The following is a 57,671-nucleotide window of genomic DNA, read 5'->3' on the forward strand; positions in this document are numbered from 1 at the left end:
ATACTGCCCTGAGTATTCAGAATCGTCGTTTAGCCGCCAGTGTGCAGCTGATCGCAGCACTCGGTGGTGGCTGGTCACAAGCGGAATTGCCGGAGACGGCTGCGTTGAAGTAAATCACTGGGATTAGCCGACTTGCCCTCCTGGTCCCCGTCCCGCTTTTCCCTATTACTCTCCCTAAGCTCCTTCTCCCTGCTGCGGGAGAAGGAGTTTTGACTTATCCTTTTTTGAAAATGCGCGTAACATCGTAGCGATCAAAAATATCGAGGAATCCGAACATGAACTTACGCCCCAGCTGGGAAATCTTCGCACTAGGTTCGGCATTTTTTGCTGGCCTGACCGCCATATTTGGCAAGTTCGGCGTGGTTGGCATGAATTCCAACTTTGCCACTTTCATTCGCACCGTGATCATTTTATTTGTGATCGCAGGTATCGTCACCTTACGGGATGAATGGCAAAAGCCAGCATTGGTGGGTGCTTCAAACTGGCTATTTCTGGCGCTATCGGCGATTGCGACTGGCTTATCGTGGCTGTGTTATTACCATGCTCTGCAAATCGGCCCAATCTCAAAGGTCGCGCCTATCGACAAACTCAGTGTCGCTTTTGCGATCGTACTTGGCTTGGTATTCGCGGGTGAACAACTGACGTGGCCGGTCGCCATTGGCGGCTCTTTGATCGTCGCTGGATCGGTTGTGATTATTGCGTTTTAATTCGACTTAAGTCGTCTCCCACACTTGCGAGCGATGGGAGAAAAACGCGTTTGATAAAATATTCATCAATAATACTTTGTCCCGATGCCCATCACAGATCCCCATACTATTGCCACCGCTGCCCAGCCAATCATCCAGATTGGGATGTCTCTGCCTGATGCGCAATGGCCGTACATCGATAGCCTGACGCGACTTGGCCTGGCACTGGCACTTGGTTTATTGATTGGCTTAGAGCGCGAACGACGCGGCAAGGAAGCTGGCTTACGCACTTTTGGTCTGGTCGCTTTGTTGGGTGGCATGGGTGGGCTGGTTGGTGATAATTATGCCTATCTGGTCTTCATCATGACCGGTGGCTTAGCCGCTTTTTTAAACATACAACGCTTACGTACGCATGCCAGCACTGAGCTCACCACCTCTGCTGCCATGCTGGCCACCTGCATCGTTGGCATCCTCTGCGGTAAAGGTCATACCGCCACACCGGCATCGGTAATGGTCACCATCACCGCATTATTGGCATGGAAAGACCGGTTTGCCAATTTCAGTTCCGGACTAACTGAAGCGGAAATGCGCTCCGCCCTTTTGTTAGCCATTTTGGCGATTGTAATTTATCCTGCCTTGCCGATCGGTGCCATCGGTCCCTGGCATCTGATCGAGCCGCGCGCAGCCTGGCTCACAGTAATCCTGATTGCCGGCATCGGCTTCATCAACTATGTGCTCTGGAAAATCTATGGCGCCCGCGGTATTGCGCTCGCCGGATTTTTAGGTGGTTTAGTCAACAGTAGCGTGACCGTCAATGAAATGGCTTCGCGAGCTAAAGACAATCACCCCGAAACCATCAGCGCAGCCTATCGCGGCATTTTATTAGCAACTGCAGCGATGACGATCCGCAATGCTTGTATCTTATTTATCTTGGCACCTACTGCCGCTCTCACCGCTGCCGTACCGTTTGCATTCATGCTCTTGATTAACGCTGCCTGGTTTTTCATGGATCGCAATGCGACGCACACAACCGATAATCATCAGGTCGGGCCAGTCGAATTGCCATTACCATTTTCACTGAGAGCAGCATTCAAATATGGTCTGTTATTTTTGCTGCTGCATATCGCTGGTGTGATTACGCAAGATAGCTTTGGTGAGCTCGGTTTCTATGCTGTCAGCCTGATCGGCGGCCTGGTTTCCAGCGCCAGTGCAGTCGCCGCTGCCGCCAGCTTGTTAACCGGCAATTCGATTTCCGCCCACGTTGCGTCAACCGGCGCGGTCATCGCTTCGCTTGCCAGTGTATTGGTGAATATGCCGCTGGTGTTACGCGCCCGCAATCGCGGCTTGATCATCCGTTTGTCGCTGGCGATGTTGTCGATTACCGTGGTTGGTATTGTTGGCTCACTTGCTGCGGCACGTTTGCTGCCTTTGCTGGTGAAAGAAGTACCATTCTTGGCACAGTTTTATTGAGCAGGGCTTAGGCCACTAGCACTGCCTCTAGTGTGCCTCGCAGCGCGTTGCACACCATGATCTGCTCTGCCGCTCGCACATCTGCGTACGTTAATGTGCGTTCGACAGCGTTCCATGTCTGATCATCCAGTACTACTTTACGCATCACGCCTGGCAGCACTCCTGCAGTTAAGGGCGGCGTATACCAATGACCATCCAGTTTAACAAACACGTTGCTACGCCCGCCTTCAGTTAACTCGCCGCTCTGATTAAAAAACAGTGTATCGAAAGCGCCCTGTTGTTCCGCGGCTTTCCAGGCTTGATCGTAACGATTACGCACCGTGGTTTTGTGACGTAAGAAAATGTCATCGGCTTGCGTAGGCTGTGTAGATAACAGTACTTTCACTGGCGTTTGCAATGGTGTTAACGGTGCGCTACTGATGTCCGCCAATCCGTTGGCAGACAAAGTCAGACGCAATCTATACGCTGCGTTGGCGGGCAATGCTGCGCAATAAGCATTGAGTTGCTGGCGCAAGTCAATCTCATCGCATGCAATCCCAAAATACGTTGCTGAAGCATGAAGGCGCTGCAAATGCAATGCCAGATGACGACAGCCTTCTGTCGTTACGTGCATGGTTTCAAACAGCAAAAATTCACCTTGCATGCCGGTTAAAAACTTAGCTTTCAATGCGCATTCGGCATATTCATCAGCGGCGACACTGTCGTACACGATGCCAGCACCGACACCGAGTTCACCTGCACGCACACCATGCTGCTCTGCCTCCAACAACAACGTGCGAATCGGTACCGATAGACAAAAATCGCCTATCGCATGTTCTGCTGCGGGCGCATCAAACCACCCTATTGCCCCGGTATATAAACGACGTGGCTCCGGTTCCAACTCAGCGATGATTTGCATAGTACGATGCTTGGGTGCGCCGGTAATCGAGCCACAAGGGTACAACGCAGCAATCACTTCTTGCAGTGTGACGTCGGTGCGTAACTGCGCTTGTACGGTAGAAGCCATTTGCAAGATGGTGTTATAGCGCTGGACCTCAAATAATTGCGGCACCCGCACCGTGCCCAATTGGGCGATGCGGCCCAAGTCGTTACGCAGCAAGTCGGTAATCATCAGATTTTCTGCGCGATTTTTAGGATCATTTGCCAATGCATGCGCCACTTGTTTATCGTGTTCAGCATCACCGCTGGCTGGCGCGGTTCCTTTGATCGGATTCGCAGTCAACAACCCTTGCGCATAGCGCACAAACAATTCTGGCGACAGCGATAACACCATACGACCATCTGGCAATGCAATCAGAGCGCCATAAGAAACCGACTGTCGCTGTCGTAATTGACGATACAACGATAAGGGATTGCCGTAGACATCAAAACGCAGGCGATAAGTGTAGTTAACTTGATAGGTGTCGCCCGCTTCTATGTAAGCATGAATACGGTCGATTGCGGCGGTAAATTTCGTTTCGCTGACGTTGGCGTGCAGATTGGCGATGCCCGATACTGCATCAGTCTGATCTGGGTTTTCTGCCTGAATTTGTTGCAGTAACCAGCTATTGACTTCTGCATCACGCAATTGCTGGCATTGTTCAAATAAGAGTATCTGCGCCAGTGGTTCAGTCATTTGTTCTGCACGGATGGCAGCATTTGCAGCAGTTGAGATGCCCTGCATTTCCGCGCCCAATTCATAATTGAACAACGCTACTGCATGCAAACCCTGTTGCATGGCCGCCTGCATATCAGTAATCAATTGCGACAGTTGCACAAGCTGCCAACATTGCAAGGTTGTTTGATGGCGGCTATATAAACGCGATGCGGCGACGCCGGCGTCAGCACGGCGATCATCGAGCAAGGCGAAGCAGGTGGCTGCTGTTGATTGGGTCATATCAGTTTTGAAAAATGCAGAAGACGGGCGCTGACTGCGTGGGATGTTATTTGCCCCTTACCTAGGTAATATAAGTAAGTCTTAAAAGTATCAATGCTACCTGATCGGCAAAGAATTTGGCAAAACGGTATACTGGCGGACTTTATTGACGTGCTTTTGTCGCTTGCATTTTATTTATCCAGCTAGCCTTGCGTGTCACATCCAAATCTATGGCAATTTCTCGCGTCTTTCTCACTCCACTTATTGTTGCCTGCGCTCTGTTCATGGAGAACATGGACGCCACCGTTATTGCCACATCGTTACCCGCGATGGCGCTTGATATGGGCGAAAGCCCGATTGCGTTAAAACTGGCGATGACTTCTTATCTGGTCAGCCTGGCGATCTTTATTCCGATCAGCGGCTGGATGGCGGATCGTTTCGGTGCCCGCACCATTTTCCGCACCGCCATCGGCGTCTTCATGCTCGGCTCTATCCTGTGCGGCCTATGCTACACACTAGATCAATTTGTCGCCGCCCGCTTTATTCAAGGGGTAGGTGGAGCGATGATGGTACCGGTCGGGCGTTTAGTGATTTTGCGCACTGTATCGAAAGTCGATTTGGTTAAAGCGCTTAGCTATCTGACAATTCCGGCCCTGGTCGGTCCGGTGATCGGGCCGCCGTTAGGTGGTTTCATTACAACCTACTTTCATTGGCGCTGGATATTTTTCATCAACATCCCGATCAGCATACTCGGCATCTATCTGGCGAATCGTTTTATTGAAAATCTGCGCGAAGAACAAGTTGCTCCGCTTGATTGGATCGGCTTTGTACTCTCTGCAGTTGGCTGTTCGGGCTTGATGTTTGGCTTGGCCAGCGCCGGGCGTCATTTGGTTAACAATGATATTTCAGCAATTTGCGTAGTTGTCGGCGTCCTGTCATTGTCCACTTATGTCTGGCATGCATTTCGGACACCGCACCCTTTATTGAATCTACGCTTGCTATCGATTCCAACATTGCGGATGAATGTTTTTGGTGGCTCGTTATTCCGTATCGGCGTTGGGGCATTACCGTTTTTATTGCCGTTACTATTTCAACTCGGCTTCGGCTTATCGCCATTTCAATCAGGCATGTTGACATGCGCATCTGCGGCGGGGGCAATGTTCGTTAAAACCATTACCAATACGGTCTTAAAACGATATGGCTTCCGCAATGTTCTGGTTTATAACACCTTGCTTGGTGCTGCCTCGATGGCGGCGTTTGGTTTGCTTGCTGCTGATTCACCACACGCCATGGTAATGGCTTTGCTCTTGATCGGCGGTTGCTTGCGTTCCATGCAATTTACCAGCCTGAACGCCATTGCCTACGCCGACATCGAACAACCGCAAATGAGCCAAGCTACAAGCTTGACCAGCGTCGCACAACAATTGGCAATTGGTCTGGGCGTCACCATAGGTGGTTTCGCCTTACAACTGTCGATGCAATTACAAGGTCACAAAAATCTGGTCACAGCCGACTTTTGGCCAGCATTTTTACTGATCGCCATCATTGCTGCCAGCTCTCTGCCATTTGCCTTGAAATTACGACCAGATGCCGGGTCAGAGATGACGGGACGACGTCGATAAAATAAAAAAACGCACACCTCGGTGTGCGTTTTTTATTGATCACGACTTTATTAAAACTGATCTTCAGTCAGCGCCAGGACGCCTGCACTACCCTCAATAATAGCCACGCGATGCGCATCCGCCTGCGCCAATATGTGGTCTGCAAAGAAACGTGCAGTGCCGATTTTGGCGCGATAGAAACTGGCGTCGCCCTGCCCTGATTGCAACTTCTCTTGTGCAATCAATGCGGCACGCCCTAATTGCCAACCACCCAAAACAATGCCGGCCAATTTCAAATAAAGCACACTACCAGCGAACACGCCTTTGATATCGCTTTTGACATTCGCGACAACATAGCCAACTACTTGCTCTAACGCTGTTGCAGCCAGGGCTAGTTGTTTACTGATGGCGATCAGGTCGGCATTACTGCTGCCCGCCAGTTGCTGATGCGTGTAACGTACTTGCGCGATGATACCGTTGGCAACGGCACCACCATCGCGTGCAGTTTTTCGACCAACCAGATCATTGGCCTGGATCGCGGTTGTGCCTTCATAAATCGCCAAAATCCGCGCATCACGATAATACTGCGCCGCACCGGTTTCTTCGATAAAACCCATGCCGCCGTGAACCTGCACACCGTTAGACGCAACATCAATCGCCATTTCGGTAGACCAGCCTTTGACGATAGGGACCAGATATTCGTAGAACGCCTGATTCTCTTTACGCGTTGCTTCATCAGCATGGCTATGCCCGACATCCGACGCTGCCGCTGCAACATAAGCCAGAGCGCGTGCCGCTTCAGTTTGCGACCGCATCGTCATCAACATACGACGTACATCGGGATGATGAATGATCGTTACCGCGCCAGCAGAGCCGGCCAGATCACGTGATTGCACGCGCTCTTTGGCGAATGCTGCCGCTTTTTGATAAGCACGTTCGGCAATACCAACACCTTGCATGCCGACGCCAAAACGCGCTGCGTTCATCATGATGAACATATATTCCAGGCCGCGATTTTCTTCGCCCACCAAAGTACCGATCGCACCGCCATGATCACCGAACTGTAAAACTGCCGTCGGGCTGGCTTTGATACCTAATTTATGTTCGAGCGAAACACATTGCACATCATTGCGTGCACCCAATGTGCCATCGGCATTGATCAAAAATTTTGGAACGATGAAAAGTGAAATTCCTTTGACGCCTTCTGGCGCATCCGGCGTCCGTGCCAGCACGAGATGGATGATATTCTCAGCCATATCATGCTCACCATAAGTGATGAAAATTTTGGTTCCGAAGATTTTGAAAGTACCGTCGCCCTGCGATACCGCACGCGTGCGTACCAAGGCCAGATCAGAGCCGGCCTGTGGTTCGGTCAAATTCATGGTGCCGGTCCATTTTCCGGAAATCATATTTTCCAGATACGTATTCTTTTGCTCCTCAGTCCCGGCAGTCATGAACGCTTCAATCGCACCGTCGGTGAGCAGCGGACATAACGCAAACGACAAGTTGGCAGAATTGAGCATTTCAATGCAAGGTGTCGCGACGGTTTTCGGTAAACCTTGGCCGCCGAACTCGACAGGATGCGGCAATCCCATCCACCCCGCCTCACCGAATGCTTTAAAGGCCTCTTTGAAACCTTTACTGGTCGTGACTTGACCGTCATGCCAAAAACTTGGCTCCACATCACCTGAGCGATTTAACGGCGCCAACACTTCACTGCAAAATTTTCCATGCTCATGCAATACTGCTTCAACTGTTTCTGCAGTCGCGTCTTCGCAGCCGGGAAGCTGGGCAACCTGCTCCATTCCTGCCAACTCGTTTAATACGAACAACATATCCTTCAATGGTGCGACGTAAGGCATTATCTTCTCCAAAAAAATAGGCGGCATCACTTGCGCAATTCCGCCCTGGCATTTCGCCTTTTATATTTTTAAACGCGTAATATAAGTAAGCCACTCTCGCCTTTATGCAAGGCAGAGAGGGACCAACCATTAGCCTAATTCAGCTACCAGTTGCGGTACGATCTCAAACAAGTCGCCAACGATGCCGTAATCAGCTACCGAGAAAATCGGTGCTTCTTCATCCTTGTTGATAGCGACGATGACTTTCGAGTCTTTCATCCCGGCCAAATGCTGAATCGCGCCAGAAATACCAACAGCGATATACAAAGAAGGGGCGACGATTTTCCCGGTTTGGCCAACTTGCCAATCGTTCGGCACAAAACCAGCATCCACTGCAGCGCGTGATGCACCCAACGCGGCACCGAGTTTGTCGGCCAATGGATCGAGAATCTTGAAGTTTTCAGCTGAACCTAAACCACGACCGCCAGAAACGATGATTTTTGCAGCGGTTAATTCAGGACGATCTGACTTAGCTAATTCACGAGAGACAAAAGTCGATTTGCCAAAATCAGCAGCAGCGCTGATATTTTCAATCGCGGCAGAACCACCTGCGGCTGCGGCATCAAAGCCGGTCGTACGTACTGTGATTACTTTGATCGCATCGCTGGACTGCACAGTAGCAATCGCATTACCAGCATAGATAGGACGTTCGAACGTATCAGGGCTATCAACTTTGGTGATTTCTGAAATCTGACCAACATCAAGTTTAGCCGCTACGCGTGGCAAAATATTTTTACCGTAAGCGGTTGCCGGTGCCAGGATGTGGCTGTAATTAGCGGCTAATGCCAGCGCTTGCTCAGCGATGTTTTCGGCCAGGCCATCGGCAAAATAAGCTGCATCGGCAACCAATACTTTAGTCACACCAGCCGCTTGCGCTGCTGCTTGTGCTGCTGCGCCGCAGTCTTTGCCCGCAACTAGTACATGGACTTCGCCACCGCATTGTGCTGCTGCGGTGATGGTGTTGAGTGTGCTGCCTTTCAGGCTAGCGTTATCGTGTTCTGCAATGACGAGTGCTGTCATGGTATCTCCAGATGAATTGTGTTCGCGTCTGCCCGTCATCTTTTGCAATATCTATTGCAATGAGGACAGCCGTAAAAATGTTTATCGACTTAGATTACTTTAGCTTCATTGCGCAGTTTGGCCACCAATGTCGCCACATCAGGCACCTTAATACCCGCGCTGCGTTTTGCAGGCTCAACGACTTTTAATGTTTTTAAACGTGGTGTGACATCAACGCCAAGATCAGCCGGCTTGAAGACATCCAGCGTCTTTTTCTTGGCTTTCATGATGTTAGGCAGTGTCACATAACGCGGTTCGTTCAAACGCAAATCGGTGGTGATAATCGCTGGCAATGTCAGTGCGATGGTTTCCAGACCACCGTCAACTTCACGTGTGACGCTGACTTTACCGTCTTCCAGCACGACTTTTGAAGCGAAGGTCGCTTGCGGCCAACCCAATAAGGCTGCCAGCATTTGACCGGTTTGATTGCAATCGTCATCAATCGCTTGCTTGCCGAGGATGATCAATTGCGGTTGCTCTTTGTCGGCGATTGCCTTCAATAATTTAGCCACTGCAAGCGGTTGCAAATCGACATCCGCCTCTACCAGAATGCCACGATCAGCACCAATCGCCATCGCGGTGCGCAGTGTTTCCTGGCATTGCGTCACGCCGCAGGAAATGGCGATTACTTCGGTCACTTTGCCGGCCTCTTTCAAACGCATCGCTTCTTCAACTGCGATTTCATCAAAAGGATTCATCGACATTTTAACGTTGGCGATATCCACGCCAGTGCCATCGGTTTTCACCCGCACTTTGACGTTGTAATCGACTACACGCTTGACTGGAACTAATACTTTCATCGCTCTGCCTTTTATTAAGTTGAATTAAATAATGAAAAATCAAGAAACCGGGGTGCTGCGCAAGTAATCCCGCGTACCTGTTTAGACTAGACGTCCCGCCGCAGTCAGTACGGTAGTACGGCAAGGCGGAGACAACGACGTATAAACAGAGATACGGGATTACTTATTGACGTTAACGTCAATTGAATTAGATGATTATAAGAGAGATTTGCTTTCACCAGCGAAATTTAGCACGATCGTGCTATTAAAGGATATAAAAACCCGTTAGAAGGATATGACTAATCGCATTAAATATTGACTAGAATGCAAAAACGCACAGAAAACTGTGCGTTTAGAGGAGAAATGAGAAAAAATCAAGAAAGCTAGAATCGACCAGAGCGACGTTATTAGCTGCATTTACCCGTGCAAAGCACCGATGAAACGACGTATCTCACAACGAGTTATTTACGCTTCATAAAGAAAACAAATTCCTTGTTCTCTTCTGATTGCTCGAGCAAGTCATTGCCGGTTTGTTTGGCAAACGCCTGAAAATCGCGGACAGATCCGGAGTCGGTCGCCATCACGCGCAAGACCTCACCACTCAGCATGTCCGCCAATGCTTTTTTGGTTTTCAAAATTGGCAGTGGGCAGTGCAAACCACGTGCATCTAGTTCTTTATTAAAATTCATAACCACTTAATTAATCAACAATATTTAACATATGCTGCAATTTTAGGATTCTACTCTAAACGTAAAACATTTGGTGCATCGCACCAACGCGCCTCATTTTTACAACAGATACATTGTTGCACTGCATTGCTACATTATGAGGCATTCCATCTAGCAATGTTCATTACTTCGGAATGTAAAGCAGCAAATACAACAGTACCAATTACGCTGTCCTACACGATGTGCAATTAGTGATGATGAAATTGCTGATTCAATCCGACAAAATCGGCCTGTCAACATACGCTACTTCCAAACCCTTACCGCGCATCCAATCGGCCACCGCGTGGCCAGTACCTGCGCGCCACGGCTTCAGCGCGGCAGGAGCCATTAACCGATATTCCAGCAGTTCCGGTGACAGTTTTATGGTTCCTGATGCTTGCACGTGATAGGCGATGATGAGTTCATTTTTACGCATGAATTCATAGACGCCGATCAGCGAGATATGATCTGCATCCAGATTTGTTTCTTCTTTCAATTCGCGCCGGATGCCTTGCTCAGGCGTTTCATCACGTTCCATGAAGCCAGTGATCAAGGCGAACATTTTTTCTTCCCATGCCGCATTTCTCGCCAACAGGATTTGGCCGTCGATTTCTACCAAAGCAGCCAGCACAGGCAATGGGTTATCCCAATGTGTCCAATGTCCTTCGGGACAAGCCAGGCGTATTTTCACACTGTCGCTCTCATCAGCGCGCAACACCAAAGATGCCGCACATACCGGACAAAATTTAAAATTGCTCGTGTGTTCAGTCATTCGTCACTGCTCCAAAATCGCTCAGTAAAGCCGCATATTACGCAAAACGGAGTCAGCAAAATGTGCATTCTGCTGACTCCGCTTATTCGCCATTTGCTATAGCTGCTTGCTATTGGTGTTTGTTATATCCACTAACAATACATCACCAAATATTTTACGCCCGCTCAGCCACCCAGGCTGCCACGCCTTGCAACGCAGCAGGCAAACCGCTGGCATCAGTACCGCCAGCTTGTGCCATATCAGGACGACCACCGCCTTTGCCGCCGACTTGCAGCGCGACGAAGTTAACCAATTCGCCTGCTTTGACCTTGGCAGTCGCATCCGCAGTAACGCCAGCAATCAGACTGACTTTGCCATCTTTGACGGTTGCCAGCACGATAGCCGCGGTTTTGAGCTTGTCTTTAAGCTTATCCATGGTTTCGCGCAAGGTCGCACTGTCGGCGCCATCTAAAGTCGCTGCCAACACTTTGATGCCGTTGACATCGACCGCCTGATTGACCAGTTCATCACCTTGATTGGCCGCCATTTTAGACTTCAATGCCGACAGTTCTTTTTCCAGTGCTTTTACCTGATCCTGCACCTGAGCGATACGTTGCGTCAGTTCTTCCGGCGTTGCTTTCAATGCAGCAGCAGCTTCGGCAACTTTACTGCTGAGATTTTGCACCAGTGTCAGCGCACCTTCACCAGTGACCGCTTCGATCCGGCGAATACCTGCCGCAACGCCGCCTTCAGCGATAATCTTGAACAAGCCGATATCCCCGGTACGATGCACGTGCGTACCACCACATAATTCAGTAGAAGAGCCAATCGACAATACGCGTACTTCATCGCCGTATTTTTCACCGAACAATGCCATCGCGCCATTAGCTACTGCATCATCGAAGGACATCAATTTGGCCGACGTAGCCACGTTAGTCAGTATTTCACGATTGACGATATCTTCGATACGGCGAATTTCATCAGCGCTAACTGGCGCATTGTGGCTAAAGTCAAAACGGGTTTTATCAGCATCAACCAATGACCCTCTTTGCACCACATGCGTACCTAACACTTCACGCAACGCTTTGTGCATCAAATGCGTGGCAGAGTGATTGCGCATCGAGCGCGCACGGACTGCTGTGTCGATTTTGGCGTTAACGTTATCACCAACGCTGAGTGCTCCTTTTTCAAGGCGGCCATGATGACCAAATACATCCGCTTGAATTTTTTGTGTGTCGTTGACCGCAAATAATGACGTTGCTGATTCCAGTACGCCAACGTCGCCCACCTGACCGCCAGACTCGGCATAAAACGGCGTGGTATCCAACACCACAATCGCATCTTGACCTGCTTCGATTTTTTGTACGGCGCTACCGGCTACATACAATGCCAATACCTTGGCCTCGTGCGCCGACTCGGCATAGCCGACAAAGTGCGTTTTGTCGCCGTTATATTCAACACCGGCTGCCATTTTGAACTTACCACCAGCACGACTGGCGTCTTGCTGACGCTTCATCGCCACATCAAAACCGGCTTCGTCTAACTCGACTTCGCGTTCGCGGCAAATATCTGCAGTCAAATCGAGCGGGAAACCAAACGTGTCGTACAACGTAAATGCGGTATCGCCATCGAGCTTTTTCGGATTCTTGGCCAACGCTGTTTCCAGTATTTTCATACCGTTTTCCAAAGTCTCGCCAAAACGCTCTTCTTCCTGTTTCAACACTTGCTCGACACGATCCGCTGCTTCTGGCAATTCAGGATAGGCAACGCCCATCTCTTGCACCAAATCTTTGACCAGTCGGTAAAAGAATGGCTTAGTTTGACCGAGTTTATGACCATGACGCAGCGCACGGCGAATGATACGACGCAGCACATAACCGCGACCTTCATTGCCAGGAATAACACCATCGACAATCAGGAAAGAACACGCACGAATATGATCCGCGATCACTTTCAGCGAATTATTTGTCAGATCGGTGGTGTTAGTTTCACGCGCTGCCGCTTTAATCAGGCTCTGGAACAAATCGATTTCATAGTTGCTATGCACGTGCTGCAAGACCGCTGCCAAACGCTCCAGACCCATACCGGTATCGACGCATTGACGCGGCAATGGTGTCAGGGTTGCCTCCCCTGTTTTCGCATCGACTTGACGATCAAACTGCATAAACACGTTGTTCCAGATTTCGATGTAACGATCGCCATCTTGGTCCGGGCTACCCGGAGGGCCGCCCCAGACGTCAGGACCATGATCATAGAAAATTTCGGAACAAGGACCGCATGGACCAGTATCTGCCATTTGCCAGAAGTTATCGGACGCAAACGGTGCGCCTTTGTTGTCGCCAATGCGCACTACACGCTCTTTTGGCAAACCGATTTCATTGACCCAAATATCGTAGGCTTCGTCATCCGTTTCGTAAACTGTCGCCCATAATTTGTCGGCAGGTAAGCCATACACTTGCGTCAACAGTTCCCACGCCCACTTCAACGAATCGCGTTTGAAATAGTCGCCGAACGACCAGTTACCCAACATTTCGAAAAATGTATGGTGACGCGCGGTATAGCCGACGTTTTCCAAATCATTATGTTTACCACCCGCGCGCAAACAACGCTGCACCGACGTGGCACGCACGTAATTGCGCTTTTCGGTACCGAGGAAAACGTCCTTGAACTGCACCATCCCGGAGTTGGTAAATAATAACGTCGGGTCATTGCCCGGCACCAGACTGGACGAACGCACAACGGTGTGGTCTTTAGATTCAAAGAATTTGAGAAACTTTTCGCGGATTTCGGCTGAGTTCATAGTCTTTAGTAAATGCGTGTTAAATGACAACGTTCGTTGCAAACTTTCGATTATACGTGATACACAGCCTGTATTTCATCTCCTGCGCAATGCAAAAAGCCTGGCAAGATTTCTCTTAACAGGCTTTTTATGGCGTCTAAGTAAATGTTTTAGCGCTTTTTAACTACATCGCCAAAATATTCACAAAGTGTTGCAAATCATGCACCATTGTAGATATCTCTTAAATAGTAGTGATGCCGAACTTCAGGCTGAACGATATATGGATCCAAAACTGGATGTCCTTCGATGAATTTCGTTGTTTCTCTTTGTTCATAAACGGGTTGCACCGGTGCCACTGGCACCACCGCCATTACAGGTTCCGCAACCACCGCTTGATGCACTACTGGGTGATAGTGGGCATGATAGGCAGTATGCGTATGTTGTTTGTAATGTTTTTTACCGTGGTGAGTCGGTTTACAGCTGTAGCGATAAACAGGTTTCCCATGATATTTACCGCAATATCTCTTTTTACCCTTCGCGTGATGTGCGCCATGCATGCCAGAGCTTGTCTTCCCAGTGGCGACAGGTTTCATGGTGTCTGATGCTGCCGGAGCAGCTGAGGACATGTCGCCAGTATCAGCTTGGGTGGCCTGAACAGTTGTCGTCGTCTGACTGGTAACGTGATTACTCATCGCATTAGTCGCGCCCTGCTTCACATTATCTACCGCGGTACCGACAGCCGCCTTACCTGTTGTGACTGCATTGCCAGTGGCAGCACCGACTGCATTAGTAACCGTATTTTGCGCGATGGCTGGCAGAGCGAATGCAGCGACAACGGCAGTAGCTAACAATTGATTGATTTTCATGTTTGATTCCCTTTTCATCATCGTTAATAAAGACACGCTTTACTCTTGAACTCACATCCAGCACACACAACGGTAAATTAGTGATGCGATGAATACAGCCAGATACTTGCTTCTTTATGCACTTAACGTAGGGCTTCGGTCAGAATGGGATAGGTGAAAAAATGGCGTTCTATCAACCGAATTGTTTCCTGATTTAAATCAACTAGCGTTGTTTCAGGACTATCAAAGACACATATTGCATGGTAGACGCTTACCAATATCTACCTTGTGTAAAAAAAAGGAAAGGTCATTACGAAAAATCAACGGTAAATATTTTCTAGCGGTTGTCTCTATACAACATTTACTGCAAGGCTACATCAAAATCAAAAAATGCGGTTTTAGACGGCAAATTTCCTATTACATGATTTTATTATTTTCCTTGAATAAATCAATCCGGTCGGTACAAAAGCCGTCTACACCCCACCGCTGTATCTCGCTGCCACGCTCTAATGTATTTACCGTGTAACAAAACAAACCATATCCAGCTTGTTTTATCGCATCAACTTGCGCTGGCGATAAATGTTTGTGATTCGTATGCAGCGTGATCGCATCCAACTCTTCCAGTTTGGGTTTCAAGTTTGACCAACCTTCGTCGGCAATATCATCCACTAAATATCCACGTGGAATAGCCGCAGCAGCAACCTGCGCAGCGCGTAATGCATCTATCGAAAAAGATGAAAACAACGGCAAATTGGCAAACGTTGTTGCGTCGGGGCGTTCAATATGGGCGGCGATCTCGGCCGAAAAAAACGCCAGGGTCTCTTGTGCCACAACATGACCGGTTTCTATCTCAAAACCTTCCACAGGTTTGATTTCAACATTCATCCAGATACCATGCTGGCGGCAAAATTCCATCGCTTGTTGATAGGTACAAATCGGCTCACCAACAAATTCGGCACCAAACCATGCCCCTGCATCCATCGCTTTCAATTGCGCCGCGGTATATTCATTGATCTTGCCAACACCGCGTACAGTGCGTCCCAATATCGGATCGTGCATCAACATCGGCACGCCATCAGAGGACAGCATGACATCGAATTCCACCGCATGATATCCATACGACCAACCGCAACGCAAACCAGCCAAAGTATTTTCCGGCGCCAAAATACCACCACCTCGATGCGCAACGAATTTAGGATAGGGCCACATTTTTTCACCTCTGTTTACTTTGTTTTTTCAGCTTATTTCTTAGCTCAGATTCTGATCAAAAAACGCCACTACTTGCTGCTCTAACTTTAGCAAATAAGCGCCGCGATCAAAGCCCGGAGGATTCTCAGCCGCATCGCCAGCATCAGATGGCAACGTTGTTGCAGGTTGCGCCATGAAAGCAAAATGGCCAGCATTGCTGACCTCTTCAAAATGCGCTTGCGGCAAATGAGCACGTAACCAGGACGCATGATATTGCGCTGGCAGAACGCTATCTTTTTCGGCAGTGACGATCTGTATTGCCGCGATCATCCGCTGCATAGACGCTGCTGTAAATAGTATCCCGTTCGGTGCCATTGCAAATACCGCTTTGATACGCCCGTCCATCACATCAACTGGCGCACTGTGTGTCATCGCCTCATCTGGATTCGCAACCAGCGTGCAAAATAATTGATCGTCATTAACGGCCTCACAATGCTGCTGCGCCAATTGCCGGTCAGCGATACCGCCAGCCAGCGATAACACACTAAAACCACCGGCGGAATGGCCCAGGGCACCGATCCGCTCCAAAGGAATGTGATCTCGCCATTGCGGATCGGCCAACACAACATCGAGTAAGCGCGACAACTGAAGAGCGCGCTCAGAAAAATAATTCGGCGATAGTACCAGCGACCTGTCATTCCAGTTGTCGCCCGAATGTTGTAACGCGGCGACCAGATAACCATGCTGCGCCAAACGTTGCGCCAGGTTGTAATGTGCCATCAAGCTGCCGCCCGTTCCGTGCGATAGCAAGATCAAACCCTTTAATCCATTAGGTGGCAAATCGGGGACCCCATTAAACGCCACCACTGGTGAAAAAGGCCCCATCGTCATCAACCTTGTTGGTGAACGTGTCGGATAAAATAAGACGGCGGGCATCGCTTGATGAGCAACATCATTATGATGATCGCTATCACGTACGGTCATTGTCCGCATTCCAGCTTGTAATGTGAGTTCTGCTACCATGTGGCGTCGTGTTCCTGATTATGACCCCGCATTCAATACCGCATTCAATACGTTAGATACGAGGTTTTTCTATGTCATGCCAACATTGTAACCAGTATGAACATTTAGCCCATAGCCAACAGATCAAAACTAGCAAAGGTCTGGATCGGGTGATCAAAAATATACGTATTGCCATGGACGATGGCACGTTAGGAGATGTCGAAGCAACGTCTCCCTGCACAGCAAAAATGGTTTTCGATAACGATTGCGCAAGTGATTTTCTGGATTTGCGCTTCCGCTGCAACCATTGCAGCCAGGATTTTGTGCTCAGTTGGCAAGCGTATGAAGACGAACGTGGCGAGGGAGAATGGAAGATAGAGGATCGCGAAGCTGAATAATGCGCATGCTGGAAAGCATGGCACTTTGCCATTTACTTCATTCATCTTACCAAAAAAACACCCCTTTTCCGCATAACGGGGAAAGGGGCATAAAACATCCAACGAACAAGCAAAAAACAATTACGGGTACAACATTACTGCATTACATCAAACAAACTGTCCAATCTTTGCGACTACGGCATCACGTACCGAACCACTGACCACAAACGATTTTGCCATGACGATATCATTATGGAACCAGCGATCACCATCCAGGCAAGCTGGAATCTGACGACGAATCTCTTGATACGCAGCTTGCGTACCTTGTCCCAATACAAAACCTGGCAATAAATCCTCTGTCATCGTCAATGCCTGCGCTGCCAGCAACATTTCGACACCGATGATGTACTGAGTATTATCCAAAACCGTCGCCGCTTTACGCGCACACCAGGTTGAATTGGAAACGTGATCTTCGCTGTTACCTTTAGCCGGAATGCTGTCTACGCTACCAGGCATACACAAAGTTCGATTTTCCATTACCAAAGAACTCAACGAACATTGCACCACTGGATAGCCAGTGTTAACACCGCGCACGCCGCTCATTAAATTGCGTGGCAAACCCCATGACAAAGTTGGATCTATCAAACGCGCAACGCGACGTTCGCAAATGCTGCCCAGATCAGTGATCGCCATCGCCATCAGATCCATCGCTTGTGCCAAATACTGGCCGTGGAAATTACCGCCAGAGATGATCTCAAAACCGCCACCATCTTTACCGAAAATCAAAGGATTGTCGGTTGCAGAATTAATTTCTTTATCAACGATGTTGTCGATGTAATCTAAAGCGTCAAATACCGGACCATACACTTGCGGCGAGCAACGCAGCGAGTAAACATCCTGAATCCGCGATGAGTAAGGAATATCGGTGCGACGTGATTCTTCCGGGAATTGCACAGCGCGTGCTTCATGCGTAGTGCGCGTCGAACCCTTCAATAATTTACGTACCACTGCTGCCGTTTTGATCTGACCTGCATGCGGGCGTGCTTGTTGAATCCGTGGATCAAACGCGGCCATCTCGGCCCGCATTGCTTCCAGGGTCAAGCCTAAAGACAAACAAGCATCTGATAATAGATTGCGTGCGTCATGCGCGACTAATACGGCCACAGCCAATGAAGCGGTACAACCGTTGATCAACGCTGAAGCATCTTTCGCTTTCAGGTCGAATTTAACTGGACCAACATTGGCTTTCGTAATCGCTTCCGGTGCGCTCATGCGCTGACCTTGATACATTACTTCGGCTTCGTCGAAACCAGCAATTGCCGCAGCCAGATAAGACAAAGGTGCCAGATCGCCGGATGCGCCTACCGATCCTTTTTGCGGCATGATCGGGTGAATGCCTGCATTCAGGAAAGCCAGCAAACGGTCAACAACTTCAACCCGCGGTGCTGAATAGTTACTTGCAAAAGCATTGGCACGCAACAGCATCGTAGCGCGGCTGACTTCTTCTGAAAACGGCTCGCCCATACCGGCGCAATGCGCTTTGATCAGTTGTGTCTGAAACAGCTCGATACTATCAACTTTGATGCGCGTGTCTTTCAACAAACCAACACCAGTGTTGAAGCTGTACATCATCGGCGCTTCATCGTGCATCCATGTCGATTCGATATAGTCGCGGCTTTCTTTCAATGCATCGCGTGAAGACTGCGCCAATGTCACCTGCAAATGCGGTGCACGCGCAACGCTCATCACTTGCGCTGCAGTGAGGGTGAAACCGTCGATGCTGACGCTGTTGTTATTGCTCATAATAGGTGCTCCAAAAATTCTGTTAATTCATTTATGGTATTTCGATACCTCGATAAACCCTAGCCTCAGCTAAAGCTGACTTGATCCATTTATCGTTCCGAGAAGCGCAGCCGTACGCAGGTACGGTGAGCATCACAGGGACGATAATGGATTGCGCAGTAGGTTTATCGAGGTGACCTTTACTTCGCGCCGGCCTGATACCACGTGCCAATCAACGCACGCTCGTCATCGGTGATATGCGTCATATTACCTAACGGCATAGCCTTCAACTGAACTGCTTGCTGATAAATTTTGTCAGCATTCTGATGAATCTGTGCTGGCGTATCGAACATGATACCTGCCGGTGCAGAAGCAAAACCAGGTTGGGTAGGTTGCGCTGAGTGGCAAGTTGCGCAACGTTGCGACAGTACTGCCTGCACGTGCGTAAAGTCCGCTGCTGGCGCAACCGCTGCTGCTGCAGAATTCACTGCACCATCCGTTGCTGCCGGCGCTGCTGCAGTAGCTGCAACTGGTGCCGGTGCCGGCATTGGTTTCGGTGCAATCGCAATCGCTACTGCCAGCAACAAAGCAACGCCGGCGATAGGATAACCAATAGATACTTTACCTGCATGACGCAAGTTGAAGAAGTGACGGATCAACGCGCCAGCAGCAATAATCGCAGCCAGAATCAACCAGTTATAAGAATGGTTGTAAGTCATGCCATAGTGATTGCTGATCATGATGAACAGCACTGGCAACGTGAAATAGTTATTGTGAACGCTACGTTGCTTGGCGCGTTTTCCGTAGATAGGATCTGGCGATTTACCGACTTTCATCGCATCGACTAATTTGCGTTGTCCAGGAATGATCACCATCAACACGTTACCCACCATCATGGTACCGATCATGGCGCCAACGTGGATATACGCAGCACGACCACTCAACAAATGCGTCAACACATAAGCTGCTGCGACAATGAACACATACATGACGATCCCGAGCAAACCTTCCCGCTTACCTAACGGCGAACGGCACAGTAAGTCATACACGGTCCAACCAATCACCAAAGTGCCGAGACCCACGCCGATTGCTTGCCATGTTGATAAATCAGCGACATCTTTGTTGATCATCATCGCCGAAGCGTTGAAGTAATACACGATGAACAACATCGCAAATCCGCTCATCCAGGTCGCATAGGCTTCCCACTTGAACCAATGCAAATCTGCTGGTAATTCAGCTGGGGCAACCAGATATTTTTGTGGATTGTAGAAGCCACCGCCATGGACTGCCCATAATTCGCCGGACACACCTTTTTTGGCCAGATCTGATCCTGGCGCAGGTGGGCGAATAGAGTTATCCAGCCATACGAAATAGAACGATGCGCCAATCCAGGCGATCCCTGTGATCAAGTGCAACCAACGCACCAATAAATTGAGCCAATCGACTCCGTACGACACCAGTAATGCGTCCATGTCTTCTCCACCTTCAACCAATTTTACGTTCGTCCGCCACTGCGGGCACTGCAGACGAGAGAGGCTTTTTTCCTCTCAACTCGGTCGCGAACTTTTTGAATTAACTAAGCTGACAGCTCCGCTGCGACCATTATTTTTTAATTCCGATGCATTTTTAAAAACAAGTGCTGCAAACACACAACACTTAAAAAATAAAAAGCTTCGGTTTTACGAAAGATAAACGTGTTACCCAATAAAAATATTGAAGATCACGTATATTTAACATACGCATATTGATATACAAAATAATTTGAGCTAATCATACTTGCCACTGGAACAACCTGGTTTAACCTCAAAACACCAAGCTATCCATTCCAATCCGCATATACCAGCCTTACATAATAAAAATCACAGAGACAAAACGCCATGTCAAAATTACCAGACCATCTCGATATCCACCTTATACGCATACTGTACTTGTTGTTGTGCGAAAAAAACGTTTCGCGGGTTGCCCTTAAACTGAATCAGCCACAACCCTCAATTTCCGCTTCCCTGCGTAAATTGCGCGAGCTGACGGGCGATCCATTATTAGTGCGTGGTGCACGTGGCATGGTGCCGACTCAGCATGGCGAGAGTTTATTGAAGCCTGCCAAGCGCATTCTGGATGAAACCGAACGCTTGTTCGTCCACAAAACCGCTTTCGTGCCGCAAGATGCTTCACGCACCTTCCATATCGCCGCGCCAGATTATATGAATACGCCATTTTTTCTGGAGCTCGTGTCCAGAATGCGGCGCGAATCACCAAAAAGTCGCATCGTGATTCATGCACTGGGGCCTGAAACTGATTACGTACGCCTGTTGTCCGATGGTGAATTAGATCTGGTTATCGCTAACTGGGACGAGCCGCCGCAACATTTGCATCTATCAAAGTTGTTTGACGACCCTATCGTCTGCCTGATGCGTGCTGACAGCGCCTATGCCAAACGCACTGCATCGGATGCCATGACGGTGGAAGACTATTTAAGCCTGCCGCACGTCGCCCCATGGCAAGTGCTGCCGGGTTATCACGGCATCATTGAAGCCTATCTGGATCGTCAAAACATGCGCCGCAATGTTGTCGTTGAATCAGCCTATTTCGGCATGTTGCCGTATATGGCCGCACAAACCGATCTGGTACTAACCACCGGCCGACAATTTGCGCTTTTTTATGAAAAAACCCTGGCATTGAAAAGCTTCACGCTACCAATTAAATTCCCGCCTATGCGTTTTTATCAACTCTGGCATGAACGCGTGCACCAGGCTACGGAACACAAATGGTTACGTGAGCAAGTAGGCCTGGTAGCGAAGGCTATGGTGAAGTAATTCTGCTGAAACAATGCTGCAAAAATGATCAGCAATACAATCTTTTCAACTAACAAGGATATATCGACGCACCAAAATCCACTATCAACATGTGCGTATAGTTATGGGAATGGTTCCCTATAGTATCGGATTACACAAACAGTACTGCCAACTAATAGGCATAGTTTGTGCATAAAAATATAACATTTAAATCCGAAAACTGGAGACACTCATGACCACCACCACAGCTACTGATCCAGTAGATGAAAAACTCCCTATGGGAAAACTCGCTGCACTCGGCATGCAGCACGTACTAGTGATGTATGCCGGCGCAATTGCCGTACCGCTGATCGTTGGCGGCGCATTAAATTTAGCCCGAAGCGATCTCGCTTTTTTAATTAGTGCGGACTTGTTTTGCTGTGGTTTGGTAACGTTAATTCAAAGTCTGGGTTTCTGGAAATTCGGTATCAAAATGCCTGTCATGATGGGCGTCACTTTTGCAGCGGTGGGACCTATGGTCGCCATGGCGGGCAATACTGATCTGACCATCGTGCATATCTATGGAGCGGTGATCGTTTCCGGTATTTTCGGCGTCGTCATTGCGCCATATATGAGCCGCATGATGCGCTTCTTTCCTCCCGTGGTTACCGGCACGGTCATTACGGTGATCGGTGTTTCATTGATGGGGGTCGGTATCAATTGGGCAGCAGGTGGTCAACCAGTGATTGGCACATTGGTCAACGGTGTATTCACTAAAATCCCTAATCCCGAATATGGTGCGCCAATCAGCCTGGGCATTTCTGCGATCGTGCTGGTGTCTATTTTACTCATCACCAAATATGTCAAAGGTTTCATTGCCAATATCTCCGTCTTGATGGGCATGATTATTGGTTTTGCGATTGCTCTGGCAATGGGGAAAGTTGATTTTTTTGGTTTGGAACAAGCAGACTGGTTTGCCATGATCCGTCCATTCCATTACGGCTGGCCGAAGTTTGATCTTGGTTCTTGTCTCAGCTTGTGCCTGGTCATGATTGTGACGATGATTGAATCAACCGGGATGTTTATCGCTCTTGGCGCCATTGTTGATAAAGAAGTCGATGACAAAACGCTGGCGCGTGGTTTGCGTACAGATGGTTTGGGTACCATCATCGGCGGGATTTTCAATACGTTTCCTTATACATCGTTCTCGCAAAACATCGGCCTGGTTGGTGTCACCGGCGTCCGCAGCCGCTTTGTTTGCGCTGCGGCAGGTTTAATTTTGATACTGTTTGGTTTATTTCCGAAAATGGCAACAGTTGCTGCCTGCATTCCACAATTTGTATTAGGTGGCGCCGGCCTGGTGATGTTTGGCATGGTCGCAGCAACCGGCATCAAAATACTTTCTGGCGTCGATTTCAACGGTAATCGGAATAATCTTTTCATCGTCGCCGTCAGTATTGGTGCCGGCATGATACCTATCGTTGCACCAACTTTCTTCGACAGAATGCCACATTTCTTATCTACTATATTACATAGCGGCATACTGTTGGCATCCACCATGGCGGTATTATTGAACCTGTTCTTTAATGGCAGCGGTAAAAATCAAGATTCCCGCGCCTATGCACTGGCAGCAGCGCAAAGTTCTGATCACTAGTTTCTGGTTATATGGCGGGCTCACCCGCATATTACATAAAAAATATCGGCGAGTGAGCTTCGCCGGCAGCAGATGGTTAAGCAAAATGACGACTTTAGAACAACTAAATAACAGCGACATCAACACTTTCGTAGCCACCCTCCACGGTATTTATGAGCATTCGCCATGGATACCGGAACGTGCGGCCAAGCTGCGTCCTTTTGCCAACATCACTGCATTGAAACTAGCGATGCAAGACATCGTTCGACACGCCACCAACGATGAACAACTCGGTTTGATTCGTGCCCACCCGGAGTTGGCTGGCAAAGCAGCGGTTTCTGGCGAGTTAACCGCAGAATCGACCGATGAACAATCTAAAGCCGGACTGCATCTATGCAGCCCGGAAGAATTCGCCACACTACAAAAACTCAATAGCGATTACAACAACAAATTTGGCTTCCCCTTCATCATTGCGGTCAAAGGCGCTGATGGTAAAGGTTTGACGCGCGAAACGATTATTAAAATGTTTACCCGCCGCTTGAGAAATCAAGTCGCCGATGAACAAGCCGAAGGTTTACGCCAAATCGGCCGTATCGCAGAAATGCGGGTTAACGCGTTGCTCGGTTACACACCAAAATTAGGTGAGTTGATCATGCAATGGTCGGAAGTGATCGGCGCATGGAGCGATGATGAAACCGGTTTGACTTGTGCTTACATGACCGATGCCCACCAACGCACTGCCAAGCAAATCGCCGTCTGGATGCGTGAAGCGGGCATGGAAGCACATATCGATGATGCCGGTAACGTGGTTGGTCGCTATTTGTCCGACAACCCGAATGCCAAAACCTTGCTGACAGGTTCCCATTACGACACCGTACGCAATGGTGGGAAATACGATGGCCGCGAGGGGATTTTGCTACCTATCGCCATCGTTAAACACTTACATGAACGCGGCGAAAAACTGCCGTTCCATTTTGAAATTGTCGGTTTCTCGGAAGAAGAAGGCGTACGTTTCAAAAGCACATTCTTGGGCAGCAATGCCGTCACTGGCCGATTCGACATGGCTTTGTTAGACAAGCTCGACAACGACGGCATTAGCATGCGCGATGCTTTGCAAAAAGCCGGCCACACCCCTGAAAACATCCCTGCATTAGCACGCAATCCGACCGACCTGCTCGGTTTCGTTGAGGTGCATATCGAACAAGGTCCAGTGTTATTGGGACGCGATCTGCCGGTGGGTATTGTCACGTCTATCGCAGGCAGTTGCCGCTACATGGTGCAATTGAAAGGTGTCGCCAGCCATTCCGGCACGACCCCGATGAACATGCGCAAAGATGCCGCCACTGCCGCTGCCGAAATCGTGCTCTACGTCGAACAACGTTGCGCGCAAGATCAACATGCATCACTGGTCGGCACCGTCGGTCAATTGCAAGTACCAAACGGTTCCACTAATGTAATTCCCGGCGCTTGCGTGTTTTCTTTGGATATTCGCGCCGAAGTGGACACCATCCGCGACGCTGCCGTCAACGATGTGTTGAAGTTCATTGAAACAACTTGTCAACGTCGTTTTGTTGAAAGCAGCGTAGAAAAAATGGTATCCGAGCCAGCGGCACCATGTGCACCGTGGTTGATGGAACAACTGAGCGCTGCGACGAAACGCGCTGGCGTCAAGCCATTCAAATTGGCTTCCGGTGCGGGTCATGATGCGATGGCGATTGCACACATCACCGATGTAGCAATGTTGTTTACGCGTTGTGGCAATGGTGGAATCAGTCACAATCCATTGGAAACCATGACTGCCGACGATGCTGAAGTATCGGCGCAAATCTTGTTGGATTTTTTGCGTAATTTTAAAGCTAAGGCGTAATAAAACTTTCATTCCGAATCAGTTATTGGACTTCTTTCAGAGTCGTAGCGAGCGGATCAGAATTGTGCCGAGAAGCGCAACCGTCCCCAACAAGGGCGGTGAGTATCACAGGCGCAATCCCGATTGGCGCAGCAGGTTCTGAATGAAGTCTTTCTTGGGTTTAAACAGATAGACGTATCAAGATACATATCTTCGGTCTTGGCAAACACCCTCACTCCTGCCCTTCTTCCGTTTGCGGGAGTTGGGCTCCAAGCAAAGAAGGTAGGTAAATATGTCAAAAACTCTCTTAATCAAAAATGCCCGCGTTGTCGTCACCATGGACGAACAACGCCGTGAAATTGCCAACGGTGCTGTTTTCATTCGCGATAACGTCATCGAACAAGTTGGCAGCAGCGCCGATTTGCCGCACATCGCTGACGAAGTGATTGATGCCAGCAACCACGTTGTGATTCCCGGCCTGGTCAACACCCATCACCATATGTACCAAAGCCTGACGCGCGTGATTCCTGCAGCGCAAAATGGTGAACTGTTCAACTGGCTGACTAACCTCTATCCAATCTGGGCCAACTTGACGCCGGAAATGATTCAGGTTTCTACACTGACAGCGATGGCGGAATTGATACTGTCTGGCTGCACTACCAGCAGTGATCATCTGTATATTTATCCGAACGGTTGCAAACTCGATGACAGCATAGAAGCCGCGCAAAAAATCGGTATGCGCTTCCATGCTGCACGCGGCTCGATGAGTGTCGGTCAGTCCAAAGGTGGGCTGCCACCGGATTGCGTGGTCGAAGATGAAAAAGCCATTTTGAAAGATACACAACGCCTGATCGAGACCTATCACGATGCCAGTCGTCATGCGATGCAACGCATCGTGGTGGCACCGTGCTCTCCGTTTTCAGTATCACGTGATTTGATGAAAGAAGCCGCTGTACTGGCTCGTCATCACGGCGTTTCACTGCATACGCATTTGGCAGAAAACGTCAACGATATTGCCTACAGCCGCGAAAAATTCAACATGACGCCGGCCGAATACGCCGAAGATTGCGGCTGGGTTGGTCACGATGTCTGGCATGCGCATTGCGTGCAACTCGACGACGAAGGTATTTACATGTTTGCCCGCACCGGCACTGGCATTGCTCACTGCCCTTGTTCAAATATGCGCTTAGCGTCCGGCATCGCCCCGATTCGCAAAATGATCGATGCTGGCGTATCAGTTGGCCTTGGTGTTGATGGTTCGGCATCCAACGACGGCGCGCACATGCTGGGCGAGACACGCCAGGCTATGCTGCTGCAGCGCGTCGGCTTTGGCCCTGATGCGATGACCGCACGCCAAGCGCTGGAAATCGCCACGTTAGGCGGTGCAAAAGTGCTCAACCGCGACGACATCGGTGCTCTCAAACCGGGCATGTCGGCTGACTTGGTGCTATTTGATTTGAATCAGGTAGGTTTTGCCGGCGGCTGGCACGATCCGGTTGCCGCATTGGTGTTCTGCACGCCGTCTGACGTCGCTTACAGCGTGATCAACGGGCAAGTTGTGGTGCGCAATGGGCAATTGACGACAGTCGATTTGGGAAATGTATTGGAGCGTCATAATAAATTGGCAATAACTTTGGCAGAAGCCGCACGCTAAAATCCACATTCGGTATTGCGCAATAAATTCTTTTGTTCGCCTAACCTGAACTAAAGACATCGCTTCAAAATGGGGAAATGTTTCCTTACCATTTCCCCATACCCCAGAGTGCCTTAAAATAGCGGCATGCAAAATATCACCAATACCGTTCCAGCCGCTAATGACGAACCGCAAACCAGCCTGCAAGCCTACTTCAAGCCAGAAATCTCCCCTGATGACATAGAGCAAGTTTTTCGTTTAAAACGCGCGCAACCGCTATTAGAGTCATTCACTGCCCTATTCCACGGTGGTTTTGATGGCGTTATCGTCCGTTTGCTGGTGCTACGTGAGTTGGCGGCAGACACACAATCGTCAACGGTGACCCGCGCCGAAATCAACGCCAAACTCGGTTATCTGGAACCTGAGAGCCTGGAAACCGTATTGAGCCGCCTGCGCTCCTATCAGTTATTGGCATGGGATGCCGGTCAAAGCGTGTATCGCATTACACCGACTGCGCGGAATGTATTGGCAGCTTTAGATAGTTTATTGACAATAGAGCAAAATGACGATGCCGCCGACATGGGATTTCTGATGTCGCAAGTTGCTGGTGCGCAAGCTGTAGGCGGTGTCAGCATTGAACAATTGCAGCATTTGTTGGGACGTCTGGTCGAGTTGAAAGAAGAATTCAGCGACGCCATCGCCTCCGGTTCTGAATTCCTTTTAAGATCGGCCCAAACCAAGTGGAACAGAGCCTGCGATTGGGTCGAACAAGGCACTAAAATCATTCATGCGATCACCACTGACAGCCGCGCTGATGCCGCAACGCATCGCGCAGCGCAAGCGATTGGTCGAGCGCAAAGCGCCTTGCTTAATATGCAGGGTATGTTTTCGCGCACACTCAATCAAATCGAACGCCAGCGCGTGCATCTGGGCCAGTCGGGACTTTCCACTACGGATATCAAGAGCTGGCTGTTACAGCATGACGATCTGGCAGCACTGGCAATTGACGCCATTGCCTTGCCACTGACACCATTATTTATCACGCCTGCTGAAATGATTGACGTGGCCGAATCCGAGTTGTTTGCAGCCCGTCTTGCCAGCATCAATTCGGTATTGCCATCTGGTGAAAATGCGCTGATCTCGCAAAGTCAAGATACCAGCATGCCGCAAGAATTGAATGCCTGGCTGACGCATTTGGCGCAATTTGCCACGGTCAACGCCAGCGATACTTCAGTTACGACAGCACCCACACCGATAGAACAAGTGCTGCTGCCGGCAAACTTTGCGGTAGCCTCTTATCGCGCTTCTCTGTTACCGCTGATCGGTGATGAAAGCGAAGCCGCACTACAAGGCGGCACCGCCACCATGGCGCGTCTGCCACTGGTCTTTATCACTGGTGACGGCATGGTGACCCTGGACGATGAGCACGTTGCGGCGATCTCGGTTGGTACACTCGGTACCAAAACAAACACAAGTGAAACTTCAACAGAAATAACAAAATGATCGATGATGCACAAATCCTGATTGCGCGATTAATGACGCATCAAACCTTGAAGCGCGATGAAAAATTGGTGAAACGCGCATTGTCCGATGAAGTGTTTCGGGCAGAAATCGATACACGTCTGGCCAACTGCGGTCTGAAATTTCTGGATAATGTCTACGCAGATCATGTGACGCTGGCACTGCAACGTACTGTAGAGCCTGCAATTTTCGGTTCCAATTCAGTCTGGCAAAACAATAATTTCGGTTTGGCACGCGATGGAGTCGCCTTGCTAGTCGTGTTGTGGGCGCAAATTATTTTGCCTAAACGCGAACGCCAGGAAGCACACCAACTGGCCGATGACGATCAAAACGATATGTTCGGCAAAGACAAACCAATGCCTCGTGCAGAAAATTCCTCTATCGGCATTTCTTACAAAGCGCTGTTGACCGATTTCGGCGACAAGCTCGGTAAAAAAACGCGCATGGATATGAATCTTGGACAGCTTGCCAAACTCGGTTTCATCGAACGTCGCAACGACATGATTACAGAAGGCCCATTACTGGACTTGATGATGGATACCGACACGCTGAAAGAACGCATCATCAATGGCGCACTGGCCGACGTATTCAAAACTTCACCGGTCACTATTGTCGAAACCGCGGTAGAAACTGCGATAGAAACACCAGCAGGAACCACCCTTCCAGTAGCAGAACAGGACACACATGTTTCACATTAAATCGCTAGAACTGGTCCATTGGGATTACTGGCAACGCATCAAAAATATTCCGCTAGACGCTAAAATCATCACCATCGCCGGTCAGAACGGCTCCGGCAAAACCACCTTGCTCGATGCATTGCGTACCTTGTTCGGGCTGGATTGCTCTAACGGTCGTTCGTATAAACATTACGCTCGTCACTCTGGTGAGCAAACCGCGTGGTTGCGCGCCGTGGTCGATAACCGTCCGCTCGGCAAACAGCTGTCGAATCGCCCTTTCCGCTCATCCGGTTTTTTTAGTGAAGATGACGTCACGCTGTTTTGCCAGATCGAAAAAAATGGTGGCGATTGGAAGCGCAGCTATTTGATGCGTCCCGGTGTCGTCGAAATTGAAGAGGTACAAGATGCCAGCGATTGGCTAGGTCCCGATACTTATCGCAAACGTTTAGCCAATGCGGGGTTGTCGCCCGCTATGGCAAAAGTGCTGGCGTTAGAACAAGGTGAAACCGACAAACTCTGCGAATATGCGCCGCGCCAGTTGTTGGACCTGGTGTTTCAGGTATTTGGCGATAAAGAGGTACTGGATGATTACGATCATGCCAAACACCATCAGCGCGAAACTGAAGTCGAACTGCAGCGTTTTGAAACAGAATTGGAAGCTTCAAAAACCAATCTGGAAGGCTTGCGCCTGCGGGTCGCCAATTATCACTCTTGGGAACATCTCAACAAAGAAAAACAAAATCTCCAGGCCGAAATTCTGCCGATTTTGCAGTATCACGAAGCACGCGAAAAAGCCGCAGATATCAGTCAGAAGTTGCGCAATGAGAGAAAAAATTTAGTTACACAGGAAGAGCAACTGTCAACCACCCGCGCGACTTTATCGAAATTGGCCGATGCCCTCAGCAACGCCAATAATCACGAAGCTGCGCTGGAAAAAGAAGAATCATCACTGCTCAAGCAACTGAGCGAATGTAATAGCAAATTAAAGCCGCTGGAAAATTTACTCGGCCAGAAAGAACGATTACAAAAACTTGCGGCGGACGCTGGTTCCGATATCGCCGATGCTGCTGCACAACTGGAAACCAAAGAAGCTGAAAATTTAGTCTTGCGCCAAAAACGCGCAACGCTGGCCGAACGTATCAGCGGCGATAAAGCCACTATCAGCGCATTGGAAAGCAAGGCTGCATTACCAGAGCCAGATGACGTGCGCAGCATGCGCCGTGCCTTACGTGACGCAGGTTTGGATCACGTCATGTTGAGTGACATCGTGGAAGTCAGCGATACGCGCTGGCAAGGCGCGGTCGAGGGCGTATTGCGCAGCTATACGTCCGTGATTTTGCTGGAAGATGCCAGCAAAGCGGGGGCAGCGTATCGTTTAGCCGAGCAGCAACGCTACAAGCATTTCATCGTCCCTGAACGCAGCATCGCACCAGTAACAAAGGACCAAAGCTTATTGTCGGTATTACGTTTTAGTGCGCCGGTTCCAGCGTGGTTAATCGAGCAATTGGCACGCATCACACGCGTGGACTCAGTTGATATCGGCATGCATTTATCCAACAAAGAAGAATGGATTACGCCCGAGGCTTACCACCATGAACGACGCGGCGGCCGATCATTATCGGTGGAGGTATCACGCTATCGCTTCGGTCAGGCTGGCCGTACGCAACGCCTGGAAGCCTTGCAAAAAAACATGCAAAAGCTGGAGAGCGAAGAAGATCAACTGACGTTAAGCATAAGCAAGCTGGCGACCGAATGCAGCACATTAAAATCGCGTCTCGCTGGCGTTGATGCAGCCAAAGAACTGAGTGCTCGCCAAGCCGAATTCGATGAAGCCGCGCACAATGCTACGCCATTAAAAACCTCGCGCACCAGTATCGGCACGCGTCTGGCGGAAATCGGTCCAGAAAAGAAAAAAGCAACGGAAGCCCGTACCCGCGCCGACACCGTATGGAATAACACTAAAGCGTCTTTATCGGACAGCGAAGCCCAGCTACGTCACGCTGGCAAGCGTCACACCCTTGATCGCAGCACACATGCGCAAGCTTTAGTAGAGACCCACAAAACATGGCATCACCTGCCGTTTAACTGGCGTAGCCCAGCGCGGCGCGCAGCCTTGGTTACAGAACATCAAAATGCGCATCAAGTCGATTTGCGTCTGAATAATCTGATTGCCGATCTGGCGCGAGATGATTGGGAAACCGACAGCACAGTGGTGGATCAACATGTGCGTCTGCGTCATCAATTGCAAGAACGTGAAAGCGAAACCGACGAACGTCGCTATCAAAATAATCGCGCCATTGAAGCCACGACCAATGCGCGCGGCGTTTACATAGAACGCTTGCGTTACACCATCAAAACCTATGGTCGCAATATTAAAGAATTGGGTGAGCTTGCCGGTATCGAAGTTCATACCGATGCAGTGCGATTGGAAAACGATGACATTCAGCTAGCGCAAGCCGGTTTGCATGTCCGCTTTAAATTCGACGGCAAAGGCATCATCGGCATGAACGACGGCGAAGCATCGGGCGGCCAGCAAGTAATGAAATCCCTGATTCTACTAATCGGTTTATTGAAATCCGATGATGGTGCTGGCGGCTTCGTTTTCATCGACGAACCATTCGCTCATCTGGATATTCGCAATATTCAATTGGTAGGAGAATTTCTTAAGAATACCGATGCGCAGTATTTGATGACAACACCGTTGACGCATAATACCGATGTCTATGATCCGTCTGAACTGACCTTAATCACCAAGAAAAAAGACAAGAATACGGCGTGGGCACAACCGATTACGGTGTTGCAGCGAAGGATGGCGAAAGTGGCATAAGGATAAGACTCTATCAATCCGCTATTGTCAGTAACTTGATAAGTAATACCAAATAATGGATTTGAAAAATACCACCGTCATCCTCGCGAACGCGGGAATGACGATGGTTAGAATATGGCTCTGCGTAACATCAATTAATTTTACTTTCATTGTTCATACAAAAAAAAAGCGCCTATCATCAGCGCTTTTTTATTTACTGCGATTGTTTTTCTCAAAACAATTAATTCAAACCGTTCTGCCCACCAATTTCACTCGCCTTCAAACCGCCCAGACGTGCATGCAGACGACCGCGCGTCGCTACTGCAAATGCGACTACGATTTCATCAGGATTTGGCGCATCGAAGAATTGCGTTGTCACCGTGTCATAGTGTGATGGAACATAGAGTGCATTTTTGTGTGCCAACGGAATATCGATTTCGGCGCCGAGTGCGCCGCGTTTTCCCGATGACGGAATCCATGCTTTTCCACCACCGAGTGCTTCGCGGATTGGCATTACCATTGCCGGCGTCAAGAAAGCGTTGCCGTGTTCATATTCGCCATTGGTGCCGACGATGCAGGATTTTCCGTAGCTTTCAAACTCTTCACCTGCAAGTGCGGCGACCAGACGGCGACCGAATTCGTGGCCCAATGCAGGTGAGTTGTTGAGTATCAGTTCCAGATTTTCGCTGAATTTACCGGCATACGGATTGTGGATGGCGGCGGCGATGACGATCTTGCGTAGCACTGCGCCGTCGGCCAGTACGCCATTTTCATTGGCTAAGGTGTCGTCAATCTGGGTGTACCACTTGCGGATATGGTAGTTCTCAAAGTTTGCTGGTTTGGTCATGTTGGTCTCTTTTTTAGTCAATAGGATTAAATGCGACTTTTATTATTTAGTTGGCCAGATTTCTGCCAGGCGCAATAAATTCGTACTACCCGGCTGGCCAAACGGCATACCGGCAGTAATCGCAATTTGATCGCCAGCTTCAGCAAAACCTTCGTCGAATGCAGTCTGGCAAGCGGCTGCCACCATTGCGCTTTCATTGTGAACCTGGTCGCTGATGGTTGAGTGCACGCCCCATACCAATGCCAAACGACGCGCTGTTCCGAGTTTTGGTGTGATACTGATGATCGGCGCTGATGGCCGTTCACGCGCGGCACGCAGGCTGGTGTGGCCCGAACTGGTGTAAGTTACGGTTGCTTTTGCGCCAACGATGCTGGTGACATCGCGCAAGGCTGAACAGATGGCATCGCCGCGATTTGGTAATGGTGTTTCGTGCTGCGCATCCAGCATGTTGCGGTACAAAGGATCTTTTTCCACTTCTGTGATAATGCGATTCATCATCTCGACCGCTTCGATTGGATACGCGCCGCTGGCTGATTCTGCTGACAGCATGACGGCATCGGAGCCATCATAAATTGCGCTGGCAACGTCGGATGCTTCAGCGCGTGTTGGTACCGGCATGGTGATCATCGACTCCAGCATTTGAGTGGCAATCACGATTGGCTTACCGTGTTGGCGGCAGACGCGCAGAATACGCTTTTGTACGCCTGGCACGCGTTCTGGTGGCAGCTCCACACCCAGATCACCACGGGCGACCATGATGGCATCAGATGCTTGTACGATGGCGTCCAACTGATCCAATGCGGCCGGTTTTTCCAATTTGGACAAAACACCAGCACGATTGCCTATAATTTCTTTGGCTTCCAATACATCTTCCGGACGCTGTACAAACGATAGCGCAACCCAGTCAACACCAAGCTCTAATGCAAATGCCAGATCGGCCTTGTCTTTTTCGGTCAATGCCGGAATCGGCAATACTGCGTCCGGAACGTTGACGCCTTTACGATTGGATAATTCGCCACCGTTCACTACCCGTGTGCGAATTCTCTTCTTGTCACTATCTAATACTTCCAGACGAATTTTGCCATCGTCGAGCAGCAACGATTGACCGCCAGCGATCACTTCAAACAGTTCCGGATGCGGCAGACAAACACGTACGTTGGTGCCCGGAGTCGGATCGCGGTCTAGCGTAAACTCTTGTCCGGCAATCAGTGTTACTTTACCTTCGGCGAAAGTACTTACCCGCAATTTTGGGCCTTGCAAATCGGCCAGAATCGCAATCGGACGGCCGACACTACGCTCAACCGCACGCACGATCCGGTAGCGTTCCTGGTGGTCGGCATGAGTGCCGTGACTGAAGTTAAAACGGAATACATCGGCACCTGCCTCGAACAATGCTTGAATCGTTTCTTGAGTAGCGCTGGCAGGACCAAGCGTGGCGACGATTTTAGCTTTACGTAGACGTCTCATGGAATTCTTTCGGTATTGATGAATGGGGAGCACATAGAACAAGGAGACGGCGCACCGTCTCCTCACAAACAATTACAAAATCACGATTGCGCGGAAATCATTGACGTTGGTGCGGGTTGGGCCGCTGACCACCAAATCGCCCAAGGCATTAAAAAATCCGTAACCGTCATTATTTGCCAGCATCGCTTTTGGATTTAATCCGAGTTCTTCGGCATGACGTATCGAGTGCGGTTGACAAATCGCACCGGCATTGTCTTCAGAGCCATCGATACCATCCGTGTCGCAAGCAATTGCATGAATATTTTCATGACCATTCAAGGCAATCGCCAGGCTCAGCAAAAATTCTGCATTACGCCCGCCATGGCCATTACCTTTTACCGTAACCGTCGTTTCTCCGCCAGAGATCACTACGCAAGGTTTGCTAAATGGTTGGCCACGATCGGCGATTTGTTCTGCTATCGCTGCGTGGGCAAGAGCGATATCACTTGCCTCACCTTCCATCCGATCCGACAAAATATAGGCAGGAAGACCTGCTGTCTGCGCGGTTGCTGCTGCTGCATCCAACGCATCTTGCGCATTGGCGATCACAAAATGCTGGTTGCGCTCTAAACGAGGATCGCCTGGTTTGGCGCTTTCGCCTTTACCTGATTCCAAATGGTGCAACACTGCATCTGGAATAGCGATGTCATATTTTTTCAAAACAGCCAAGGCATCCGCACACGTAGTCGGATCGGCTAAAGTCGGGCCGCTGGCAATGATGCCAGGATCGTCGCCGGGAATGTCGGAAATCAAAAAGGTAACCACGCGCGCCGGCGCACATGCCAGAGCCAGGCGGCCGCCTTTGATTGCCGATAAATGTTTACGGACGCAATTCATTTCAAAAATTGTCGCGCCACTTTTCAACAGTGCTTTATTAATTGCTTGTTTTTGTTCCAGGCTAATGCCTTCGGCGGGTAACGCCAACAAGGACGATCCACCACCCGAAATCAAGCAGAGCACCAAATCGTCTTCAGTCAGACCTTGCACCATATTCAAAATGCGACTAGCTGCCTGGCGGCCAGCTTCATCCGGCACCGGATGGGACGCTTCCACCACTTCGATTTTTTTGCAATCTGCGCCGTGATCGTAACGCGTTACTACCAAGCCAGAAATTTTACCTTGCCAGTGATCTTCTACTGTCTTCGCCATCGCTGCCGCACCTTTGCCGGCGCCGATCACCAGAGTGCGCCCCTTACCAGTCGGCGCTGGAATTTTTGCCAGGTATTCAGGCAGACATTTTTCAGCACTCACCGCATCAACTGCACTGTTGTACATATCGAGCAAGAGTTCGCGGGGATTGATTTTGCCGAGGGAGGTGTTCGCGGTGGCCATGCAGTTCTACCTTGATCGTGACGACTAATTCATGTAAATCGCAGGATGGGTCGTGGTTGCGCCACTCACGTGGCGATTCCCATCCTACTTCACTTTGCTTTTTTACAAACCGCAATAAAATATCACGGCCATGCAAAACAATTATTGTGCTTTTGCAATCTCATGATTTGACATGATTTCAATCGCACGGCACAGTGCCGAGTGATCCAAACCGCTTAAACCATGGGCTGCGCACGAATTCATCAATTCTTGTGCAGTTGCAGTGTTCGGCAATGAAACGCCTAAAGCTTTTGCGCCTTGCAATGCCAGGTTCAAATCCTTTTGATGCAATTCAATACGGAAGCCTGGGTTGAATGTACGTTTTACCATCCGTTCGCCATGCACTTCCAGAATACGCGATGCAGCAAAACCACCCATCAATGCTTGGCGTACACGCGCTGGATCAGCACCTGCCTTAGAAGCAAATAACAGTGCTTCAGCAACCGCTTGAATGTTCAATGCAACGATAATTTGGTTGGCAACTTTAGTCGTTTGACCATCGCCGTTACCACCAACCAGCGTGATGTTTTTACCCATCAATTCAAACAATGGTTTGACATCGTTGAATGCTGTCTCCGAACCGCCGACCATGATGGTCAACGATGCGGCTTTAGCACCAACTTCGCCACCTGATACCGGTGCATCCAGATATTCACACTTTAATGCGTTGATTTTAGTTGCAAAACCTTTAGTAGCAATCGGTGAAATCGAGCTCATGTCGACCACGATCTTGCCTTCTGTCAGGCCGGATGCGACACCGCCTTTATCAAACAATACCGCTTCTACGTGCGGTGTGTCTGGCACCATGATGATGATGACATCAGCGCGCTTAGCAACTTCTTCGCCAGATGTACAAACCGTTGCACCGCCGTCGATCAGGCTTGCTGGTGGATTTTTAAAGTCATGCAGATAGAGTTTATGGCCGCCCTTTTGCAGATTCTCTGCCATTGGCGCGCCCATGATACCTAAACCGATAAAACCTACTTTTGCCATGATGATGCTCCTAAATTGAAATGAATTTTTTCTATACCCTACTTCTCTGCCACAAGCGGACGAGGAGAGATAATCAAATACCGTGCGCTTTGATCCAGCCCAAACCTTCTACGGTTCCAGCTTTCGGTTTGTACTCACAACCGATCCAGCCGTCGTAGCCGATTTCATTCAGGAATGCAAAAATGTAGTGGTAATTGATTTCGCCGGTACCCGGTTCAAAACGACCTGGGTTGTCAGCCAATTGCAAATGCTTGATCAATGGCAGATTTGCTTTGATCGTGTTAGCCAACTCACCTTCCATGCGTTGCATGTGGTAGATGTCGTATTGCACAAAAATATTGCTGGAACCAGTGGCTTTGATGATGTCGATTGCCTGCTGGGTATTGTGTAAGAAGAAGCCTTTGATATCGAATGTATTGATAGGCTCAATCAGTAAAATAATGCCGGCAGCTTGCAATTTATCAGCGGCGAATTTCAGGTTGCTGACTAAAGTGGCGGTCGCTACTTCATCGCTGATATCAGCAGGTTTGATACCTGCCAGACAGTTGATCTGCTTTACGCCCAACACTTTGGCATATTTCAACGCATCATCCACACCTTGTTGGAATTCGCTGACGCGATCTGGATGGCAAGCGATACCGCGCTCACCGGCTTCCCAATTGCCAGCTGGCAGATTGTGCAAAACCAGCTTCAAATCGTTCGCACTCAGTTTTTCACTAATGTCTTCTGCTTTAAAAGCGTAAGGAAACAAAAATTCCACGCCTTTGAATCCCGCTTTGGCGGCTGCGTCGAAACGCTCCAGGAACGGTAATTCTGTGAACAGCATCGTTAGGTTGGCTGCTAATTTTGTCATGTCATCTCCTTCAATCTCACATTACTCTGATTGTCCTGCTCACCCATCTCTGGGAGAGAAGAGCAAAACCTATTAAGTAATAAGTAACGCCAAATAATCGATTTATAAACTACCGCTGTCATCTTCGCGAACGCGGAGATCCAAATTACCTAAGATGGATTCCCGCGTTCGCGGGAATGACGACGGTATTTTAAAAATGTTAGATTGGCCTTGCTTAATCCAACAAACTAATCGCAGTCGGTGCATCTGCACCGGATTTTGCCAAGTCTTCAAATTCGTTGATGTTATCAATTTCCGTCCCCATCGCCACGTTAGTGACACGTTCCAGAATGATTTCCACGACCACTGGTACACGGAATTGTTTCATCAAACGTTTCGCTTCAGCGAAAGCATCTTGGATCGCGTTAGGATCGGAAACACGGATTGCTTTACAACCCAAACCTTCAACCACCGCAACGTGATCAACGCCGTAACCGTTCAACTCCGGTGCATTGATGTTTTCAAATGCTAACTGTACACAGTAATCCATTTCGAAACCGCGTTGTGCCTGACGGATCAAACCGAGGTACGAGTTGTTAACCACGACATGAATATAAGGCAAGTTGAATTGTGCACCAACAGCCAATTCTTCGATCATGAACTGGAAATCATAGTCACCTGAAAGCGCCACCACTTCACGCTTTGGATCTGCAACACAAACACCCAATGCTGCGGGAATCGTCCAACCCAATGGGCCAGCTTGACCGCAGTTAATCCAGTGACGCTCTTTGTACACGTGCAAGAATTGTGCGCCCGCGATTTGCGACAAACCGATGGTGCTGACGTAGCAAGTATCGCGACCAAATGCCTTGTTCATTTCTTCATAGACGCGCTGCGGTTTCACTGGCACGTTGTCAAAATGCGTTTTACGTTGCATTGTGCGTTTGCGTTCCTGGCACTCACCCAACCATGCTGAACGATTTGGCAATTTGCCGGCTGCTTTCAATTCTTTGGCGACTTCAACGAATAAAGTCAATGCTGCTTTGGCGTCAGAAACGATACCTAAATCCGGGCCGAATACACGACCGATTTGTGTAGGCTCAATGTCGACGTGAACAAACTTGCGACCTTTGGTAAATACGTCGATAGAGCCGGTGTGACGATTCGCCCAACGGTTACCGATACCAAGCACAAAGTCCGATGCCAACATCGTCGCGTTGCCGTAACGGTGGCTGGTTTGCAAGCCGACCATACCCGCCATCTGTGGATGATCATCAGGAATCGCACCCCATGCCATCAATGTAGGGATCACTGGTACGCCAGTCAATTCAGCAAATTCCACTGCCAAGGCAGAAGCATCTGCGTTGATAACGCCACCGCCGAGTGTCAACAATGGACGCTCTGCTGCGTTCAACATTTCCAACGCTTTGACGATTTGCGCACGTGTTGCTGATGGCTTGTATGCACCTAATGATTCGTAAGTGTCGATATCGAATTCGATCTCAGCAACTTGCACATCAAATGGAAGGTCGATCAGCACTGGACCCGGACGACCAGAGCGCATGAGGTTGAACGCCTGTTGAAACACGCGCGGTACCAACGCTGGCTCACGTACAGTGACCGACCATTTTGTCACCGGTTTAGCGATAGATTCGATATCAACCGCTTGGAAATCCTCTTTGTATAGACGTGCGCGTGGCGCTTGACCAGTGATACACAAAATAGGAATTGAGTCAGCTTGCGCTGAATACAAACCGGTGATCATGTCAGTACCAGCTGGGCCGGAAGTACCGATACACACACCGATGTTGCCTGGGTTAGCACGTGTGTAACCTTCGGCCATATGTGATGCGCCTTCAACGTGACGTGCCAATACGTGTTGAATGCCGCCGTGTTTTTTCAATGCAGAATACAGTGGGTTAATCGCTGCGCCCGGTACGCCGAATGCTTGCGACACGCCTTCTTTTTCCATCACTAAAACTGCTGCGTCGATTGCTCTCATCTTTGCCATTATTTTCTCCAGTGCCTTGATTAAATTAAACTTATTAGTAAAAATTTCTCTTGAGGCACATCCTATAAGCAAACTTTAAGTTTGATAAGAACATAAAATATCGTTTTATTCCATATTTAAAGTATGCAATACTCTTAAAAGTATCTAATACCGGGCGAATTTAATGGTATTAGGACTTATCAAGGCGAGATATCAGTTTGGACAAATATGGGGTATCAATTACTGCTATATAGCTCGGCTTGCTCAAACATCAATATCAGGCAAAGAGAACATGGACAAACTTAAGCAAATTGAAGCATTCGTCAGCGTGGTGGAAAAAGGTAGTCTGGCCAGCGCGGCATTGGAGCAAGACATTACCCCCGTTATGCTGGGACGAAGGATTGATGCTTTGGAAAAGCGGCTTGGCAGCAAGTTGATGCATAGGTCTACGCGCCATTTAACCTTGACTGAACAAGGAACGGTGTTTCTCGATCATTGCCGTAAATTACTGGCGGATTTGGATGTCGCCGAAAAAATTATTTCGGAAGGCCGTCATAAAGCCACTGGCCATTTAGTGGTATCTGCGCCGGCAGCGTTTGGACGCAAGCACGTCGCACCGCATGCGCCAAAATTTATCGCCGCCAATCCTGAAGTGAAAATTTCATTCAATCTGACCGATCGCGTAGTGGATCTGGTACGTGAAGGTTACGACATCAGCATCCGCATCGGCGGAGCGATTGAACCAAACTTTGTGGCGATCAAATTGGCAACCAATCGCCGCGTGGTGTGTGCAACACCGGAATACTTTCATCGCAATGGTTTGCCTAAGACACTGAACGATATTGCTGACCACAATTGTCTGTCTTTTAATCTGCAGGGCGGCCAGCAACGCGGCTGGTATTTTCAGCAAGGTGGCAAGCCAGTCATTATTAAAGCCGATGGCAATCTGGATTGTAACGATGGTGAATTACTGCATCGATGGGTCAGTGAGGGTCTGGGTTTAGCCTGGCGTTCAACCTGGGAGATTCAGTCACAATTGGCTTCCGGCGAGTTAATCACGGTGCTTGATGATTTCGCACTACCGCATTACGACATCATGGCTGTGTATCCACAACAACGACATTTACCTGCAAAGACGCGCTTCTTTATTAATCATCTGAAAGAGATTTATTCCCAACCTGGATATTGGACCCAGACTTAATTGATCACGCATTTGAGTTAGGTAGCGTAGTCAGTTTAATAAAAATTATCTCAATCCAATCTGCGTCGTCCCGGCGACCACGGGAATGACGGATTTTTAAAATTGATTAAGCTGGATCACTTAGCAAACAATTCACTTCATTTAAATTGCCATTTAAACCATTAAACAATTTCTATTAAAAATACGTAAATAATTTGCGTATTTATTTAAATATCAACTTAGATATTTATTTAGCATGTTAAATAAATATCTATTCAATAAATATTCGATAAAACAATCCAAAAAGGAAAAACTCGGCATGCTTTTAAGACTTTACTGATGGAAGTCTGGGGGCATCTGTTCTATTGTCATGCCAGTTAAATCTGCTTATCCATCATTTAGGCAGAGCACAAGCTTATTGCAAATAATACAAAGCAGTTTTATATGGCGCCAAACAACAATTGATGTCTAACGGCGGTTACAGCAGTAACTCGTCCGCATGATGCAATCAGTAGTGATCACAAGGTGTACATAAAGCAGTCGTCAAGGAACATAAAATGAAATCCCCGCCAGACATCACCGGTCTCAGTAAATTCAACTCTGCCGATGACGCCATCATCAAGGTTCTACTCGTGGATGATCATGTCGTTGTGGCGGGAATCATCCGACATTTGCTGGCTATTGAAACCAGCATTGAATTCCATTATTGCGCGACCGCGCAGCATGCGTTGTCAGCGGCTATCGATATTCTTCCAAATGTGATTTTGCAAGATCTGATTATGCCGGGTATAGATGGCTTCACCTTGGTACAGCAATATCGCAGCAACCCGGCAACCCGCGATATTCCGATCATCGTTTTATCATCCGAAGACGATCCTGCGGTCAAAAGCGTCGCCTTCGCAATGGATGTTAGCGACTATTTAGTCAAACCCCCTGACAGCATAGAATTAATCGCGCGAATTCGCCATCACGCTCGTTCTTATATGAATTTGCAACAGCGTAATGCCGCCTACCGCGCCTTACGCGAAAAACAGCAACAACTAGTTAGCGCCAATATGGAGTTACAGCGATTATCCAAGTCGGATGGTTTGACCGGATTGGCCAATCGTCGTTATTTTGATGAATATTTGGGCATCGAATGGAAGCGCGCTATTCGAGATCAAAGCGAACTATCCTTTTTGATGATCGATATTGATGACTTCAAACGTTACAACGACGCCTATGGCCACGTTGCGGGTGACGGCGTCTTAAAACGCGTGGCCGACATAGTCCAGACCCATGCCCGCCGTCCCACTGACCTGGCCGCACGTTTAGGTGGAGAAGAATTCGTCATCATCCTGCCAAACACGACCCGCGCCAGCGGCAACGGCATTGCACAAGCCTTGCAACAAGCCATTTATGATTTGCACATCACGCACTGCTGCTCTGCCAACAGTGATCGCGTCACCGTCAGTATCGGTTGTGCCAGCATCACTCCACAACAAATGGATGAAATGGTGACGCTGGTAGAAACTGCGGATCAAGCCTTGTATGTTGCTAAACGGACGGGGAAAAATCGGGTAGAAGTCGCACAGTGAGCGCAAGTGAATCTGGGCGTTTCAAAATGCAATAACGAATTTGCCGGGGGCACGATAAATCGTGTCCCTACAATACGTCACATCAGTTAATTACTCACCTTAACCTGATAAGTCACCATCGTCTGCGCAGTTGGCGCCAGCGATCCGGTAAAAGTCCATTGCACTGCACCTTGTCCGCCGACCGCTGGTTGGGTCGAGACTGTGCATGCAGTTAAGCCCGTTGGCAGCGTAGTTGGGCAATTCGCAATGACATAATTTGTAAATGACGGTGTGGTATCACTAACGACAACGTTGTTGAGAGCGGCGCTGCCTTGGTTGGTAGCAGTGAGTTGATATTGCAATGTATCGCCCGGCAAGGCATTGCTAGCCGTGCCGTAGTTTGTGTTTTGCGTGATATTGCGCACTTGCTTTAACAATGTCAATGCAGCTGGCGTTCCCACTGTCGTGACGTCATTATGGGTAACTACACTGGTCAGTGCCGGACTGGCATTGGTGTAATTGAAATTGGCCGACACCGTCACGGCATTGGTCGCATTCAATGGCGCTGTAGCAGGAATAAATTCTTTGACGATCAGGCAGATTGTTTGTCCCGCCGTGACAGTGGTGCTGGTCGTCGGTAGTAATATCGGATCGGCGCTGACGACGGTAGCGCTGCATGCAGTGTCGTTATAAATCGTTTCCACCCAGCCTGTGTTGGCTGCATTAACCGGATTCGCTAATGCAGTACTGGAAAAGGTTACCGTCCCACCGCTACCGGCAACAAAGGTATGGGTATAAAACACAGTAGTACCAGCCTGGGAGGTTTGCGCACCATCCGTGCTGAAAGTATTCACCGGCACGTTGGCAAAGTTGACGCCACTATATATGCCGCCGCTGGCATAGGTGAAACTGGTGCCGTTGGTAATGCCCGTAGTGCCACGCGTATACGTGCCGCCAGTCGTGCCGGCACTACCGCCGGTAGCAATATAACCGGCAGGGAATACTTCATTGATGGTGACCGGGTTAGTCACTGCGGTGGTTGGAAAGACCAAGGTATAACTACCATTGCCAGCCGTGGTGGTGGTCGCAATCACGGTACTCCCAGACATCGCATTGATGGTGACATTCGCGATTCCCGCTTCGCTGCCATTTTGTACTCCATCATTAGCAGTGCCGCCGCCGATACCAGTATCGGCGAACACCGTGCCACTCAATCCGGCGATGCTATATAAGCCGAAATTTTGTACTGGCGGTGCAGTCGTACCTATCGTCAGTTGTCGAATGCCTGTCAACGACTCGCTCACAGCCCAACCGGAAGGAATGGTGGCGGTCGTGTTGGGCAGCGTGCTTTTATTGGTCAAGATCAAACAGTAACTGCCTTGCGGAACCAACGGCAAAGAATACGTGCCATTGGTTGCGCTGACTGCAGCCACTGCTGCAGGTGCAACACTGCTGCTTTGACATACGCCGCTCACTGATGGCGTCAACGTCACGTATAGACCACTCAATCCGGTACCGACTTCGTTGCTGTCCATCTGCGCATTGCGGTTGAGGTCGTTATAGACAGTCCCCGTGACATTTGCCACCACTGTCGTGCTCACGCTTGAAGTGTTATTGGCAGGCGTAACATCCACAAAACCGGTCGGAGGAGTCACTTTCGCCGTATTCGTAATCGTCGTACCGACGGCGGTAGCAGCGGCAATAGTGCCCTTCACCGTATAGGTGACAACCGCGCCGGAATTTAAATTTGCCGTGGTACTGATGTTATTGCCGCTGCCACTGGCAGCACCGCAGGTAGCGCCAGACGTCGTCGCCGCGCATGTCCAGGTGACGCCGGTGATATTACTAGGCACCACATCAGTGACGGCTGCGCCGGTCGCCGTGATACCACCGTTGTTGGTCAATGTCAGGGTGTAAGTTATCTGATCCCCGGGCATGCCCTTGGCGCCAGTGGGATCGCTAGTCGTTGCCGCCGTTTTAACCATGCCCAGATCACCATTGACCATGGTTACCACCAGATTGCGTATTTCATGCACATTGGTTGAGCCACCTGTAGATCCCGCAAAACCAACCATGGCATTGGCTGGCAAGGTCAAATTGACAGTCTGGCTTATCAATTGCGAGAGTGTGCCGCCAGTACTGGTCATCCAACTGACGGTAATTAAATATTGATTGGCAGTCGTTTGCGGTGCAATCACGACGTGAACGTGCCGATAATAGGAGTTAGTACTTGGTCGCGTGGTTGTGCTGTTTTTGTAGTCAATATTGGTGCCGGTAGTTGAGCCGCCCAGATAACCCCAACTAGTACTGGCCGGTCCACGAAGCACCACCGATTCCGGCTTTTGGCCGGGGCCACCACCAGCTGTACCGCAATTATCATTCGGATTGCTGAAATTGCCGTACTCATCAAGCCCCACGCCAATCATCGCATTCGATAAATTACAATAACCAAGGCCGCCACCATAACTGGCGTTGTTAGCAAATGGTTGCGATGCGTCCACCATAAACATGGTCATCCCATCGGCACCACTGCCGCCCCAACTCATATAGTCAAAGTCAGCGACGATACCGTTATTGGTGGCGAAGCCTTGATTGTAATAAGCATATCCTTGCTTATTACCTACCGCGTCGGTCAAGCGCAAATAGCCACTACCGGAAGCATCGGTACCGCTGGTACCGGTATTATTATTTGCGGCACCAGCCGTCAAACGCGCACTACCACCCAATACCCAACCGGGTGCAGAGCTGGTCGTAAAAGGTTGATTGAGTGAGATGAAAGCGGCGTTAGCAGAGCCAGCCACAAACAACGACGTCAGCAGAAAGAAACTACATAAACGAAGCAAGACTGCTACCACTTGCGTCAATCTGAATGTATCCAACCGCATCAATTACTCCCAAGCGTAGCCAGCGGCGCTTCAGCACCACGCTTCGCTTTAAATAAATTTTCATCAAACTTAAAGCGCAAGCGTAAGAAGATACCGCGTTGCGTATAGTCAGAACCAGCCAGATCTTTGTCAGTGAATCCAAGTACGTTGTAACCAACCGATGCCCACATATTTTGCGTCACCAGATAACCGACTTCACCACCAATGGCATTTTGACGTGATGTCGAACCATTACCAAACATGGTGAACGCAGCAACACCAGCATCCCAGCGCTGATTAACATCCCAGATCGCTCTGCCGCCCACGATTTGTGTAGTACCACGACTTTGCAAACCGTTGGAATTATCAACCACGTATTTGATGCCATAACGTCCTGACAAAATCAGACTACGACTAGCCTGATAATTGATATTGGTCGATAAAATATCGGCCGTTTCATCTACGTCGAGCCCTGGACCCAATGTATTGTCCTGGTCGCGTTTTAACTCCATCCGAAACAGCGCATTCCACGCATCGTGTCCGACCGGCCGGAAAGCAAATCCGAGCTGCGCGCGGGCGATGCGATGGTCGCCCGGTGTCGTCCCATCTTGTGCCAGATTCTGCTGCAGACTGACCAGTCCCTTGCTTAAAAATGTCCAGCTGTCATCCAGCTTGAAAGCCGCACCGACTGTGCCGAGATAACTATCGGTGGAAGTTGACTGACGCCATTCTGTACGTGCGGAGCCCTTCCAATTGGGATTGGCAGTGTAATCAATCGCCGCGGTAAGCGCCGTCGATTTGTCTGTATCAGCACCGGCAATCGGCTTGATATTTTCTGCGGTAGTGGTGACGCGAACACCAGGTGCGATGCGCCACAGATTGCGCAAGCCTACTGCCGTTTCGGCAGTACGACCATCGATCGCATCGGCAACCCGATATTCATTGAAGACGTGGCCGTCTTTCATATAATCGGTATCAATCCCGAATACCGTGGTGTTATTGCGTTCAGTCGATGACAGATCGATCGCACTGGCTTCATTGGCTAAAAACTCGTGGCGGAAATACAGGCGACCACCCACTGGTAAATTGTAGCTACCGCCGACAGCGACAATTTCCCGACCACTGTCATCAATCGCGTGTTCATATTCACCGTAAATAATGGCCGTTGGCAAAAACGGTACTGGCATCGACAATTTGGCACGCAAGCTGGTGTAATGCACATTGCCGTCGATGGCACTGCCTAAGTTGGTCGTGGTACTGGCTAAAGTCGGCAAACCAGCCGCTAACGTTTCCGATGATTCGCTACCATTTTTGATGCCGGCTTCCAATTTCATATTGTTGGGCAAACTGTGTTCCAGCGTCAAATTGCCACTTTGCTGTACCGTTTGCGTAGCCGCATCTTCACTGCGGATTGCATCAAGCACGATGCGATTGTTTTCATCGATGCGAAACGCCGCCTTGGCACCATATTCAGCACGACCACTATTTAATAAGGCATCAGTATTGGTAAAGTCGACATCGGTTTTGCCTTCATATACACGTACCTGCAGTTGCTGGCTTTCATGCTTGAATTCCACTCTCTGCGCACTACCAGTACCTTCAACATCCGCATCGGTCTTGGCTACCTCACCAGTTACCGCAGTTTTTTCTGAGAACTTATAGGTAAAGTTAGTCGCGCTAAGGACCTTACGATCTTGCGGGTTCGCATCGTGAATATATACCGCACCGACAGTTAACCCGTGTGTCAGCTGATAGCTGGCGGCACCACCACCAACCCAGAATTTTGGACCACCGTTATCGACTTCATAAATAATCTTGATTGAGATCGGATTCAGATTGGCATCAAGACTAGGTACGGGTGCTTTGAACAAAATCTGACCAGTCAAAGGCTCGATCTCATAGTCAACAAAGCGCGTCAACATCACATCGCTGATGATGATTGCGGTTTGATATCGGTCACGCGTCAAGATATGTACTTGTTCGCTGTTGACCAAGCCGTTGCTGCTGCTGAGTTGATACGGGCCGGAAGTACCGTTACCTGGAATTTCATCGGTGACTTGAGTAGAACTGGTGTAGCTGGCAAAAGCATCAGCCTTGAATGGTCCTAACTCAGCATGACCGCGAATCCCGTTTAATGCGCGATTGTATTGGCTCAAAGTACGTGCCGGATCACTGCTTTGTGTACTGAAATCACCATACATTGCATACGACATGCCGTTATCTAACCGTGCGTATAAACGACTGGTCGATTGGGCGTCAAAAGCGCGCTCGGATGAGTCGCCATACACCGGATAAAAATCCTCTGGCTGGATATCGCGGAACAAGGTTTGATTGCCTGGCTTATCAGAATCGAAGGATAAGGTCAGCAATGTGTTGTCATCGATTTTCCCTTTGAGGTACATGGCACCACGTGCGGCGGCGTTGGCTTTACCATCATCAAAGCTTTGTGAAGTCGATTGAATTTCGCGCTCAAAGGTCTCGCCGGTTTGGGTTGGCGATAAGGCATTCGGGTTCAGATTTCGTAAATTCAGCACGCCTTCCAATACCCCAGCCGCCAGCATAGGGCGCAGTTCCGGCATGAAATCCAGCTTAGCTTCATTGTGTACCATGTCACTGCTGATTTTAATTTCCGCACTACCGGCAACGCTAGGCGGCACCAAAGTGAAACTGGCTTGACCGCCTTCGACCATCACGTTCATCAGCTGTAAAAGCTGCGGCGAATTGGTATTTTTGGTAGCCAATATTGCGTCTTCTTTTGCTTGCCACTGACCCAACGTACTTGCCAGTTTCACCTCTGTGCGAGCAGTCACTGGCGTGCCATCCTTATCAGTCAGACTGATGTGTACCAACACAGGACTACGTCCGTCAGCACTGGCTGTCTTCGGCATATCAATATTAATGTGCGCCAAATTTCCCGGTGCCATGACATGCACGCTGGCGCTGCCGCGTTGATTGCCAAAATTGTCGGTGGCAGTTAGCGATAAAGTGTTGGTTCCGGCTCGCAAATTAACACCAATGTATTCCCATGCAGTGACACCAGGATGTTCTGCACTTGCAGGTAACGAGCTTTGCTGCCCGACTTGCTTCATCTCCACCGCCACACCATTGACACTCAAATGTAATTGCGCGCCCAGTGCACCTTTGACTCGCACCATGGTTTGCGCAACAGGCAATACTTGCCCTTCTTGCAAATTGACAAAGGCAACGCTGGAATCAAGTTGTGGCAACAGGCTTTCTAATGACGCTACTGGCTCAACCGTAGCCAATGTTTTAGTTGGTGTAGTTGCCGCAATTTGCGCAACTCGCTCTGCTGATAGTGGAGCGACCTGATTCACCGGTACCGCATCATTATCTGTGGAGGTATTGTTAGCAGGTGCTCCAGTAGCAATTCCTTTTGCATCAAGTCTGCCCGATGCTGGTAAAGTCCGCGGATCGGCAGTCGTTGTCGCGGTGGTTGTCAGCAATGCGCGTGCAGCGGAAGCAGTTTCTGTCAGCAGATTTGCGTTCTTGATCGCAGCGCGGCGATTGTTAATTTCTGCTCGGATACCGTCGGTACAATTGGATAAAGCAAAATCGGCCTTATGCATCTCACCGTTTTTCAGATCGACAAAACGACTGCCCGGATCTCCGGCATTCCGGTTGGCTAATACCTCCAATACGGCACCTGCAGGCAAAGTGACAGGGTCTACTTTAGCGACGTGGGTGCGGGCCAGCAAACCATATAAACTGTATTTACCTTCTTCGTCGGTAGTAGCGCTGGTGCCATCTTCTAACAACACACGGACGCCGGGAATGCCCGGCTCGTCATCGTCTTGTTGCTGATTTCCGTTGCAGTCGGCATACACTTTACCGATCAAATATGCCCGATCTGAAAACACACCGCCTTGAGAAATTTGTACCTTGACGCTGGCTTGATTCGATTTGATCGTGTTTGCGCCGATACCTGCACTGGCTTGTGCCCGGTTGACGCCATCCCCCTGTTGTGCGCCGGGGCCAACGCGCAAACGGTAAGTCAGCACCACTTGCGTATTGCTGCCTACTGGTCCCACTACAAAATTCAAAGCAGAATTCGAACCGCCGCCGTAGCTAACCGGATTAGCCATTGCCGCACCATTCAACCGTGCGGTTCCGCGCTGATAGCTAAATCCGGCTGGCAAGTTATCTGCCACCTGCACATTCGCCAAAGGGCCAGTTCCGGTATTTTTAATGGTGATGCTGTAATCCACAAAATCACCGATTTCAACCTGACTTTTTGACGCGATTTTTTCAATAAACAAACTATTCGTCGCCGCAGCTGCATTAAGATCCAGCGGCACATCGAAGACTTGCGGCGTTTGCGCATTCACTTGAAAATCGCTACCAAATGATGCAGTTGGGCTGATGACGCGCGATGGCGGCAAGGTGCTGATCGCAACTTTGGACGGAAATGAATATCCGGCTGGTGGCGTCACTACCACTTTGAAAATCGCGCCAGCGCTATAAGCTGCCGCCAATTGCGGAAAATAAAAACTCCCGTCAGTACCGGTCACTACACTGTTCGGCGCGGGAGCCCCATTAATCATGATGGCACTTGCTGATACGGCAGCGACACCATTAGTCGGGCTGCTAATATCAATCAATTGAACCGTTGCACCGGAAATCGGCAGATTGGTTTTGCTATCGAAAATCACGCCAGAAGGCTGCACCAGAATCGTTGCACTGATTTTGTTCCCGCAACCAGTCACGGTCGCGGTTACAGTGTCGTTCTTCACCGTTTCCAGAATACCGTCGCCAGCAATAATAGGATGGGTAGCGCCATCAGCGGTGGGCACATTGGGCAAAATCCGATATATGCCAGTATTGAGCCCTGTTTCCGTAGCGGTAAAATCTTCAATATCACCAGTCAGCTTGCTATTCAATTGCACCATTGCAGTGTTAATTGCATTGGGAACAATATTGCACTGCGGTGCCGTTACTTGCACAAACAGGGGAACGCCAAGCGCAGTTTGCGGTAGCGTACTGTTGTAATTGGGATTGTAGAAATTTATCGATGAAGGCAACGCTGGCAAAGGCAGCTGCACCGCGTTCGATGCAATGCTTTCGATGGCATTGGGGCCGCCACTGGTATCAACATAGGCCGTATTGTTGATGGAGCCGCTGGCGCTGGGCATGACTGTGACACTGAAACTGCCGCTTAACTTTACACCGCTGGCTAAACTCGGCACTGCCCAAGCTACGCCATCTATGTTGGCGGGCGCCGGCGCAACCGTCACGTATTGGCCGCCCGGATCACCCAGCTTGTGATATAGCACCGTCGCGGTGCCACTGCTGCCATTGGCTACGATACTGGAAAAAATTGTATTCGATGGAATATTGTCACGCAATAAAACCAGAGGCACGCTATTGCCATTAACTGTAACGGTTGCCGGTGCGGCCGCCATATTGCCGTTGTTAATGACTTGCAGGTTGTAAGTGATACTGCCACCGGGCAGCGGGGTTGCGGTGGACGCGCTTTTATTGACTACCAACGATGCACCATTAGCGACGGTGACCGTATCCGTATTGCTGACGGTGACGTTTTGCGTTTGACTGGTGGCTGTCAGTTGCAACTGTGTCGCCATACCCAGCGCGAGATTCGTGGCGGGCACATTGCTACTGATGAGTATCGAGATACTAGCTCCCGGAGCCAACGTTACCGTACCGCCATTGGCGATCACGGCTTCACCCGGTTCAGGAACGCCAGAGCCGTCTTGATCGTTGATCAGGTTCAGATTAATCAAGGAAAAGCTGCTACCGGCAACAGTACTTAATTTTATGGTGTAACTACTGGTAAAGTTGCCGTTATTAGTCAGGCGATGCGCCAATACCACTGGTGAGCCAACGGTACGAAACACACTTTGATTGTTGGTTAAACTAAGCGCTTCTTGCGGCTGCACCACTGTATGCAGACGTTGTGAGGTTAATGTTACTGGCAACTTGCTAGTGCTATCGACATAAAAAGATTTGGCGATATTGTCGATCGCAGTGCCAGCCGGTACAGGCGCTGCCGATGCATCCGACATGCCCGCACACCAGCACCACAGCATCAACAAAATCATCAATAGTGTCATTGATGACAATGTCAATCTATGTGCAGTGTTACGCAACATTGGATGACGTGACAGCTTCATTCTAGAGTCTCTTCAGAAAATGAAACACATGGTTGTGTTAGCTCTTACAAAAAAAACCTTTGAAGGAATTTTTGGTAAAAGGAAACCCCCGACAGTAAAGTCGTGGCAAAAATCATGGCTATAAAATCGGGGCAGCACGAATGGCTGCCCCTGTGCGACTTAAATCAGAATCAGGATCGATTTCACATCAATATTTACTGACCGATCTTGACTTCAAACGTCACCACTGCTGCTGCACCCGGAATCAAGGTGCCAATAGTGGCGGTGACGGTGCCAGCCGAACCCACGGTTGGCGCAGTCACGGTACCGACCGTGGTTGCTGCACCGCCTTGATACGTGGTGTATGCCGGAGTGGAGTCCGATACCACAACGCTGGTGGCTGCAGCAGAACCAATGTTGGTTACAGTGATCTGATAACCGATACATGCACCTGGCACTGCACCAGTAGCCAGGGTAGCTGCGCTATATGTCATGGCAGGACTGGTACAAGCAGCATCCAATGCTTGCTGCTTCACGATCGTGACGTTACCGGCGATTACGCTGGTCGAATCAGTTGCCGTCGCTACCGCTGGTACAGTGGTAGTGTAGGTGCCGTTGTTGGTTGTAACAGTCACGGTAGTTGCATTAATACTGCCAGGCGCCGCGCCCGATGGTGCGTAGACCACTTCCAAGATCTTGATCGACTGACCTGGTGCCAGACCTGCGGCCAATGCGGCGATACTGTTAATACCTGAAGCTGGAACCACTGGATCGTTAGCAGCTACCACACCAGTACCGTTGACATCGTAATACTGTACCGAAGTCCAGTTTGTCTGGTTATTAGCGCTAGCCAATACAATTGTACTGGCTGTGCCGTTACCTTCGGTAACGTTACCGGTATTGGTCAATGTGTGCGAGTACACAACTGAACCACCCGGATACGCCTGTGCAGAATTGTTAGGTGTGAAAGTCAATGAACGCACTGCATTGATAGTCACATTATCGTGAATGACATCTTTAGCGCCTGTTGAAGGTGATACCACGCTGAAGTAAAGATCATTCTTACCAGCAGCAGCACCGGCACCCGTTGCTGGAATCGTCACCACCGCACAATAGGCGAAATTAGCGCCACTAACGACTACGCCGGTATTAGTAATGGTGGTGCCTGTAGTTGAACAGCTACCTGCAGTAAAAGTGACAGTCCAACCGGTTGGCAAGCTAGAACTGCCGTAGGTTGACGAAGTACTAGCCACCAAGTTGTAAGTATCCGCAATACCGCTGGTGTTGTTAGCATACAGCGTGAAAGAGCTAGTTGTTCCAGGGTTCACCGTGTTAGTTACTACTGCCGACGCTTCTGGACCTTGACCAACACCCAGCACGCCGGTGCCACCAATAGCCGCATTATTAGTAACGTCCACTGTCACTGCTGCGATAGCAGTCAACGTATCGGCACCTGTATTACTCTTAGTCGCATCAAACACAGATGTTGCTGTTTTATTGACGGCGAACGGACCAGCACCAGAAGCATTGGTTGGCAAAGTCGCTTTTAAGATCACGTTGTAAGTGGCACCTGCTGCCAATGGGCCAGTATCAGGAACGCCATCGCCATTGGTATCGACCAACGGTGTGACGCCATCTGATTTGAACAATTGGAAAGTAGTACCGGTTGGAAATCCACCAGTAGTCGGATTGGCAAAAGTAATATTGAAAGTATCTGTGCCTGTTCCGGTATTTTTAATCACGTTTGTGAAACTGATGGTTGCACCCGGATTAGCCGATGCCACCGCTGCCGGAGGTGTCAATGTAACGCCACCAACTTGTGCTACTGTGAATGGAACGGTGTTGGTACCACCGGTAATCGTGGTGCCAGAACCATCGTTGTACGACACAGTAGCGGTGTTATTGATTACGCCTGGTCCTGTCGAAGCTCCCACAGTCACTTTGAATGTCAACGTACCAGATTGGCCCGGTGCGACTTGCGCCAGGATAGCGGTGATAGTCGTGCCCGTGACGCTGTAGTCAATAGTATTAGGCGATGTACCTTGTAAATCGCCAGTGGCGTCAGTCAATACGGTCGCTCCCGTTACCGACCACAAACCAGAACCTGCAACGTAAGTCATACCAGTCGGAATCGCATCGATTAATTTGACAGCAGTGGCTGTGTTATTACCGGTGTTGGTATAGCTCAAGGTGTAAGTGTAAGGACCGCTGCCGGCTGCACCGCTAGCGGCGCTAACCGACTTGGTGACGTTAATCACCGCATTGATCGACACCGTCGTCACGTCGGTAACTGAAGCCGTTATTGATGCATTAAACGAACTTGTGCCACTGACAGTCAAGGTGTTAGTAGTGCCCGTTGTTGCCGATGCTGGCACGGTACCTGCCACCACGAACTTGAACGCCGCACCTGCTGCCAGAACACCAGTTGAAGTCAACGCCGCACCGGTTGGCTGACCCGAACCGTTATCGGCAAAAAACTGCACATTGGCCAAAGTGACTGCGCCGCTGTTGACGTAGTTCAAGTTGAATGTGTCGCTACCGTTACCTGTATTCGTCAAGGTTTGCGGATAGTAAACCGTGCTGCCTGGTGCAGATGTTTTTGCGCCATTAGCGGTTAAGGTCAAACTGGCAACCTGTTGAACGATGGTTTGTACGGTGTTCGAAGTCACTGTACGTGTAGTACCGGAACCATCGGTGTACGAAGCGGAAGCCTGGTTACCGATGGAGGTACCGGCTGCCGGTGGTGTTGCATGTGCCAGATTCGGCAATGCAAATGTCAATGTCGCCAACGATGCTATCGCGGCGACTCGAAGTATGCGCTTAGCTTTGGCGACACTTGGGCGCCAAAAAGCCATGTTCGCGCTGAAACTGCGGCTGGTATCAGGGTTTGTTTTCATAGTAGTGATGAAAAATAAATAGTTGAAATGCGAAGGTAATGCGACTCTTGATTTTTATTGCTGTTTTTAACTTTGCGTCGCACCTAACACATGACAAATACATCGCATCAGACGAACACCCACAACAGCACACGCCACTGAAGCCATTAATGACTAGTGATTGAGACTATTTTGGATATTGCGAAGAATGATTTGCAGTTAAGGTGCGAGACTAAATTTCAAACCGGCGAGCGATGACTAGCACCAGCCGTAAAGGCCAGGCGATTGTCGGCTCTACTTGAGTTTGTTTATTTAGTCGCCAGCGACGCGTCGGCCTTGCTCTGCGTTTGCGCCTGCGTTTGCACGACAGGATTGATGCGCACCCGCAAACTCACCAACGCCTCTTTACCTGCTGCTAGTTGTCCCAGATTCCAACGCAGAGCACGATATTCTGCGTAAGGCACCAGTTCCTGCTTCTCTTTACCGTCGGCAGCTTTTATCACTCGCTTTAACGGCATTGCAGCAAAACTAACGCCATCCAAAGATGCTTGGGGAGTACCGGCATTAGTCGACTTTGCAGTGCCATCCAGATAGGTGGCACCGACAGGGATAGGCAATACGGCGACGAGGCTGTTAACCCCACTATTGCCCTTGTTGACGTAACGGGCACGATATTCGACCACGTCACCAGGACCGGCTTTGTCAGCCGATTTTAGTTGTTCACCATTCGCGCTGGCTTCAATACGATTAGCGCTTAATTGTGACTCGATTTGAGATTGAGAAGCAGACGAAGAAGCCGCTGCTGCAGTATTTAACGCCATTGCTGGTGTGACAAATACAGACAAAATTAATGTCAGTATTAATACAGACCACGCATTCAAGTTCTTTACATTACCCACAAAAACTCCCCTTTTTGCTTTTTGTTTACCTAGCTTTAAGAACTTATTTTTTATATTTTTCACATGCTCACAGCAAAGAAAATGCTGCGCCAGGAAGTAACTAGAGGAGAAACTTTAGTTCCAATAATAAATGTTTTCCTAGCGGAACGGATTTTACCTGAGGAAAAACACAAATCTTTCTATGTATCAGCTATTTAACAATATTTAACAGCATTTTTGTGCCATTTGAACCACATTTTTCGCCTTTTGGGGGATTTTATTTCCCATGGAAAACATTTTTTTCCATTTTTACAATATTTAACTTGTTAAAATTTATGACAACCCATTTCTTTTCCTTCATCGAATTTTAATATTTTTTTAATATTTTTTTAATATTTTTATTAATTTAAGAATAATTTTATAGCTTGGCATTTTTCTCATTTTATAAATTGCATTTCTAATGCATGATTATATTTATAGCTTACTTTTCCTTTGAATGATTATATTAATAATATGTATTTTAAATGCATGATTATATTGATATTATGCATTTAAAATACATTATTATATTTATAATATTGCATTACTAATGCATAATTTTATTTGATAAAGCTTGAAGAAATTATTTAATGCGACTGACAAATTGAGTTGATAAGATTGAAAAATTTATTTAATGAAATTGAAAAATCAATTTAATGGAATTGAAAAATTGACACATATTCGTGTGCCGGTTAAGTCACAGGCGCACTTATTCTTCAATAGTATGTAGCTTGCTGGCGTATAATGATGGGTTTACTCAAAACCGCAAAAGACATCATCATGGAAGCCGAACGCTTAAATTCCCTGCAAGCCCTACTCGCCGATTTGACTTCACGCGAAGTTGAATTACGGAGGTATCTTTGACTTCGATGTAAAGTTAGAGAAACTCGAACAAGTCAATGGCGAACTCGAAGATCCGACCGTCTGGAACGACCAGAAGCGCGCCCAGGATCTCGGCAAAGAAAAAAAATCCTTAGAAGCCATCGTTCATACCTTGACCAAAATTGAAGCAGAGTTGCGTGACACCTACGACCTGTTTCAAATGGCAAAAGAAGAAGACGATGAAGAGACCATGCAGGCAGTGGAAGCCGACACCGAAGAGTTGAAAAAACTGGTCGAAGGTATGGAATTCCGTCGCATGTTCAATACACCGATGGACCCGAACAACTGCTTTATCGACATTCAGGCTGGCGCTGGCGGCACCGAAGCGCAAGACTGGGCATCCATGTTGTTGCGCCAATATTTGCGCTATTGTGAACGCAAAGGCTTCAAGGTCGAAATCCTCGAACAGTCTGACGGCGAAGTTGCCGGAATTAAAACGGCAACATTGAAAGTTGAGGGCGATTACGCTTATGGTTTCTTGCGTACCGAAACCGGCGTCCATCGTTTAGTGCGTAAATCGCCATTCGATTCTGCGAATGGTCGTCACACGTCGTTTTCCAGTTTGTTCGTTTACCCGGAAGTCGATGATTCGATCGAAATCGACATCAATCCGGCAGACGTCCGTATTGACACTTATCGCGCATCCGGTGCCGGTGGTCAGCATATTAATAAAACCGATTCTGCGGTACGTCTAACTCACGGTCCCTCCGGTATCGTAGTGCAATGTCAGAATGACCGCAGCCAGCATCGCAACAAGGCCGAGGCCTGGGATATGTTGAAGGCGAAATTGTACGAACTGGAAATGCGCAATCGTATGAGTGAACAGCAAAAACTGGAAGACTCCAAAACCGATGTCGGCTGGGGTCATCAGATTCGTTCTTATGTTTTAGATCAATCGCGCATTAAAGATTTACGTACCAACTTCGAGACCGGTAACACCAAGGCAGTACTCGATGGTGAGCTGGACGATTTTATTGCTGCATCGTTAAAGCAAGGCGTTTAATATTTTTGCAAACACTATGCCCTCCCCCACAAGCGGGAGAGGGTTAGGGTGAGAGCAGACGCAAACCTCGGCTGTTATTAGAAACCAAGGTCTTGGCAAACGCTGTCATCCCAACCCTTCTCTCGCCTGCGGGAGAAGGGCTTAAAACAATATCTCTTAAGCCCATATCATGACCACAGATAATCAAGAGCCAATCGCGCCACAAGACGAAAACAAACTGATCGCCGAACGCCGTGCCAAGCTCAACGCGATCCGCGCCAAAGGCGTCGCCTTCCCTAACGATTTTCGCCCTACTCATAAAGCTGCCGACTTGCACGCGCAATATGATGCGCTGGAAAAGGAAGCACTGGAAGCGGCCAACGTAACTGTGGTAGTAGCTGGCCGTATGCTGTTGAAACGCGGTATGGGCAAAGCTTCCTTTGCAACCGTGCAAGACGCGTCCGGCGCCAAAGCCGATGGCCGTATCCAGCTGTATATCGCCAAAGAACAAGTCGGTGAGGAAAGCTACGAAGCATTTGGCACTTTCGACTTAGGCGACATTTTGGGCGCGGAAGGCCTGCTGTTCAAAACCAAAACCAATGAATTATCGATCAAAGTCACAAGCTTACGTTTGCTGACTAAATCGTTGCGTCCTTTGCCGGATAAATTCCACGGCTTGTCCGATCAGGAAACCAAGTATCGTCAACGCTATGTTGATTTGATCATGAACGAAGAAACCCGCCGCACGTTTAAAGTACGTACTGCAGCGATGTCGTCGATTCGTCGTTTCATGGAAAAAAATGAATTCATGGAAGTTGAAACGCCAATGTTGCACACCATCCCCGGTGGTGCAGCAGCCAAGCCTTTCATCACGCACCACAATGCATTGGACATGCAAATGTTTTTGCGCATTGCGCCCGAGCTGTATTTAAAACGTTTGGTGGTCGGTGGTTTTGAACGTGTGTTCGAAATCAATCGTAACTTCCGTAACGAAGGCGTATCACCACGCCATAATCCAGAATTCACGATGATGGAATTCTATGCCGCGTACGTCGATTATCAATGGTTGATGACGTTC

Annotated in this window: 37 protein-coding genes and 1 pseudogene (2 of these 38 cut by a window edge); 16 read left to right on the plus strand and 22 right to left on the minus strand. The window is 49.1% G+C overall.

The annotated features are described in order from the left end of the window. From GEV47_RS10905 to GEV47_RS10915, 3 genes are all read left to right on the plus strand, one after another. Nucleotides 1–113, plus strand: partial view of an efflux transporter outer membrane subunit gene (locus tag GEV47_RS10905; RefSeq protein WP_153234811.1) — the 3' portion only. Its footprint begins 1,351 nt before the window's first position; only the last 113 of its 1,464 coding nucleotides appear in the window; its start codon lies beyond the left edge, outside the window; its stop codon occupies nt 111–113. Between the two features lie 162 nt (nt 114–275). Next, entirely contained in the window at nt 276–707 is a 432-nt protein-coding gene (locus tag GEV47_RS10910) for an EamA family transporter (protein WP_153234812.1), read from the plus strand. A gap of 144 nt (nt 708–851) precedes the next feature. Beyond that, nucleotides 852–2,156 carry an MgtC/SapB family protein gene (locus GEV47_RS10915; protein WP_228124665.1) on the plus strand — a complete coding sequence of 435 codons (1,305 nt, stop codon included), beginning with the start codon at nt 852–854 and terminating at the stop codon, nt 2,154–2,156. A 7-nt stretch (nt 2,157–2,163) separates the two neighbouring features. Here GEV47_RS10915 and pabB read toward each other — a convergent pair whose 3' ends face one another. Further along, nucleotides 2,164–4,032, minus strand: coding sequence for an aminodeoxychorismate synthase component I (gene pabB, locus GEV47_RS10920; protein WP_153234814.1), 1,869 nt, complete (start codon nt 4,030–4,032; stop codon nt 2,164–2,166). Nucleotides 4,033–4,241: 209 nt separating this feature from the next. On the opposite strand from pabB, the gene GEV47_RS10925 reads away from it, so the two are divergent. Next, the gene (locus GEV47_RS10925) at nt 4,242–5,633 is read left to right on the plus strand and encodes an MFS transporter (protein ID WP_153234815.1); all 1,392 of its coding nucleotides are present in this window, start codon (nt 4,242–4,244) and stop codon (nt 5,631–5,633) included. 50 nt (nt 5,634–5,683) lie between these two features. Here the strand turns inward: GEV47_RS10925 and GEV47_RS10930 are convergent, their stop codons facing one another. The 9 genes from GEV47_RS10930 to GEV47_RS10970 all read right to left on the minus strand — a co-directional run bounded on the left by GEV47_RS10930 (nt 5,684) and on the right by GEV47_RS10970 (nt 16,644). Continuing rightward, entirely contained in the window at nt 5,684–7,474 is a 1,791-nt protein-coding gene (locus GEV47_RS10930; protein ID WP_153234816.1) for an acyl-CoA dehydrogenase, read from the minus strand. Nucleotides 7,475–7,603: 129 nt separating this feature from the next. Further along, complete coding sequence (locus tag GEV47_RS10935; RefSeq protein WP_153234817.1) at nt 7,604–8,533, minus strand: electron transfer flavoprotein subunit alpha/FixB family protein; 930 nt, start codon at nt 8,531–8,533, stop codon at nt 7,604–7,606. A gap of 89 nt (nt 8,534–8,622) precedes the next feature. Further along, nucleotides 8,623–9,372 carry an electron transfer flavoprotein subunit beta/FixA family protein gene (locus GEV47_RS10940; RefSeq protein ID WP_153234818.1) on the minus strand — a complete coding sequence of 250 codons (750 nt, stop codon included), beginning with the start codon at nt 9,370–9,372 and terminating at the stop codon, nt 8,623–8,625. Nucleotides 9,373–9,812: 440 nt separating this feature from the next. Beyond that, the gene (locus GEV47_RS10945; RefSeq protein ID WP_153234819.1) at nt 9,813–10,040 is read right to left on the minus strand and encodes a sulfurtransferase TusA family protein; all 228 of its coding nucleotides are present in this window, start codon (nt 10,038–10,040) and stop codon (nt 9,813–9,815) included. A 250-nt stretch (nt 10,041–10,290) separates the two neighbouring features. Beyond that, nucleotides 10,291–10,830, minus strand: a complete 540-nt coding sequence (locus tag GEV47_RS10950) for an NUDIX domain-containing protein (protein WP_153234820.1) — start codon at nt 10,828–10,830, stop codon at nt 10,291–10,293. Nucleotides 10,831–10,984: 154 nt separating this feature from the next. Further along, nucleotides 10,985–13,609, minus strand: a complete 2,625-nt coding sequence (gene alaS / locus GEV47_RS10955; RefSeq protein ID WP_153234821.1) for an alanine--tRNA ligase — start codon at nt 13,607–13,609, stop codon at nt 10,985–10,987. A gap of 197 nt (nt 13,610–13,806) precedes the next feature. Further along, nucleotides 13,807–14,454, minus strand: coding sequence for a hypothetical protein (locus GEV47_RS10960; RefSeq protein WP_153234822.1), 648 nt, complete (start codon nt 14,452–14,454; stop codon nt 13,807–13,809). Nucleotides 14,455–14,850: 396 nt separating this feature from the next. Beyond that, nucleotides 14,851–15,642 carry a glycerophosphodiester phosphodiesterase gene (gene ugpQ, locus GEV47_RS10965; RefSeq protein ID WP_153234823.1) on the minus strand — a complete coding sequence of 264 codons (792 nt, stop codon included), beginning with the start codon at nt 15,640–15,642 and terminating at the stop codon, nt 14,851–14,853. Between the two features lie 39 nt (nt 15,643–15,681). Next, nucleotides 15,682–16,644, minus strand: a complete 963-nt coding sequence (locus tag GEV47_RS10970) for an alpha/beta hydrolase family protein (protein WP_153234824.1) — start codon at nt 16,642–16,644, stop codon at nt 15,682–15,684. 71 nt (nt 16,645–16,715) lie between these two features. Between GEV47_RS10970 and GEV47_RS10975 the strand changes: the two genes are divergently transcribed. After that, on the plus strand, nt 16,716–17,021 hold the full coding sequence (locus tag GEV47_RS10975; protein ID WP_153234825.1) for a hypothetical protein: 306 nt from the start codon (nt 16,716–16,718) through the stop codon (nt 17,019–17,021). Between the two features lie 147 nt (nt 17,022–17,168). Here the strand turns inward: GEV47_RS10975 and GEV47_RS10980 are convergent, their stop codons facing one another. Further along, nucleotides 17,169–18,803, minus strand: coding sequence for an HAL/PAL/TAL family ammonia-lyase (locus tag GEV47_RS10980; protein WP_153234826.1), 1,635 nt, complete (start codon nt 18,801–18,803; stop codon nt 17,169–17,171). 179 nt (nt 18,804–18,982) lie between these two features. Beyond that, complete coding sequence (locus GEV47_RS10985; RefSeq protein ID WP_153234827.1) at nt 18,983–20,254, minus strand: urate hydroxylase PuuD; 1,272 nt, start codon at nt 20,252–20,254, stop codon at nt 18,983–18,985. Nucleotides 20,255–20,659: 405 nt separating this feature from the next. Between GEV47_RS10985 and GEV47_RS10990 the strand changes: the two genes are divergently transcribed. The 7 genes from GEV47_RS10990 to GEV47_RS11020 all read left to right on the plus strand — a co-directional run bounded on the left by GEV47_RS10990 (nt 20,660) and on the right by GEV47_RS11020 (nt 31,690). Further along, nucleotides 20,660–21,595 carry a LysR substrate-binding domain-containing protein gene (locus GEV47_RS10990; protein WP_153234828.1) on the plus strand — a complete coding sequence of 312 codons (936 nt, stop codon included), beginning with the start codon at nt 20,660–20,662 and terminating at the stop codon, nt 21,593–21,595. 211 nt (nt 21,596–21,806) lie between these two features. Beyond that, nucleotides 21,807–23,207: a nucleobase:cation symporter-2 family protein gene (locus GEV47_RS10995; protein WP_153234829.1), complete on the plus strand. Its 1,401-nt coding sequence runs from the start codon at nt 21,807–21,809 to the stop codon at nt 23,205–23,207. A gap of 85 nt (nt 23,208–23,292) precedes the next feature. Continuing rightward, nucleotides 23,293–25,053 carry an allantoate amidohydrolase gene (locus tag GEV47_RS11000; protein WP_153234863.1) on the plus strand — a complete coding sequence of 587 codons (1,761 nt, stop codon included), beginning with the start codon at nt 23,293–23,295 and terminating at the stop codon, nt 25,051–25,053. A gap of 271 nt (nt 25,054–25,324) precedes the next feature. Continuing rightward, on the plus strand, nt 25,325–26,686 hold the full coding sequence (locus tag GEV47_RS11005; protein WP_153234830.1) for an 8-oxoguanine deaminase: 1,362 nt from the start codon (nt 25,325–25,327) through the stop codon (nt 26,684–26,686). Between the two features lie 126 nt (nt 26,687–26,812). Beyond that, nucleotides 26,813–28,168 (plus strand): hypothetical protein, encoded by a 1,356-nt coding sequence (locus GEV47_RS11010; RefSeq protein WP_153234831.1) that lies wholly within the window; start codon nt 26,813–26,815, stop codon nt 28,166–28,168. Beyond that, nucleotides 28,165–28,884, plus strand: a complete 720-nt coding sequence (locus tag GEV47_RS11015) for a hypothetical protein (RefSeq protein WP_228124666.1) — start codon at nt 28,165–28,167, stop codon at nt 28,882–28,884. The genes GEV47_RS11010 and GEV47_RS11015 overlap by 4 nt, the downstream gene beginning before the upstream one ends. Further along, complete coding sequence (locus tag GEV47_RS11020) at nt 28,871–31,690, plus strand: ATP-binding protein (protein ID WP_153234832.1); 2,820 nt, start codon at nt 28,871–28,873, stop codon at nt 31,688–31,690. The genes GEV47_RS11015 and GEV47_RS11020 overlap by 14 nt, the downstream gene beginning before the upstream one ends. Before the next feature lie 220 nt (nt 31,691–31,910). Here the strand turns inward: GEV47_RS11020 and GEV47_RS11025 are convergent, their stop codons facing one another. The 6 genes and pseudogenes from GEV47_RS11025 to gcl all read right to left on the minus strand — a co-directional run bounded on the left by GEV47_RS11025 (nt 31,911) and on the right by gcl (nt 39,229). Further along, on the minus strand, nt 31,911–32,516 hold the full coding sequence (locus GEV47_RS11025) for an amino acid synthesis family protein (RefSeq protein ID WP_153234833.1): 606 nt from the start codon (nt 32,514–32,516) through the stop codon (nt 31,911–31,913). A 42-nt stretch (nt 32,517–32,558) separates the two neighbouring features. Next, nucleotides 32,559–33,983: a pyruvate kinase gene (gene pyk, locus GEV47_RS11030; protein ID WP_153234834.1), complete on the minus strand. Its 1,425-nt coding sequence runs from the start codon at nt 33,981–33,983 to the stop codon at nt 32,559–32,561. A 72-nt stretch (nt 33,984–34,055) separates the two neighbouring features. Then, the gene (locus tag GEV47_RS11035) at nt 34,056–35,354 is read right to left on the minus strand and encodes a glycerate kinase type-2 family protein (protein WP_153234835.1); all 1,299 of its coding nucleotides are present in this window, start codon (nt 35,352–35,354) and stop codon (nt 34,056–34,058) included. Between the two features lie 141 nt (nt 35,355–35,495). Beyond that, nucleotides 35,496–36,407: pseudogene (locus GEV47_RS11040) on the minus strand (2-hydroxy-3-oxopropionate reductase); the annotation flags it as partial. Nucleotides 36,408–36,459: 52 nt separating this feature from the next. Further along, complete coding sequence (gene hyi / locus GEV47_RS11045) at nt 36,460–37,239, minus strand: hydroxypyruvate isomerase (protein WP_153234837.1); 780 nt, start codon at nt 37,237–37,239, stop codon at nt 36,460–36,462. 214 nt (nt 37,240–37,453) lie between these two features. Further along, nucleotides 37,454–39,229, minus strand: a complete 1,776-nt coding sequence (gene gcl / locus GEV47_RS11050) for a glyoxylate carboligase (protein WP_153234838.1) — start codon at nt 39,227–39,229, stop codon at nt 37,454–37,456. A 271-nt stretch (nt 39,230–39,500) separates the two neighbouring features. Here gcl and GEV47_RS11055 point away from each other — a divergent pair, with 271 nt between their 5' ends. Beyond that, on the plus strand, nt 39,501–40,409 hold the full coding sequence (locus GEV47_RS11055) for a LysR family transcriptional regulator (protein ID WP_153234839.1): 909 nt from the start codon (nt 39,501–39,503) through the stop codon (nt 40,407–40,409). A gap of 536 nt (nt 40,410–40,945) precedes the next feature. Further along, the gene (locus GEV47_RS11060; protein WP_153234840.1) at nt 40,946–41,965 is read left to right on the plus strand and encodes a GGDEF domain-containing response regulator; all 1,020 of its coding nucleotides are present in this window, start codon (nt 40,946–40,948) and stop codon (nt 41,963–41,965) included. An 86-nt stretch (nt 41,966–42,051) separates the two neighbouring features. Here the strand turns inward: GEV47_RS11060 and GEV47_RS11065 are convergent, their stop codons facing one another. The 4 genes from GEV47_RS11065 to GEV47_RS11080 form a co-directional block, all read right to left on the minus strand. Then, nucleotides 42,052–44,829, minus strand: a complete 2,778-nt coding sequence (locus tag GEV47_RS11065; protein WP_153234841.1) for a DUF11 domain-containing protein — start codon at nt 44,827–44,829, stop codon at nt 42,052–42,054. Then, on the minus strand, nt 44,829–50,957 hold the full coding sequence (locus GEV47_RS11070; RefSeq protein ID WP_153234842.1) for a DUF11 domain-containing protein: 6,129 nt from the start codon (nt 50,955–50,957) through the stop codon (nt 44,829–44,831). Before GEV47_RS11070 ends, GEV47_RS11065 begins: the two co-directional genes overlap by 1 nt. 194 nt (nt 50,958–51,151) lie before the next feature. Further along, the gene (locus tag GEV47_RS11075; protein ID WP_153234843.1) at nt 51,152–53,833 is read right to left on the minus strand and encodes a beta strand repeat-containing protein; all 2,682 of its coding nucleotides are present in this window, start codon (nt 53,831–53,833) and stop codon (nt 51,152–51,154) included. A gap of 287 nt (nt 53,834–54,120) precedes the next feature. Further along, the gene (locus GEV47_RS11080) at nt 54,121–54,711 is read right to left on the minus strand and encodes a hypothetical protein (RefSeq protein WP_153234844.1); all 591 of its coding nucleotides are present in this window, start codon (nt 54,709–54,711) and stop codon (nt 54,121–54,123) included. Between the two features lie 798 nt (nt 54,712–55,509). Here GEV47_RS11080 and prfB point away from each other — a divergent pair. Further along, a protein-coding gene (gene prfB, locus GEV47_RS11085; protein WP_153234864.1) for a peptide chain release factor 2 occupies nt 55,510–56,614 on the plus strand; the annotation gives its coding sequence in 2 pieces (ribosomal slippage) (nt 55,510–55,590 and nt 55,592–56,614; 1,104 coding nt in all). A 169-nt stretch (nt 56,615–56,783) separates the two neighbouring features. Continuing rightward, on the plus strand, nt 56,784–57,671 hold the 5' portion of the coding sequence (gene lysS, locus GEV47_RS11090) for a lysine--tRNA ligase (RefSeq protein WP_153234845.1). Its footprint extends 639 nt past the window's final position; the window shows 888 of its 1,527 coding nt (coding positions 1–888); its start codon is at nt 56,784–56,786; its stop codon lies beyond the right edge, outside the window.

This window comes from Glaciimonas soli (assembly GCF_009497155.1).
Lineage (GTDB): Bacteria > Pseudomonadota > Gammaproteobacteria > Burkholderiales > Burkholderiaceae_D > Glaciimonas > Glaciimonas soli.

Coding starts and splice junctions, on each gene's coding strand:
- GEV47_RS10950 (WP_153234820.1), bottom strand. CDS start 10,830: ATGACTGAACACACGAGCAATTTTAAATTTTGTCCGGTATGTGCGGCA.
- GEV47_RS11010 (WP_153234831.1), top strand. CDS start 26,813: ATGCAAAATATCACCAATACCGTTCCAGCCGCTAATGACGAACCGCAA.
- GEV47_RS10910 (WP_153234812.1), top strand. CDS start 276: ATGAACTTACGCCCCAGCTGGGAAATCTTCGCACTAGGTTCGGCATTT.
- pyk (WP_153234834.1), bottom strand. CDS start 33,983: ATGAGACGTCTACGTAAAGCTAAAATCGTCGCCACGCTTGGTCCTGCC.
- alaS (WP_153234821.1), bottom strand. CDS start 13,609: ATGAACTCAGCCGAAATCCGCGAAAAGTTTCTCAAATTCTTTGAATCT.
- GEV47_RS10940 (WP_153234818.1), bottom strand. CDS start 9,372: ATGAAAGTATTAGTTCCAGTCAAGCGTGTAGTCGATTACAACGTCAAA.
- GEV47_RS10980 (WP_153234826.1), bottom strand. CDS start 18,803: ATGAGCAATAACAACAGCGTCAGCATCGACGGTTTCACCCTCACTGCA.
- GEV47_RS11035 (WP_153234835.1), bottom strand. CDS start 35,354: ATGGCCACCGCGAACACCTCCCTCGGCAAAATCAATCCCCGCGAACTC.
- gcl (WP_153234838.1), bottom strand. CDS start 39,229: ATGGCAAAGATGAGAGCAATCGACGCAGCAGTTTTAGTGATGGAAAAA.
- GEV47_RS11065 (WP_153234841.1), bottom strand. CDS start 44,829: ATGCGGTTGGATACATTCAGATTGACGCAAGTGGTAGCAGTCTTGCTT.
- GEV47_RS11025 (WP_153234833.1), bottom strand. CDS start 32,516: ATGACCAAACCAGCAAACTTTGAGAACTACCATATCCGCAAGTGGTAC.
- GEV47_RS10935 (WP_153234817.1), bottom strand. CDS start 8,533: ATGACAGCACTCGTCATTGCAGAACACGATAACGCTAGCCTGAAAGGC.
- GEV47_RS10925 (WP_153234815.1), top strand. CDS start 4,242: ATGGCAATTTCTCGCGTCTTTCTCACTCCACTTATTGTTGCCTGCGCT.
- GEV47_RS11005 (WP_153234830.1), top strand. CDS start 25,325: ATGTCAAAAACTCTCTTAATCAAAAATGCCCGCGTTGTCGTCACCATG.
- GEV47_RS11000 (WP_153234863.1), top strand. CDS start 23,293: ATGACGACTTTAGAACAACTAAATAACAGCGACATCAACACTTTCGTA.
- GEV47_RS10990 (WP_153234828.1), top strand. CDS start 20,660: ATGTCAAAATTACCAGACCATCTCGATATCCACCTTATACGCATACTG.
- GEV47_RS10995 (WP_153234829.1), top strand. CDS start 21,807: ATGACCACCACCACAGCTACTGATCCAGTAGATGAAAAACTCCCTATG.
- hyi (WP_153234837.1), bottom strand. CDS start 37,239: ATGACAAAATTAGCAGCCAACCTAACGATGCTGTTCACAGAATTACCG.
- GEV47_RS11055 (WP_153234839.1), top strand. CDS start 39,501: ATGGACAAACTTAAGCAAATTGAAGCATTCGTCAGCGTGGTGGAAAAA.
- GEV47_RS11020 (WP_153234832.1), top strand. CDS start 28,871: ATGTTTCACATTAAATCGCTAGAACTGGTCCATTGGGATTACTGGCAA.
- GEV47_RS10930 (WP_153234816.1), bottom strand. CDS start 7,474: ATGCCTTACGTCGCACCATTGAAGGATATGTTGTTCGTATTAAACGAG.
- GEV47_RS10915 (WP_228124665.1), top strand. CDS start 852: ATGTCTCTGCCTGATGCGCAATGGCCGTACATCGATAGCCTGACGCGA.
- pabB (WP_153234814.1), bottom strand. CDS start 4,032: ATGACCCAATCAACAGCAGCCACCTGCTTCGCCTTGCTCGATGATCGC.
- GEV47_RS11070 (WP_153234842.1), bottom strand. CDS start 50,957: ATGAAGCTGTCACGTCATCCAATGTTGCGTAACACTGCACATAGATTG.
- GEV47_RS10985 (WP_153234827.1), bottom strand. CDS start 20,254: ATGGACGCATTACTGGTGTCGTACGGAGTCGATTGGCTCAATTTATTG.
- GEV47_RS11060 (WP_153234840.1), top strand. CDS start 40,946: ATGAAATCCCCGCCAGACATCACCGGTCTCAGTAAATTCAACTCTGCC.
- ugpQ (WP_153234823.1), bottom strand. CDS start 15,642: ATGTGGCCCTATCCTAAATTCGTTGCGCATCGAGGTGGTGGTATTTTG.
- GEV47_RS10975 (WP_153234825.1), top strand. CDS start 16,716: ATGTCATGCCAACATTGTAACCAGTATGAACATTTAGCCCATAGCCAA.
- GEV47_RS11075 (WP_153234843.1), bottom strand. CDS start 53,833: ATGAAAACAAACCCTGATACCAGCCGCAGTTTCAGCGCGAACATGGCT.
- GEV47_RS10960 (WP_153234822.1), bottom strand. CDS start 14,454: ATGAAAATCAATCAATTGTTAGCTACTGCCGTTGTCGCTGCATTCGCT.
- GEV47_RS10945 (WP_153234819.1), bottom strand. CDS start 10,040: ATGAATTTTAATAAAGAACTAGATGCACGTGGTTTGCACTGCCCACTG.
- GEV47_RS10970 (WP_153234824.1), bottom strand. CDS start 16,644: ATGGTAGCAGAACTCACATTACAAGCTGGAATGCGGACAATGACCGTA.
- GEV47_RS11015 (WP_228124666.1), top strand. CDS start 28,165: ATGATCGATGATGCACAAATCCTGATTGCGCGATTAATGACGCATCAA.